Origin of the sequence: Mesorhizobium sp. M1143 (assembly GCF_040318435.1) — a bacterium.
Lineage (GTDB): Bacteria > Pseudomonadota > Alphaproteobacteria > Rhizobiales > Rhizobiaceae > Mesorhizobium.
Map to the genome: position 1 here is coordinate 1 of NZ_JAMYMJ010000044.1, position 50,445 is coordinate 50,445.

At 63.2% G+C, this 50,445-nt stretch carries 48 protein-coding genes, 1 tRNA gene, 3 pseudogenes and 2 riboswitches; of the genes and pseudogenes, 35 read left to right on the plus strand and 17 right to left on the minus strand.

All coding sequences use genetic code 11. From position 1 onward, the window contains the following. Nucleotides 1-192 precede the first annotated feature (192 nt). From NKH35_RS23880 to NKH35_RS23900, 5 genes and pseudogenes are all read right to left on the minus strand, one after another. A pseudogene (locus tag NKH35_RS23880) lies at nt 193-1,785 on the minus strand (cobaltochelatase subunit CobN); the annotation flags it as partial. A gap of 18 nt (nt 1,786-1,803) precedes the next feature. Continuing rightward, nucleotides 1,804-2,856, minus strand: coding sequence for a cobalamin biosynthesis protein CobW (gene cobW, locus NKH35_RS23885; RefSeq protein WP_352916631.1), 1,053 nt, complete (start codon nt 2,854-2,856; stop codon nt 1,804-1,806). Between the two features lie 2 nt (nt 2,857-2,858). Continuing rightward, nucleotides 2,859-3,284 (minus strand): DUF1636 family protein, encoded by a 426-nt coding sequence (locus NKH35_RS23890; RefSeq protein ID WP_023700378.1) that lies wholly within the window; start codon nt 3,282-3,284, stop codon nt 2,859-2,861. Nucleotides 3,285-3,322: 38 nt separating this feature from the next. After that, a riboswitch (cobalamin riboswitch) is annotated at nt 3,323-3,527 on the minus strand. Between the two features lie 58 nt (nt 3,528-3,585). Beyond that, nucleotides 3,586-4,278 (minus strand): DUF6348 family protein, encoded by a 693-nt coding sequence (locus NKH35_RS23895; RefSeq protein WP_023690307.1) that lies wholly within the window; start codon nt 4,276-4,278, stop codon nt 3,586-3,588. 29 nt (nt 4,279-4,307) lie between these two features. Further along, nucleotides 4,308-5,531, minus strand: a complete 1,224-nt coding sequence (locus NKH35_RS23900) for a winged helix-turn-helix domain-containing protein (protein WP_352916634.1) — start codon at nt 5,529-5,531, stop codon at nt 4,308-4,310. Nucleotides 5,532-5,858: 327 nt separating this feature from the next. On the opposite strand from NKH35_RS23900, the gene NKH35_RS23905 reads away from it, so the two are divergent. From NKH35_RS23905 to NKH35_RS24035, 27 genes and pseudogenes are all read left to right on the plus strand, one after another. Then, complete coding sequence (locus NKH35_RS23905) at nt 5,859-6,224, plus strand: NADH-quinone oxidoreductase subunit A (RefSeq protein ID WP_023670825.1); 366 nt, start codon at nt 5,859-5,861, stop codon at nt 6,222-6,224. Further along, nucleotides 6,215-6,796 carry a NuoB/complex I 20 kDa subunit family protein gene (locus NKH35_RS23910; protein WP_023670824.1) on the plus strand — a complete coding sequence of 194 codons (582 nt, stop codon included), beginning with the start codon at nt 6,215-6,217 and terminating at the stop codon, nt 6,794-6,796. Before NKH35_RS23905 ends, NKH35_RS23910 begins: the two co-directional genes overlap by 10 nt. Before the next feature lie 4 nt (nt 6,797-6,800). After that, the gene (locus NKH35_RS23915; protein ID WP_352916635.1) at nt 6,801-7,340 is read left to right on the plus strand and encodes a hypothetical protein; all 540 of its coding nucleotides are present in this window, start codon (nt 6,801-6,803) and stop codon (nt 7,338-7,340) included. Beyond that, on the plus strand, nt 7,337-7,939 hold the full coding sequence (locus tag NKH35_RS23920; RefSeq protein WP_352916637.1) for an NADH-quinone oxidoreductase subunit C: 603 nt from the start codon (nt 7,337-7,339) through the stop codon (nt 7,937-7,939). Before NKH35_RS23915 ends, NKH35_RS23920 begins: the two co-directional genes overlap by 4 nt. A 10-nt stretch (nt 7,940-7,949) precedes the next feature. Next, nucleotides 7,950-8,303 carry a hypothetical protein gene (locus NKH35_RS23925; protein WP_352916639.1) on the plus strand — a complete coding sequence of 118 codons (354 nt, stop codon included), beginning with the start codon at nt 7,950-7,952 and terminating at the stop codon, nt 8,301-8,303. A 1-nt stretch (nt 8,304) separates the two neighbouring features. Beyond that, on the plus strand, nt 8,305-9,495 hold the full coding sequence (locus NKH35_RS23930; protein WP_023712705.1) for an NADH-quinone oxidoreductase subunit D: 1,191 nt from the start codon (nt 8,305-8,307) through the stop codon (nt 9,493-9,495). Further along, nucleotides 9,496-10,827, plus strand: coding sequence for an NADH-quinone oxidoreductase subunit E (locus tag NKH35_RS23935; RefSeq protein ID WP_352916641.1), 1,332 nt, complete (start codon nt 9,496-9,498; stop codon nt 10,825-10,827). Continuing rightward, on the plus strand, nt 10,824-11,030 hold the full coding sequence (locus NKH35_RS23940; RefSeq protein ID WP_156941010.1) for a hypothetical protein: 207 nt from the start codon (nt 10,824-10,826) through the stop codon (nt 11,028-11,030). The genes NKH35_RS23935 and NKH35_RS23940 overlap by 4 nt, the downstream gene beginning before the upstream one ends. 3 nt (nt 11,031-11,033) lie before the next feature. Continuing rightward, nucleotides 11,034-12,338 (plus strand): NADH-quinone oxidoreductase subunit NuoF, encoded by a 1,305-nt coding sequence (nuoF, locus tag NKH35_RS23945; RefSeq protein WP_023670819.1) that lies wholly within the window; start codon nt 11,034-11,036, stop codon nt 12,336-12,338. A gap of 74 nt (nt 12,339-12,412) precedes the next feature. Then, a complete protein-coding gene (locus NKH35_RS23950) occupies nt 12,413-13,105 on the plus strand; it encodes a helix-hairpin-helix domain-containing protein (RefSeq protein WP_352916643.1) in 693 nt (230 codons plus the stop codon). Between the two features lie 11 nt (nt 13,106-13,116). Continuing rightward, the gene (locus tag NKH35_RS23955) at nt 13,117-13,398 is read left to right on the plus strand and encodes a pentapeptide repeat-containing protein (protein ID WP_352514988.1); all 282 of its coding nucleotides are present in this window, start codon (nt 13,117-13,119) and stop codon (nt 13,396-13,398) included. After that, a complete protein-coding gene (nuoG, locus tag NKH35_RS23960; protein ID WP_352916645.1) occupies nt 13,398-15,479 on the plus strand; it encodes an NADH-quinone oxidoreductase subunit NuoG in 2,082 nt (693 codons plus the stop codon). Before NKH35_RS23955 ends, nuoG begins: the two co-directional genes overlap by 1 nt. A 2-nt stretch (nt 15,480-15,481) precedes the next feature. Next, on the plus strand, nt 15,482-16,525 hold the full coding sequence (nuoH, locus tag NKH35_RS23965) for an NADH-quinone oxidoreductase subunit NuoH (protein ID WP_023685202.1): 1,044 nt from the start codon (nt 15,482-15,484) through the stop codon (nt 16,523-16,525). Beyond that, nucleotides 16,525-17,016 (plus strand): NADH-quinone oxidoreductase subunit NuoI, encoded by a 492-nt coding sequence (gene nuoI / locus NKH35_RS23970; protein ID WP_023731231.1) that lies wholly within the window; start codon nt 16,525-16,527, stop codon nt 17,014-17,016. Before nuoH ends, nuoI begins: the two co-directional genes overlap by 1 nt. Nucleotides 17,017-17,139: 123 nt before the next feature. Beyond that, on the plus strand, nt 17,140-17,760 hold the full coding sequence (locus tag NKH35_RS23975; RefSeq protein WP_023690957.1) for an NADH-quinone oxidoreductase subunit J: 621 nt from the start codon (nt 17,140-17,142) through the stop codon (nt 17,758-17,760). 1 nt (nt 17,761) lies between these two features. Next, nucleotides 17,762-18,070: an NADH-quinone oxidoreductase subunit NuoK gene (gene nuoK / locus NKH35_RS23980; protein ID WP_023670810.1), complete on the plus strand. Its 309-nt coding sequence runs from the start codon at nt 17,762-17,764 to the stop codon at nt 18,068-18,070. 10 nt (nt 18,071-18,080) lie between these two features. Beyond that, entirely contained in the window at nt 18,081-20,054 is a 1,974-nt protein-coding gene (gene nuoL, locus NKH35_RS23985; RefSeq protein ID WP_352916647.1) for an NADH-quinone oxidoreductase subunit L, read from the plus strand. Then, nucleotides 20,054-21,559: an NADH-quinone oxidoreductase subunit M gene (locus tag NKH35_RS23990; protein WP_023670808.1), complete on the plus strand. Its 1,506-nt coding sequence runs from the start codon at nt 20,054-20,056 to the stop codon at nt 21,557-21,559. Before nuoL ends, NKH35_RS23990 begins: the two co-directional genes overlap by 1 nt. A gap of 18 nt (nt 21,560-21,577) precedes the next feature. Next, nucleotides 21,578-23,014 carry an NADH-quinone oxidoreductase subunit NuoN gene (gene nuoN / locus NKH35_RS23995; RefSeq protein WP_352916649.1) on the plus strand — a complete coding sequence of 479 codons (1,437 nt, stop codon included), beginning with the start codon at nt 21,578-21,580 and terminating at the stop codon, nt 23,012-23,014. A 4-nt stretch (nt 23,015-23,018) separates the two neighbouring features. Continuing rightward, on the plus strand, nt 23,019-23,840 hold the full coding sequence (locus NKH35_RS24000; protein WP_023670806.1) for a biotin--[acetyl-CoA-carboxylase] ligase: 822 nt from the start codon (nt 23,019-23,021) through the stop codon (nt 23,838-23,840). A gap of 32 nt (nt 23,841-23,872) precedes the next feature. Continuing rightward, nucleotides 23,873-25,610 (plus strand): annotated as a pseudogene (locus NKH35_RS24005) (ribonuclease J). 103 nt (nt 25,611-25,713) lie between these two features. Beyond that, entirely contained in the window at nt 25,714-26,118 is a 405-nt protein-coding gene (mce, locus tag NKH35_RS24010; RefSeq protein WP_023805491.1) for a methylmalonyl-CoA epimerase, read from the plus strand. Then, nucleotides 26,115-26,399, plus strand: a complete 285-nt coding sequence (locus NKH35_RS24015) for a DUF1467 family protein (protein WP_023823104.1) — start codon at nt 26,115-26,117, stop codon at nt 26,397-26,399. Before mce ends, NKH35_RS24015 begins: the two co-directional genes overlap by 4 nt. A gap of 730 nt (nt 26,400-27,129) precedes the next feature. After that, on the plus strand, nt 27,130-28,458 hold the full coding sequence (gene proS / locus NKH35_RS24020) for a proline--tRNA ligase (protein WP_023670802.1): 1,329 nt from the start codon (nt 27,130-27,132) through the stop codon (nt 28,456-28,458). Continuing rightward, a complete protein-coding gene (locus tag NKH35_RS24025) occupies nt 28,455-29,786 on the plus strand; it encodes a lipoprotein-releasing ABC transporter permease subunit (protein ID WP_023731225.1) in 1,332 nt (443 codons plus the stop codon). The genes proS and NKH35_RS24025 overlap by 4 nt, the downstream gene beginning before the upstream one ends. Next, the gene (locus NKH35_RS24030; RefSeq protein ID WP_023685211.1) at nt 29,783-30,466 is read left to right on the plus strand and encodes an ABC transporter ATP-binding protein; all 684 of its coding nucleotides are present in this window, start codon (nt 29,783-29,785) and stop codon (nt 30,464-30,466) included. Before NKH35_RS24025 ends, NKH35_RS24030 begins: the two co-directional genes overlap by 4 nt. Before the next feature lie 390 nt (nt 30,467-30,856). Beyond that, nucleotides 30,857-32,107: a site-2 protease family protein gene (locus NKH35_RS24035; RefSeq protein WP_352723551.1), complete on the plus strand. Its 1,251-nt coding sequence runs from the start codon at nt 30,857-30,859 to the stop codon at nt 32,105-32,107. Nucleotides 32,108-32,126: 19 nt separating this feature from the next. Here the strand turns inward: NKH35_RS24035 and lipB are convergent, their stop codons facing one another. Next, entirely contained in the window at nt 32,127-32,870 is a 744-nt protein-coding gene (lipB, locus tag NKH35_RS24040) for a lipoyl(octanoyl) transferase LipB (protein ID WP_023670798.1), read from the minus strand. Nucleotides 32,871-33,208: 338 nt separating this feature from the next. Here lipB and NKH35_RS24045 point away from each other — a divergent pair. Next, nucleotides 33,209-33,293, plus strand: a tRNA-Leu gene (locus NKH35_RS24045). A gap of 199 nt (nt 33,294-33,492) precedes the next feature. Here NKH35_RS24045 and NKH35_RS24050 read toward each other — a convergent pair. Continuing rightward, entirely contained in the window at nt 33,493-33,825 is a 333-nt protein-coding gene (locus NKH35_RS24050) for a GcrA family cell cycle regulator (RefSeq protein WP_081731649.1), read from the minus strand. Nucleotides 33,826-33,959: 134 nt separating this feature from the next. Continuing rightward, nucleotides 33,960-35,039, minus strand: a complete 1,080-nt coding sequence (locus tag NKH35_RS24055) for a sensor histidine kinase (protein ID WP_352521996.1) — start codon at nt 35,037-35,039, stop codon at nt 33,960-33,962. A 399-nt stretch (nt 35,040-35,438) separates the two neighbouring features. Between NKH35_RS24055 and NKH35_RS24060 the strand changes: the two genes are divergently transcribed. Beyond that, a complete protein-coding gene (locus tag NKH35_RS24060; RefSeq protein ID WP_352521995.1) occupies nt 35,439-36,371 on the plus strand; it encodes a TauD/TfdA dioxygenase family protein in 933 nt (310 codons plus the stop codon). 27 nt (nt 36,372-36,398) lie between these two features. On the opposite strand, the gene sucD is transcribed toward NKH35_RS24060, so the two are convergent. The 5 genes from sucD to NKH35_RS24085 all read right to left on the minus strand — a co-directional run bounded on the left by sucD (nt 36,399) and on the right by NKH35_RS24085 (nt 41,457). Continuing rightward, nucleotides 36,399-37,298 carry a succinate--CoA ligase subunit alpha gene (gene sucD / locus NKH35_RS24065; RefSeq protein ID WP_023670795.1) on the minus strand — a complete coding sequence of 300 codons (900 nt, stop codon included), beginning with the start codon at nt 37,296-37,298 and terminating at the stop codon, nt 36,399-36,401. 14 nt (nt 37,299-37,312) lie between these two features. Beyond that, nucleotides 37,313-38,497 (minus strand): malate--CoA ligase subunit beta, encoded by a 1,185-nt coding sequence (locus tag NKH35_RS24070; RefSeq protein ID WP_352723552.1) that lies wholly within the window; start codon nt 38,495-38,497, stop codon nt 37,313-37,315. A 51-nt stretch (nt 38,498-38,548) separates the two neighbouring features. Next, entirely contained in the window at nt 38,549-39,490 is a 942-nt protein-coding gene (locus tag NKH35_RS24075) for an HpcH/HpaI aldolase/citrate lyase family protein (RefSeq protein ID WP_352853919.1), read from the minus strand. A gap of 10 nt (nt 39,491-39,500) precedes the next feature. Beyond that, nucleotides 39,501-40,691: an aminotransferase class V-fold PLP-dependent enzyme gene (locus NKH35_RS24080; protein ID WP_023685219.1), complete on the minus strand. Its 1,191-nt coding sequence runs from the start codon at nt 40,689-40,691 to the stop codon at nt 39,501-39,503. Between the two features lie 145 nt (nt 40,692-40,836). After that, nucleotides 40,837-41,457, minus strand: coding sequence for a LuxR C-terminal-related transcriptional regulator (locus tag NKH35_RS24085; protein WP_352723560.1), 621 nt, complete (start codon nt 41,455-41,457; stop codon nt 40,837-40,839). Between the two features lie 313 nt (nt 41,458-41,770). On the opposite strand from NKH35_RS24085, the gene mgtE reads away from it, so the two are divergent. Further along, nucleotides 41,771-43,189: a magnesium transporter gene (gene mgtE, locus NKH35_RS24090; protein ID WP_352723554.1), complete on the plus strand. Its 1,419-nt coding sequence runs from the start codon at nt 41,771-41,773 to the stop codon at nt 43,187-43,189. Nucleotides 43,190-43,347: 158 nt separating this feature from the next. Then, nucleotides 43,348-43,734: a MerR family transcriptional regulator gene (locus tag NKH35_RS24095; RefSeq protein ID WP_006203215.1), complete on the plus strand. Its 387-nt coding sequence runs from the start codon at nt 43,348-43,350 to the stop codon at nt 43,732-43,734. 301 nt (nt 43,735-44,035) lie between these two features. On the opposite strand, the gene NKH35_RS24100 is transcribed toward NKH35_RS24095, so the two are convergent. Next, entirely contained in the window at nt 44,036-44,542 is a 507-nt protein-coding gene (locus NKH35_RS24100; RefSeq protein ID WP_352723555.1) for a methyltransferase family protein, read from the minus strand. Beyond that, nucleotides 44,539-45,549, minus strand: coding sequence for a heparan-alpha-glucosaminide N-acetyltransferase (locus NKH35_RS24105; protein ID WP_023710816.1), 1,011 nt, complete (start codon nt 45,547-45,549; stop codon nt 44,539-44,541). Before NKH35_RS24105 ends, NKH35_RS24100 begins: the two co-directional genes overlap by 4 nt. Before the next feature lie 233 nt (nt 45,550-45,782). Between NKH35_RS24105 and NKH35_RS24110 the strand changes: the two genes are divergently transcribed. Beyond that, nucleotides 45,783-46,982 (plus strand): MFS transporter, encoded by a 1,200-nt coding sequence (locus NKH35_RS24110; RefSeq protein WP_023710815.1) that lies wholly within the window; start codon nt 45,783-45,785, stop codon nt 46,980-46,982. Nucleotides 46,983-46,989: 7 nt separating this feature from the next. On the opposite strand, the gene NKH35_RS24115 is transcribed toward NKH35_RS24110, so the two are convergent. Both NKH35_RS24115 and NKH35_RS24120 read right to left on the minus strand, forming a co-directional pair. After that, the gene (locus tag NKH35_RS24115; protein ID WP_352916654.1) at nt 46,990-47,802 is read right to left on the minus strand and encodes an RHO alpha subunit C-terminal catalytic domain-containing protein; all 813 of its coding nucleotides are present in this window, start codon (nt 47,800-47,802) and stop codon (nt 46,990-46,992) included. 94 nt (nt 47,803-47,896) lie between these two features. Further along, a pseudogene (locus tag NKH35_RS24120) lies at nt 47,897-48,166 on the minus strand (Rieske 2Fe-2S domain-containing protein); the annotation flags it as partial. A 133-nt stretch (nt 48,167-48,299) separates the two neighbouring features. Between NKH35_RS24120 and NKH35_RS24125 the strand changes: the two are divergent. The 3 genes from NKH35_RS24125 to NKH35_RS24135 all read left to right on the plus strand — a co-directional run bounded on the left by NKH35_RS24125 (nt 48,300) and on the right by NKH35_RS24135 (nt 50,290). Then, nucleotides 48,300-48,992: a gamma-glutamylcyclotransferase gene (locus NKH35_RS24125; protein ID WP_352853925.1), complete on the plus strand. Its 693-nt coding sequence runs from the start codon at nt 48,300-48,302 to the stop codon at nt 48,990-48,992. Between the two features lie 67 nt (nt 48,993-49,059). Continuing rightward, a riboswitch (cobalamin riboswitch) is annotated at nt 49,060-49,255 on the plus strand. A gap of 36 nt (nt 49,256-49,291) precedes the next feature. Further along, nucleotides 49,292-49,471: a CbtB domain-containing protein gene (locus NKH35_RS24130; RefSeq protein WP_023670784.1), complete on the plus strand. Its 180-nt coding sequence runs from the start codon at nt 49,292-49,294 to the stop codon at nt 49,469-49,471. 15 nt (nt 49,472-49,486) lie between these two features. Continuing rightward, a complete protein-coding gene (locus NKH35_RS24135; RefSeq protein ID WP_352853928.1) occupies nt 49,487-50,290 on the plus strand; it encodes a CbtA family protein in 804 nt (267 codons plus the stop codon). The last annotated feature ends 155 nt before the right edge of the window (nt 50,291-50,445 follow it).

The window sequence follows — 50,445 nt, forward strand, 5'->3', positions numbered from 1 at the left end:
GCTCACCGGCCCCGGCCCCCCCCCGGGTCAACCCCCGCCCCGGCGCCCCCCGCCGCACCCGCGCCGTTGGGGGGGCGGGTGGCCCGCCGGGCGGGGTGGGGGTGGTGCACCGCTACCCCCACCCCGTTTCGCGCCATCCGCTTCGCGAATGTCGCGAACCGACCCTCCCCACAAGGGGGAGGGTGAAGGAGCGCCCCATGCCGCCTCGACTGCAGCCAGTGCCTCAGCCGGCAAATCCTTTGAGAAGTCCAGATACTCATCCAGCCCCAGCCCACCATCGCTCCGCTCCAACGCGTCCAGCAGCGCACGCGGCGTTTCTGGAATCCCGTCAACGCGATAGCCCTGCTCCTTCAGGTCATGCAGCATGGCCAACACGCTGGACGGCACATCCAGGCCCACGGCATAGCCAGTGCGGCCGGGCGCACTCGGATAATCCGGAATGAGGATCGCCAACTTACGCGTCGCGCGGGGCGTCTGCTGCAACCGTGTGAACGCCGCTAGCCTGTCCGCCACTTGCGCCACGCGATCCGGTTCCGGCCGGTTGGCGAAGGCGCGGTGGCCGAGCGCCGGGTCGGTCTCGCTCTCGCCCTTGAAGGAAATTGCGCCGGCGAGGATGCGGCCGTCGAGTTCGGGCAGCACGACATGCATGGCGAGGTCGGCGGGCGCCAGGCCGCGCTGGTTGTTGTCCCAGACGTCGCGGCGGGTGGTGGCGACGATGACCTGGAAGACAGGCACGCCGGCGCGGTCGAAGAGCGTTTCGACGCCGGGTTCGGCGCCGGAAGCGAAGGCGGTTGCGGTGATGATGGCGGTGGGCTTGAGCGTGGCCAGCGCGGTTCCGACGAAGGCCAGGGAGGTCGGGTCTTTGAGGCTGGAGACGAAGATCGGGATCGGTCTCATGCCGCGCTGGCGGAGTGCATCAAAGAGGGCATCGATTGGCGCGACATCGGCGGCCAGCAGCATCGAGCGGTAGAAGAGGATGGGGACGATGGGGTTATCAGCGTGGAGTTCTGTCACACCCCCCTCTGTCCTGCCGGACATCTCCCCCTCAAGGGGGGAGATTGAGCTGTCGTCAACGGTTTCGCCAATCTTAGATGACCCAGACAGCTTCCTGTTCAACGGGGCCGAAGAGGAGCCGGCTTTGGTGACGGCTGATCTCCCCCCTTGAGGGGGAGATGTCCGGCAGGACAGAGGGGGGTGTGACGGAACGCCGACATCGGCAAATTCGACCACGCCGCAGCAAGGCTCATAAAACCCGGCTTTCGGCACGCTGACCGGCTCAGCCGCCGCCGCATCCTGCCCAGCCAACCCCGCCAGCCGCTGCATCAGCGCTACCATATTCTCCGGCCCGCCCTCGCGGAAATAGCCCAGCAGGCCGTCCAACTCCGCGCGGGGCAGCGTCGAGGCTTCGATCAGCCTGAGGTCCTCGTCATGGCTTTCACCAGGCAGCAGCGCCAGCTTGATGCCACGTTCGCGAGCAGTCACCGCGAGTTGGTCGCAGCCATAGCGCCACCAGTCGTAGCCGCCGAGGATGCGCACCAAAATCACCTTGGCGTGGCGGGCGACGCTGTCGATCCAGAGGTCCACGGACATGGGATGGCGCAGGTCGCGCAGCGCCGCCAGCCGCATCGACGGCAGGCGGACGGCATCGGCCTTCCAGGCCGCCGCGAGGCCGGCGAGGTCGCTGTCGGTGAAGGACAGCGCCACGATATCCGCCGGCGTCTGCCGGAGATCAACTGGCTCGGCGAGATCGTCGAGCGAGGCGGAGGTCGTGGCGAGTATATGCATCGCGGCTCGTGCCTGAGATCAACCGGCGAGTATACGCTCGATCGCCGGACGGTTCAGCCCCTTCAGGCCAATGACGACGAGACGCGAGCGGCGATCGTCCTCGGCCGTCCAGGCGCGGTCATAGTAATGGTTGACGCGTGGGCCGACGGCCTGCAGCAAAAGCCGCATCGGCTTGCCGCCGACATCGACGAAGCCTTTTACACGCAACACGTTTTCCTGTTCGGCGGCGGTGGCGACGCGCTTGGCCAGGTCGTCGGGATTGGCGATCGAGGGGATGTCGACGATGAAGGTGTCGAAATCGTCATGCTCATGATCGAAAGCGCCGTCGTGATGCGACTTGCGGTTCTCGATGTCGTCTTCGACGGCGAGACCGAGGCCAAGCAGCACCGACGGGTCGACCTTGCCATGCGCAGTCGGCACGATTTTTACCGCGCGAGCGGAATGCTCATTGATGATGGCGTTGGCGCGGGCCGAACCGGCTGAATCCATCAAATCGCTTTTCGACAGGATGATCAGGTCGGCGCAGGCGATCTGGTCCTCGAAGACTTCTTCGACCGGATCGTCGTGGTCGAGCGTTTCGTCCTGAGCGCGCTGTGCCTGCAACGCGTCCATGTCGTTGGCGACGCGGCCTCCGGCCAGCGCCGGGCCGTCGACCACGGCGATGACGCCATCGACGGTCACCCGGCTCTTCACGCTTGGCCACTGGAACGCCTGGACCAGCGGCTTGGGCAGAGCGAGGCCCGAGGTCTCGATCAGGATGTGGTCGACCCTCGGTGTCAGCGCGAGGATCTTGTCGAGGGCGGGCACGAAATCGTCGGCGACTGTACAGCAGATGCAGCCATTGGCCAGTTCGACGATGTTTTCCTCGGGGCAGGTGTCGATGCCGCAGCCTTTCAGGATTTCCCCGTCGATGCCGATGTCGCCGAACTCGTTGACGATGATGGCGATGCGCTTGCCGCCGGCATTTTCCAGGAGATGGCGGACCAGCGTCGTCTTGCCGGCGCCGAGGAAGCCTGTAACGACAGTGCAGGGAACACGGGAGAGGTTGGCGGCCGGGTTTGAAGCGTTCATCGTCAGTCCTTCAGCATGTCGAGGGGTGGGATGCGGGCAACGAGGCCGCGCTTGAGGCTATCGGGCCGGCCGCGCCACGGGATGAGGCCGTCGGCCGAAGTCGCGAAGAGCTTTGCGCCGGTAACGAGGTCGGCGCCGCTGGTTGCGGTCAGATCGCCGAAGACATAGCTCCAGCAGCCATCGCGCAGGATCGCGGCGCTGAGGCGGCGCTTGCAATTGCCGAGACATTCGGCGGTGCGGACCCGGATATCGCCGGCAGCGGCGCGGCGTGTGTCCTCAGCCAGCAATTCGCCGGCGCGCGGATGGGCGTCGGAACCGGTCTCATCGCGGCAGGAGGCGCAGACGATGACGGTCACGCCGGTCAGGGCGTCGTTGTCCCCGGACGCAATGTCCGCTGTGCCAGCCGAAAAACTGCTGTTCTGGTCCAAAAACCGTGCTCCTTGCCCGGAAACCCGCCAGGCGATCGGATACTTTGTCTCAGACGGCAGGTCTCCTGGCTCGCGGGTCGTCGCCTTGGTTAGCCGCCTTCCCGGTGTTACCCAGTGGCTTTCGGCCTTGGCTCGTCGCTTACAGTTGCGGGGACAGCCGCGGATTTGGGACCGAAATCCCGCACCGCATTCCCTCTTGGCCCTTGCCGTTGCGGGCAGGGGACCGTCTGCAGCGGATTTAGGCTTTTGCGGGCGGCGGTGTCAACGCACGGCTACGACATGGCGATGTCGGCAGGGGCTGTCATGTCCCGGCTTCCGGCAGTGCCAGGATGACCTGTCGGATAGCTTGATAGCCATCGCTATAGTCCCAGTCATGACCGACAGCCAGATTCTGTCCCTCATGCCAAACCGCGTTGTCCAGAAGGACTTCGGCACTAATCAGCGTGCCCTTCAAGCCTGCCAGAAAGGTCCGGACAAAATGGCTTCCGGGGGGTACCGAAGCTGTGAACAGCTTTTCCAGCTTGGCATAGAATGCTGGATAGCCTGGTGTCAGCGAGCATAGCTCGGTTGTGGCCTGAGAAATGACCGGGCCGCTATAGATTTTCCAGCGGGCATCTTTTCGCCAGATCTTCCAACTGGCGCTGCTTCGCTGCCAAAGCTCTATTTCGGCCTGCATGTTCTCGCAGACGTGATCGGCCAGTCCCTCAATGGCCACATGGAAAACACCACGGAGAAACTTTTCAAACGCCTGGTTCAGTTCCTGTTCGCGCGTGTCGCCGAAGCCAGCAAAGGATTCAATGACCGGCTGAACATCAAGCAGCGGAGAAAAAATGTAGATTTCCAGGACCAGCCGGTCAGAACTCGTCTCGAACACCTCAGCCTCAAACCGAAGCTGCTTCGATTGGAGCATGACGTCCCTATCTCTGCGGACTGCATCTATTCCATGCGCAATGAGGGCGCCATGGATCATGTCGAGCACTTTGTCCGATGCCATTGCACAACCTACGAGGCTTATTGAGGCGTTTATGACAGACGCTGCAAGGGTTGGCCATCTCTCTCGCTAGCCAATGCCGGCCCCAGATTGCCGGCCGGCGTCACTTCGATGCGCTCAAGGCCAAGCCAGCCCTGCATCTCCTTTAGTTCCTCGAAAAGCTGTGCGGTGGTCTCAGGCGGTGCGCCTGCTTCGGCATAGGCGGCGTGGACGCGTAAGACACTCGCAGGCCGGTCGGCCTTGAGGTCGACGCGGGCGACGATCTTGTCGCCGAGCAAGAAAGGCAGCACGTAATAGCCATATTGCCGCTTGTCGGCCGGGGTGTAGATCTCGATGCGGTAGCGGAAATCGAAGAGACGCTCGGTGCGCGCGCGCTCGAAGACCACCGGATCGAAGGGGGCCAGCAAGGCGCGGGCCTTGATCTTTCGCGGCAGGCGGGCGTCCCTATAGAGGTAAGCCGGCTTGTCCCAGCCTTCGACGTTTACCGGCAGCAACTCGCCCATCTCGACCAGTTCCTCCAACCGGCCCTTCATGTCGGCCGGCGACAAGCGGAAATAATCGCGCAGGTCACCCGACGTCGCGATGCCGTGGGCGCGGGCGGAAATGCGCAGCAATTCGCGGTGCGCGTCCTCGGCCGCCGGCACCGGCAGGTCGAGGATCGCCTGCGGCAGCACGCGCTCGGGCAGGTCGTAGAAGCGCTCGAAGCCGCGGCGGTGGGCCGTGGTGATGCGGCCCGCCCAGAACAGCCATTCGAAGGCATGCTTGGCATGGCTCCAACCCCACCAGCCGCCCGAACCCTTCTGGCCTTCGAGCGCAGAGGCGGCGATCGGGCCGCGCTCGGCGACTGCGCGGTAGATCTCTTCGATATAGGCGGCGTGTTCGCGGCCCCATTTGGCCAGCCCCAGATACATTTCGTCGCCCTGCTCGGCCCGCTGCATGCGCCAGCGCATCAACGGGTAGATCTCGACCGGCAGGAACGAGGCCTCATGCGCCCAGTACTCGAACACGGTGCGCTTGCGGGTGATTGCGGCATTGTCGAGCAGGGTGAGCGGGTAGGGGCCAAGGCGCGAATAGAGCGGCATATAGTGGGCGCGCACCACGGCGCTGACGGAATCGATCTGCAGCAGGCCGGTGCGCGACAGCACGCGGGCGAGGTGGCGGCGATCGGGCGTGCCGACCGGGCGGGGATCGAGAAATCCTTGCGCGGCGAGCGCGATGCGCCTGGCCGTCGGGAGTGAGATTTTGTCCTTCGTCAAAGTGTCTTGCCTCGAACCATTTTCCCGACTTTAGCCGGCGATTCCGGTCATGCTAGCAGGCAAATGGCGGGAGATGTGTCAGGAGACAAAAGTGGAGTGAAAGATGAAGGAAATCAAACAGGAGGAGATCGGACCAGTTTTTCCCGGCCTGCCGTCCAGCACTGTCTTTTGAACAAGGTTTGACTTGCTTCGCTGAAAGCCGTGCGCTAACCCTCGCCGCGTTGCAGCAAAGGCACCTAAAACGGTTCAGCGGTTAAACTGTCGCGCTTCCGCATTAGGGTTGGTTGCTGTAATCAAAGTGGATTGGCCGCCAACGGAAAGCCGAGCATGAACGTACTCCTCAGTTCATACCTGCCCATCGTCCTCTTCATCGCCGTGGCCGCGGTTGTAGGCCTGGCGCTTATCATCGCGCCGTTCCTGGTGGCTTATCGCAATCCCGATCCGGAGAAGCTTTCCGCCTACGAGTGCGGGTTCAACTCGTTCGACGATGCCCGGATGAAATTCGACATCCGCTTCTACCTGGTGTCGATCCTGTTCATCATCTTCGATCTGGAAGTGGCCTTCCTGTTTCCGTGGGCGGTGTCGTTCTCGAAGATCGGCATGCTCGGTTTCTGGTCGATGATGGTGTTTTTGGCGGTGCTGACCATCGGCTTTGCCTATGAGTGGAAAAAAGGAGCGCTGGAATGGGATTGAACGACAGTTCCGGAACGCTCGTCGCGCCGAAGCCCAAAGGCCTGATCGACCCCAATACCGGACGTCCGGTCGGTTCCGACGATCCGTTCTTCCTCGAGATCAACAATGAACTGGCCGACAAGGGTTTTCTGGTCACCTCGACCGAGGCGCTGATCACCTGGGCACGCAGCGGCTCGCTGATGTTCATGACCTTCGGTCTCGCCTGCTGCGCCGTCGAGATGATCCACACCTCGATGCCGCGCTATGATTCTGAAAGGTTTGGCGTGGCTCCTCGCGCGTCGCCGCGCCAGTCCGACATCATGATCGTGGCGGGAACGCTGACCAACAAGATGGCCCCGGCTTTGCGCAAGGTCTACGACCAGATGCCGGAGCCGCGCTACGTCATCTCGATGGGCTCCTGCGCCAATGGCGGCGGCTACTATCACTATTCCTATTCGGTGGTGCGCGGCTGCGACCGCATCGTGCCGGTCGACATCTATGTCCCCGGCTGCCCGCCGAGCGCCGAAGCGCTGCTCTATGGCATTCTTCTCCTGCAGAAGAAAATCCGCCGCACCGGCACGATCGAACGGTAGTCATATGGATGAGGCTCAAATTATCTACGGCAACTCTGAGCCTTGGCTGGGTTTGACGTTCAAGACGTTGGAGCCGCGATTCGAGGAAACCGCCTCTGGTTCGAGGTTTTTTTCTTCCACGCTTTCGACAGAGACAAAATTTGGCAATGCCGGCGTTGGTATCGACATCATGTTGAATGATTGGGAGTCCGAGCCGACAAGCGATCCACGAATAGTCTTCTATCATGGCGACGTGAGACTGCGTTCGCTTGGTGACCGAACCAAGAACCTGATTGCAGAAATGTCGGCTAGGGTTTCCTCCGCCTCGTCAGGCCAGATGGCAGCCACAGAAAAGTTGTTCCTGGAGTGCGTTGCCCTAAATGGTGACCCCGCAAATCTGGAAACCCGCCAGTTTGTCGGAAAGGTGTTTTTTGACGAGCCGGGCGGCGACAATGAATGTCAAGTTTTTTTGACCGTTGACGTCGCCAGGCAGAGCGCTTGGTTTGGCGAGAAAGACGCGGAAGACTCGCCCAAGGTCTTGGGCTGGTTGGCGAGGTTGTCATGAGCGCATCCCTGAGTGAACTGTCGACCTATCTCGGCGAAAAGCTGTCCGGCCGCGTCAAGGACGCGGTACTGGCCTATGGCGAACTCGGCATTTCCGTCGAGCCGGGCGACCTGATCGACGTGGTGACCTTCCTGCGCGACGATCAGCGCTGCCAATTCATCTCGATCATCGATGTCTGTGGCGCCGACTATCCGTCGCGCGTCAAGCGCTTCGATGTCGTCTACCACTTGCTGTCGCCGAAGCAGAATTTGCGCATCCGCATCAAGGTGCAGGCCGACGAAGAGACGCTGGTGCCGTCGCTCACCGCTGTCTACCCCGGCGCCGACTGGTATGAGCGCGAAGCCTACGATCTCTATGGCGTGCTGTTCTCCGGCCATCCGGACCTGCGCCGCATCCTCACGGATTACGGCTTCGAGGGCCATCCCCTGCGCAAGGACTTCCCGCTGACAGGTTTCGTCGAGGTGCGCTACGACGACGAAGCCAAGCGCGTGATCTACGAGCCGGTGGAATTGAAGCAGGAATTCAGGAACTTCGATTTTCTCTCGCCATGGGAAGGGACGGACTACGTCCTGCCGGGCGATGAGAAGGCGAAACAGTAGGGGCGGCGGCGTGGCGATGATCCGCGTAGCGCTACTAAGCCTGTTTTGCTGTGCCGGCTTGCAGAATGCTTTTGCGAAAGACTGCAAAGTAGCTGGAGTGGATTGCTATTCGGCGGCGCGAGCTGCCGTGGCGAACGACACGGTGAAGAACTGCCCGACGATATTTCGTATCAAGCCTGCGATGCAGATTGAATTGGACCAGATTTTGAACGCCTTGCGCGATGCTGGAGAGCTGGCCGATCTCCAGCCTTCCAACGAGACCATTGAGCAATGCGAGCAGAGAGCAAAAGAATATGTGGCCGGGCCGCAGACGGTCCGCTTCATGGAACTGACGCCGTCAGCCAAGGAAAGGCTTGGAATCTAGCATGACCGAGCACTCCGTCCGCAACTTCAACATCAACTTCGGCCCGCAGCATCCTGCGGCACATGGCGTTTTGCGCCTTGTGCTAGAGCTCGACGGCGAAGTGGTCGACCGCGTCGATCCGCATATCGGCCTGCTCCATCGCGGCACCGAAAAGCTGATCGAGCACAAGACTTATCTCCAGGCGGTGCCCTATCTCGACCGGCTAGACTATTGCGCGCCGATGAACCAGGAGCATGCCTTCGCGCTCGCCACCGAGCGGTTGCTCGGCATCGAAGTGCCGAAGCGCGGCCAGTTGATCCGCGTGCTCTATTCCGAGCTCAGCCGCATCATGTCGCACATCCTCAATGTGACGACGCAGGCGCTGGATATCGGCGCTCTGACGCCGCCGCTGTGGGGTTTCGTCGAACGCGAAAAGCTGATGGTGTTTTATGAGCGCGCTTCCGGTTCGCGCATGCATGCCGCCTATTTCCGTCCGGGCGGTGTGCACCAGGATCTGCCGGCGAAGCTGGTCGAGGACATCGGCAAGTGGATCGACCCGTTCCTGAAGTCGCTTGACGACCTCGACAAGCTGCTTACCGGCAACCGCATCTTCAAGCAACGCAATGTCGATATCGGTATCGTGTCGCTTGCCGACGCCTGGGCCTGGGGTTTTTCCGGCGTCATGGTGCGCGGCTCGGGTGCTGCCTGGGATTTGCGCAAGTCGCAGCCCTATGAATGCTATTCCGAGATGGATTTCGACATCCCGATCGGCAAGAACGGCGACTGCTACGACCGTTATCTCGTGCGCATGGAAGAAATGCGCCAGTCGGCCAAGATCATGCGTCAGTGCGTCGACCTTCTGCTCGGCAAGGAGAGCACCGGGCCGGTGTCGAACCTCGACGGCAAGGTGGTGCCGCCCAAGCGCCAGGCGATGAAGCGCTCGATGGAAGCGCTGATCCATCATTTCAAGCTCTATACTGAGGGTTACCGCGTGCCGGCCGGCGAGGTCTATGCCGCGGTCGAGGCGCCGAAGGGCGAGTTCGGCGTCTATCTCGTCTCCGACGGCACCAACAAGCCCTACCGCTGCAAGCTGCGCGCGCCCGGCTTCGCGCATCTGCAAGCCATGGATTTCCTCTGCCGTGGCCACATGCTGGCCGACGTCACTGCCGTCCTGGGTTCCCTCGACATCGTGTTTGGTGAGGTCGATCGCTAAATGTCAGTCCGCCGTCTCGCAGAAGCAAGCGTCCAGCCAGCCACCTTCGCCTTCAACCGGGCGAATGCGGCGGTTGCGAAGCAATGGATCAAGAAATATCCGAAGGGCCGCGAGCAGTCGGCGATCATTCCCTTGCTGATGATTGCGCAGGAGCAGGAAGGCTGGGTCACCAAGGCGGCGATCGAGACGATTTCGGACATGCTCGGCATGCCGCGCATTCGCGGGCTCGAAGTCGCGACCTTCTACACGCAGTACCAGCTCAATCCGGTCGGCACGCGCGCGCATATCCAGGTCTGCGGCACCACGCCCTGCATGCTGCGCGGCTCGGAAGCGCTGATGGATGTGTGCCGCTCGAAAATCCATCACGACCAGTTCCACACCAACGACAAGGGCACGCTGTCGTGGGAGGAGGTCGAATGCCTCGGCGCCTGCGTCAACGCGCCGATGGTGATGGTCTTCAAGGACACGTTCGAGGATCTGACGCCCGAGCGGCTGGCCGAAATCATCGATCTTTATGATGCAGGCAAGGGCGCCTCGGTTCCCACGGGACCGCAAAATGGCAGAACCGGCTCGGAGCCGGCGCCTGGCCTGACGACGCTGAAGAGCGAAAAGGCGATCCTCAAAGCGACGCGCGACAAGGAAGCCAGGGCGGCGAGCAAGGCTGCCCACACGGCGCCCGACGCGATCATTGCAGCGCCTGTTCCGGCTCCTGCCGCTCCTGCAGCGGCCGCCCCGGTCGCGCCATCCAACGCCGGCAAACCGAAAACCGATGCGCCGGAAACCAGCTCGGCGTTGAAGTCGCCCTCCAGGGCCAAGGTTGCACCGGCGGCGGAAAAAGCGGCGAGCGTCCCGGCGCCCCTGCATTCGGCCGCCAACGCCAACACCGCGGCGCCTGAAGTCGAGAAGGTCGCCAAGCAGCGTAATGGCCCGAAGACCACCTCCACGCCGGCAGCTGCCTTCATCGCTCCGGAATTCAAGGCGCCAGCGGCCAACGCCTCGGTGGCCCCGACCGTCAAGGCGCCGACAGCCAGACCCGCAAAGCCGTCGCTCGAGGACAAGAACCGTCCGGCCGGAATCGACAGGCCGGCTGCGGTCGACGATCTCAAGCTGATCTCGGGCATTGGCCCGAAGATCGAGGGCATCCTTCATTCGCTTGGCATCTTCACCTTCACACAGGTCGCATCCTGGAATAAGGCCGAGCGCGACTGGGTGGATGGATATCTCGCTTTCCAGGGCCGCATCGAGCGCGACGACTGGGGCAAGCAGGCCAAGGCGCTCGCCAAGGGCGGCGTCGCCGAATACATCCGCGTCTTCGGCAAGGAGCCACGTTGATGGCTGAAGCGCAAAGCACCGGATCTTTGCTGTCGCTGCGCAGCATTGTCATCGGCGTTGTCTGCATCGCTGCTGCCAACATCCTTCTGGAGGGGCTTCGGCGCCTCGTCGAATTGCCGTTTTCGGATACCCTGGAATCGATGGCCGCGACCGGCATAGGCGTGCTGGTGTGGGTCTCGATCGTCTTGCGGGGAAAGAGGTAAGTCATGCTGGCTGACAAAGACCGCATCTTCAACAACATCTACGGGCTCTTCGACAAGTCACTGGCCGGCGCGATGGCGCGCGGCGCCTGGGACAACACGCCCGGCATCATCGCCAAGGGGCGAGAGTGGATCGTCAATGAGATGAAGGCGTCCGGCCTGCGCGGCCGTGGCGGCGCCGGCTTCCCGACCGGGCTGAAATGGTCGTTCATGCCCAAGCAGAGCGATGGAAGGCCGAGTTATCTCGTTGTCAACGCCGACGAGTCCGAGCCCGGCACGTGCAAGGACCGCGATATCCTGCGCAACGATCCGCACACCCTGGTCGAGGGCTCGTTCATCGCCGGCTTCGCCATGGGCGCGGTCGCCGCCTACATCTATGTGCGCGGCGAGTTCATCCGTGAGCGCGAGGCGCTGCAGCGCGCCATCGACGAGGCCTACGAGGCCAGGCTGATCGGCAAGAACAACACGTCCGGATACGATTTCGACATCTACATGCATCACGGCGCCGGCGCCTATATATGTGGCGAGGAAACAGCACTTCTGGAAAGCCTCGAAGGCAAGAAGGGCCAGCCCCGGCTGAAGCCGCCATTCCCGGCCAATGTCGGCTTGTACGGTTGTCCGACAACCGTGAACAATGTCGAGTCGATTGCGGTGGCGCCGACCATTTTGCGCCGTGGCGCCGCCTGGTTCTCGTCCTTTGGCCGGCCCAACAATGTCGGCACCAAGCTGTTTTGCATCTCGGGTCACGTCAACAATCCGTGCACCGTCGAAGAGGCGATGTCGATCCCGTTCCGCGAGCTGATCGAAACCCATTGCGGCGGCATTCGCGGCGGCTGGGACAATCTCCTGGCGGTCATTCCGGGCGGCGCTTCGGTGCCGCTGGTGCCGGCCGAGCAGATCATCGATGCGCCGATGGATTTCGATGCTTTGCGCGACCTGAAATCCGGCCTCGGCACGGCGGCTGTCATCGTCATGGACAAGTCGACCGATATCGTGAAGGCGATCGCCAGGCTGTCCTATTTTTACAAGCATGAGAGCTGCGGCCAGTGCACACCGTGCCGCGAAGGCACCGGCTGGATGTGGCGGGTGATGGAGCGGCTGGTGCGCGGCGAGGCGCAGAAGCGCGAGATCGACATGCTGCTCGACGTCACCAAGCAGGTGGAGGGCCATACGATCTGTGCGCTGGGCGACGCCGCGGCATGGCCGATCCAGGGCCTGATGCGGCATTTCCGCGGCGAGGTGGAGCGGCGCATCGACGAGTTTTCGCGCAACGCGCACCGGGCCGAACCGGTGATGGTGGCGGCTGAGTAGATTTGAAATACGGGCGCAAGCCCGGGACTGACACAGCGGGGCGGGGCAAGCGAAGAAACGACCAGGAGATGTCTATGGCGCCGTATTCGAACCCTTTGATGCCCAATTTGGACCAGCTTGAAAAGATGAACCAGGATTTGACCAGGATGATGCCGAAGGAGATGGCCAGCGCCGTCAACCTTCTCGCGCATCCTGTCGCGGGTGCCGCCGCGATGTCGGCGCTGGGCTTCGGCCTTGCCAACCATGCATTTGGCGTGTGGCTCGGCGCCTTGTCGGGTGCTGCCGAGGCATCGCAGCGGATTTTCCAGCCGATCATCGACGATTTCGAGCAGCGCACCCAAGAGTTCTCCGAGACCGCGCCGGCCACCAAGGCGCGCGCGGCGACCAGAACCCTGATCGCCGAGGCGCAGACTTTTGCCCAGGATGTGACCGATATTGCCGCTCGCACCGTCGATGCCGAGCCGGAGAAGACCGAGGCCGTCGCCGAAGGCGCGACGATCGGATTGATGCCGGAGGATTTCAGACAGCCCAAGGCCGTGGCTCGTCCGGCCAAGCCGTCGGATCTCAAGGCGATCACCGGCGTTGGGCCGAAGCTGGAAAAGGTGCTGAACGGCCTCGGCATCTGGACCTTTGCCCAGATCGCCGCCTGGGCGCCAGAAGAGATCGCCTGGGTCGAGGACTACCTGTCGCTCACCGGCCGTATCGGCCGCGACGAGTGGACCCGCCAGGCCGCGGCGCTGACGCTGGCCGCCAAGGCGAAGAAGTAGGGGTGGCAGGCATGGAGATCCACGACAGGAGCGATGTTCTCGATGTGCGCAATGCCATCGTCAGCAACTCCAGATTTGACGATGTGAACTTGTCGAACACGCAGTTTCACAACGTCGACCTGTCGGCGGCCGTTGTGGAGGACGCGAACCTCTCGGACGCGTTTTTCAGCAATGTGAATATGAGCAATTTGAAGATAGAAAACGCTGAAGTCGCCGGCATGATGATCAATGGCATTAGGCTGAGCGATCTGTTTCAGGCATATGAGACGGCGCAGACCGCCAGGGGCAATTGATGGCAAAGCTCAAGGTCGACGGGAAAGAGATCACTGTACCCGACCACTACACGTTGCTGCAGGCGGCCGAGGACGCCGGCGCGGAAGTGCCGCGCTTCTGCTTCCATGAGCGGCTGTCGATTGCCGGCAATTGCCGCATGTGCCTGATCGAGGTGAAGGGCGGGCCGCCCAAGCCGCAGGCCTCCTGCGCCATGAATGTGCGCGACCTCCGTCCGGGACCCAATGGCGAGGCGCCTGAAATCTTCACCAACACGCCGATGGTCAAGAAGGCCCGCGAAGGCGTGATGGAATTCCTGCTGATCAACCATCCGCTGGATTGCCCGATCTGCGACCAGGGCGGCGAATGCGACCTGCAGGACCAGGCGATGGCCTTCGGCGTCGATTCCTCGCGCTATCACGAGAACAAGCGCGCGGTCGAAGACAAGTATATCGGCCCACTGGTCAAGACGGTGATGAACCGTTGCATCCACTGCACGCGCTGCGTTCGCTTCACCACGGAAGTTGCGGGCATTTCCGAGCTTGGCCTGATCGGCCGCGGCGAGGATGCCGAGATCACCACCTATCTCGAAAGCGCCATGACCTCCGAGCTGCAGGGCAATGTCATCGACCTCTGCCCGGTCGGCGCGCTGACCTCCAAGCCTTTCGCCTTTCAGGCACGGCCGTGGGAGCTGACCAAGACAGAATCCATCGACGTCATGGACGCCGTCGGCTCGGCAATCCGCGTCGACAGCCGTGGCCGCGAGGTGATGCGCATCCTGCCGCGCGTCAATGAAGCGGTGAACGAGGAGTGGATTTCCGACAAGACCCGCTTCATATGGGACGGATTGCGCACGCAGCGCCTCGACCGCCCCTATGTCCGCAAGGACGGAAAGTTGGCGCCGGCCAGCTGGGCCGAAGCGTTCGTTGCGATCAGGGATGCGGTGTCGAATGCTGCGCCCGAGAAAATCGGCGCGATTGCGGGCGATCTTGCCGCCGTCGAGGAAATCTACGCGCTGAAGCAGCTTATGGCTGCGTTGGGCTCGAAGAACACCGATTGCCGCCAGGACGGCGCCGCACTCGATCCCGCGCTCGGCCGCGCCAGCTACATCTTCAACCCCACCATCGAGGGCATCGAGCAGGCCGACGCGGTGCTGATCATCGGCGCCAATCCGCGCTTCGAGGCCTCGGTGCTCAATGCCCGCATCCGCAAGCGCTGGCGGATCGGCAATCTGCCGGTCGGCGTCATCGGCGAGGTCGGCGACACGCGTTACGACTACGAACAGCTCGGCGCCGGCCCGGAGTCGCTGAAAGACCTGGCCGACGGCAACGGGAAGTTCTTCCAGGTGCTGAAGAAGGCGACGCATCCGCTGATCATCGTCGGCCAGGGCGCGCTGTCGCGTGCCGACGGCGCGGCGGTGCTCGGCCAGGCGGCGAAACTCGCCACCGCCGTCAACGCTGCCCGCGCCGACTGGAACGGCTTTGCCGTGCTGCACACTGCGGCCGCGCGCGTCGGCGGTCTCGATGTCGGCTTCGTGCCTGGCAAGGGCGGCAAGAACGTTGCCGGCATGTTGGGGGAGAGCGAGGTTCTGTTCCTGCTCGGCGCCGACGAGGTCGACATGTCCAAGACCGGCGGCGCCTTCGTCGTCTATGTCGGCACGCATGGCGACGCCGGTGCGCACCGCGCCAATGTCATCCTGCCGGGAGCCGCTTACACCGAAAAGTCCGGCACCTATGTCAACACCGAGGGACGCGTGCAGCAGACCAACCGCGCGGGCTTCGCGCCGGGCGACGCGCGCGAAGACTGGGCGATCCTGAGGGCATTGTCCGATGTGCTGGGCAAGAAACTACCCTTCGATTCGCTGCAGCAGTTGCGCGCCAAACTCTATGGCGAATACCCGCATCTCGCCCGCATCGATCATGTCGAAGCCGGCAATGCCGATGACGTCGCTAGGGTGGCGAAGCTCGGCGGGCGGCTGAACAAGGGCACTTTCACCTCGCCGGTCACGGATTTCTATCTGACCAACCCGATTGCGCGGGCCTCCGCCGTCATGGCGGAATGCTCGGCGCTGGCGAAAAACGGCTTCAGGCAGGCGGCAGAGTAGACATGGACACCTTCTTCTCCTTCTACGTGCTGCCGACGCTGATCATCCTTTTAAAGTCGGTCGTGCTGATCGTCGTTTTGCTGATCGGGGTCGCCTATCTGCTTTACGCCGACCGCAAGATCTGGGCGGCGGTGCAATTGCGCCGCGGCCCGAACGTCGTCGGCCCGTGGGGCACGCTGCAGGCTTTCGCCGATCTGCTGAAATTCGTCTTCAAGGAACCGGTCATTCCGTCCGGCGCCAACAAGGGCGTGTTCCTGCTGGCGCCGCTGGTGTCGGCCGTGCTGGCAATCTCAGCCTGGGCGGTCATTCCCGTCAATGCGGGCTGGGGGATCGCCAATGTCAATGTCGGCATCCTCTACGTCTTCGCCATCTCATCGCTCGAGGTCTATGGCGTGATCATGGGCGGCTGGGCGTCCAACTCGAAATACCCGTTCCTCGGCGCGCTGCGCTCGGCGGCGCAGATGGTGTCCTACGAAGTCTCGATCGGCTTCGTCATCGTCACCGTGCTGCTCTGCGTCGGCTCGCTCAACCTGTCGGACATCGTGCTGTCGCAGCAGGACGGTCTGGGCACCAAGCTTGGCCTGCCCAACAGCTTCCTCGACTGGCACTGGCTGGCGCTGTTCCCGATGTTCGTCATTTTCTTCATCTCGGCGCTGGCCGAGACCAACCGCCCGCCCTTCGACCTGGTGGAAGCCGAGTCGGAACTCGTCGCCGGCCATATGGTCGAATACTCCTCGACGCCGTTCCTGTTGTTCTTCCTCGGCGAATATGTCGCCGTGGTGATGATGTGCGCGCTGGCCACCATCCTGTTCCTCGGCGGCTGGCTGCCGCCCTTCGACTTCGCCCCCTTCACCTGGGTGCCCGGCGTGATCTGGTTCGTGCTCAAGATCTGCCTGATGTTCTTCATGTTCTCCATGGTGAAGGCCTTCGTGCCGCGCTACCGATACGACCAGCTGATGCGGCTCGGCTGGAAAGTATTTTTGCCGATCTCGCTGTTCATGGTCGTTGCCACCGCGGCCTTCCTCAAGATCACGGGGTTTGCATGATGTCCGCTTTTGGTCAGGCCGCCAAATCGCTGCTGCTGCAGGATTTCGTCAGCGCCTTTTTCCTGTCGATGCGCCAGTTCTTCGCGCCGAAGGAGACGATCAACTATCCGCACGAAAAGGGGCCGATCAGCCCGCGCTTCCGGGGCGAGCATGCTTTGCGCCGTTACCCCAATGGCGAAGAGCGCTGCATCGCCTGCAAATTGTGCGAAGCGATCTGTCCGGCGCAGGCGATCACCATCGAGGCCGGCCCGCGCCGCAATGACGGCACGCGCCGCACCGTGCGCTACGACATCGACATGGTGAAGTGCATCTATTGCGGCTTCTGCCAGGAAGCCTGCCCGGTCGACGCTATCGTCGAGGGGCCGAATTTCGAGTTCGCGACGGAGACGCGCGAAGAGCTTTACTACGACAAGGACAGGCTGCTGGCGAATGGCGACCGCTGGGAGCGCGAACTGGCGCGCAACATCTCGCTGGACTCGCCCTACCGCTGACATTTGACGCATGGACGGGGCGAGGGGCCTCGTCTAAGGACAACGCAACTTGCCGGCCGGAGGCGGTCGCAGAAATCAAACAGGACGGATGTCCTGTTTGGACAGGAACCCGGGGGATCCCCAATGCTGAGTGGACTAGAGGCGGCCTTTTTCTACCTCTTCGCCTTTGTCGCGGTGGCGTCGGCCTTCATGGTCATTTCGTCGCGCAACCCCGTGCATTCCGTGCTGTTCCTGATCCTGACCTTCTTTAACGCCGCCGGCCTGTTCATGCTGACCGGCGCCGAGTTCCTGGCGATGATCCTGCTCGTCGTCTATGTCGGCGCGGTCATGGTGCTGTTCCTGTTCGTCGTCATGATGCTCGATGTCGACTTCGCCGAGATGAAGGAAGGCGCCCTGCAATATGCGCCGATCGGCGCGCTGGTCGGGCTGATCCTGGCGGCCGAGCTGATCGTGGTGCTCGGCGGCTACACCTTCGCGCCGCAACTGGCCTCGACGGTCTCCAAACCCATCCCGGATCTTGCCGCGCGGACAAACACCGCAGCACTCGGCGACATCCTCTATACGGACTACCTCTACTACTTCCAGATTTCGGGCCTCATCCTGCTGGTCGCCATGATCGGCGCCATCGTCCTGACGCTGCGCCACAAGGAAGGGGTCAAGCGGCAGTCGATCGCCGCCCAGGTCGGCCGCACGCCGGCGACAGGCATGGAAATCCGCAAGGTCAAGTCGGGCGAGGGGCTCTGAGATGGTCGTCGGCATCGCACATTACCTGACCGTATCGGCGATCCTGTTCACGCTCGGCGTGTTCGGCATCTTCCTGAACCGCAGGAACATCATCGTCATCCTGATGTCGATCGAGCTGATCCTTTTGGCGGTCAACATCAATTTCGTCGCCTTCTCGGCGGCATTGGGCGATCTCGTCGGCCAGGTGTTTGCCCTGTTCGTGCTGACGGTCGCGGCCGCCGAAGCGGCCATCGGTCTTGCCATTCTCGTCGTCTTCTTCCGCAACCGCGGCTCGATCGCGGTCGAAGACGTGAACCAGATGAAGGGTTGACGGGGCTAACATGTATCAAGCGATCGTCTTCCTTCCGCTGCTCGGCTTCCTGATCGTCGGCCTGTTCGGCAATGCGCTCGGCGCCAAGGCATCGGAATATATCACCTCAGGCTTCCTGGTGATCTCGGCCGTGCTGTCCTGGGTCGCCTTCTTCTCCGTCGGCTTCGGCGAAGGCGAGGTGTTCACCGTGCCGGTACTGCGCTGGATCCAATCCGGCGGCTTGGACGCGTCCTGGGCGCTCAGGATCGATACGCTGACGGTGGTCATGCTGGTGGTGGTCAACACGGTGTCGGCGCTGGTCCACATCTATTCGATCGGCTACATGCACCACGATCCGAACCGGCCGCGCTTCTTCGCCTATCTGTCGTTGTTCACCTTCGCCATGCTGATGCTGGTGACGGCGGACAACCTCGTGCAGATGTTCTTCGGCTGGGAAGGGGTGGGTCTCGCCTCCTATTTGCTGATCGGCTTCTGGTACAAGAAGCCGTCGGCCAATGCTGCTGCCATCAAGGCCTTCGTCGTCAACCGCGTCGGCGATTTTGGCTTCGCGCTCGGCATTTTCGGCGTCTTCGTTTTGTTCGGCTCGGTCAATCTCGGCACCATCTTCGCCAATGCCGCGACGTTCATTCCGGCTGAAGGCGCCCCACAAGGCGCGGCCGTGCTGACTTTCCTCGGCTACGCGCTGGACAAGCAGGCAGCCATGACCATCGTCTGCCTGCTGCTGTTCATGGGCGCCATGGGCAAGTCGGCGCAGGTGCCGCTGCACACCTGGCTGCCGGACGCGATGGAGGGCCCGACCCCGGTTTCCGCGCTGATCCATGCCGCCACCATGGTCACGGCCGGCGTGTTCATGCTGGCGCGGCTGTCGCCGCTGTTCGAACTGTCGCATTCGGCGCTGACCGTGGTGACCTTCATCGGCGCCTTCACCGCCTTCTTCGCGGCGACCGTCGGCCTGGTCCAGAACGACATCAAGCGCGTCATCGCCTATTCGACCTGTTCGCAGCTCGGCTACATGTTCGTCGCGCTCGGCGTCGGCGCCTATGGCGCGGCGATCTTCCATCTGTTCACGCACGCCTTCTTCAAGGCGCTGCTGTTCCTGGGCTCCGGCTCGGTCATCCATGCCGTCTCCGACGAGCAGGACATGCGCAAGATGGGCGGCCTGCGGAAGCTCATTCCGAAGACCTACTGGATGATGGTGATCGGCACGCTGGCGCTGACCGGCGTCGGCATTCCGGTGACCGTCATCGGCACCGCCGGCTTCTTCTCCAAGGATGCCATCATCGAGGCTGCCTTTGCCGGCCACAATTCGGTCGCCGGCCTCGCTTTCGTGCTGCTGGTCATAGCCGCCTGCTTCACGTCCTTCTACTCCTGGCGGCTGATCTTCATGACCTTCCACGGCGAGCCGCGGGCGAGCCACGACGTCATGCACCATGTCCATGAATCGCCGCCGGTGATGCTGGCGCCGCTGTTCATCCTGGCTGCGGGCGCGCTGTTTGCCGGCGTTATCTTTCATGGCGCCTTCATCGGCGAAGGCTATGCCGAATTCTGGAAGGCGTCGCTGTTCACGCTGCCGGACAACCACATCCTGCACGAGATTCATGAATTGCCGCTGTGGGTCGAGCTGGCACCGTTCGTCGCCATGGTCATCGGCTTTGCAGTCGCCTGGAAGTTCTACATCCGCTCGCCGGAACTGCCCCGGAGTGTCGCCGCCAACCATCGGCTGCTCTATGCCTTCCTGCTCAACAAATGGTACTTTGACGAGCTCTACGATGTCCTGTTCGTGCGGCCGGCAAAGGCGCTGGGCAGGTTCCTGTGGAAGACGGGCGACGGCACCATCATCGACGGGCTCGGTCCTGACGGCATTTCGGCGCGCGTCGTCGATGTCACCGACCGCGTCGTCAAGCTGCAGACCGGCTACCTCTATCACTATGCCTTCGCCATGCTGATCGGCGTGGCCGCACTCGTCACCTGGATGATGCTCTGATGACCGCCTGGCCAATCCTCTCGCTGGTCACCTTCCTGCCGCTCGTAGGTGTACTGCTGATCCTGTTCATCAGGGATGACAGCCCGAATGCGCGTCGCAACATCCGCGCCATCGCGTTCACGACGACAGCGGCCACCTTCATCATCTCGCTGTTCATCTGGACCGGCTTCGACAATTCGCAAGCCGGCTTCCAGTTCGTCGAGAAGTTTGCCTGGTTGGATTCCGGCATCTCCTACCATATGGGCGTCGACGGCATTTCGATGCTGTTCGTCATCCTGACGACGTTCCTGATGCCGCTCTGCATCCTGGCGTCGTGGGAAGCGATCGACAAGCGGGTCAAGGCCTACATGATCGCCTTCCTGCTCTTGGAAACGCTGATGATCGGCGTGTTCTGCGCGCTCGACATCGTGCTGTTCTACGTCTTCTTCGAGGCCGGCCTGATCCCGATGTTCATCATCATCGGCGTCTGGGGCGGCAAGCGCCGCGTCTACGCCTCGTTCAAGTTCTTCCTCTATACGCTCGCCGGCTCGGTGCTGATGCTGCTCGCCATCATGGCGATGTTCTTCCAGGCGGGCACCACCGACATCCCGACGCTGCTGACCCACAACTTCCCGGCCCACATGCAGACATGGCTATTTCTAGCCTTCTTCGCCTCCTTCGCGGTGAAGATGCCGATGTGGCCGGTGCACACCTGGCTGCCCGATGCGCACGTCGAAGCGCCGACGGCGGGCTCGGTGATCCTGGCGGGCATACTGTTGAAAATGGGCGGGTACGGCTTCCTGCGCTTCTCCCTGCCGATGTTCCCGCTGGCGTCGGAAATGTTCGCACCGCTGGTGTTCACGCTGTCGGTCGTCGCCATCATCTACACCTCGCTGGTGGCGCTGATGCAGGAGGACATGAAGAAGCTGATCGCCTATTCCTCCGTCGCCCATATGGGCTTCGTCACCATGGGCATCTTCGCCATGAACCAGGAAGGCGTGCAGGGCGCGATCTTCCAGATGCTGAGCCACGGCCTCGTCTCGGGCGCACTGTTCCTGTGCGTCGGCGTCATTTACGACCGCATGCACACACGAGAGATCGACGCCTATGGCGGCTTGGTCAACAACATGCCGAAATACGCAACCGTGTTCCTGATCTTCACCATGGCCAATGTCGGCTTGCCCGGCACGTCAGGCTTCGTCGGCGAGTTCCTGACCATGCTCGGCGTGTTCCGGGTCAACACCTGGGTGGCTTTCTTCGCCGCCACCGGCGTCATCCTGTCGGCGGCCTACGCGCTCTGGCTCTACCGCCGGGTCATCTTCGGCGCGCTGACCAAGGAAAGCCTGAAGGGCCTGCTCGATCTGTCGACGCGCGAGAAGGCAATCATCTACCCGCTGGTCGTGCTGGTCATCTTCTTCGGCGTTTATCCCGCTCCCGTCTTCGATGCCACGGCCCAGTCGGTCAAGGCGCTCGTCACCAATGTCACCGCATCCATCGGCGCCGCGCAGACCGCGGCGGCGAACTGACCAGAGGTTTTGCGAACCATGACGCCGGACCTTTATTCCAGCCTTTCGCTCTCGACGCCGGAGCTGATCCTCGCCATCGGCGCGCTGGCGCTGTTGATGGTCGGCGCCTATTCGCGCGCCAACACTGCCATTCTGGTGACTGTCCTTGCCGTCGCCGTGCTGGTGATCGCAGGCCTATGGCTGATCTTTCCCACGGGGCAGGGCGCAGCCTATGGCAACGCCTTCATCCAGGATCCGTTCTCCCGCTTCATGAAGGTGCTGTCGCTGATCGGTTCGGCGGTGACGCTGGTGATGTCGATGCGCTTCGCCAGGCAGGAGCATTTCGACAAGTTCGAATACCCGGTGCTGATCCTGTTGTGCACGCTCGGCATGATGCTGATGATCTCGGCCAACGGCATGATCGGGCTCTATCTCGGCCTCGAACTGCAGTCGCTGGCGATTTACGTGCTGGCGGCGATCAATCGCGACAATCTGCGTTCGACCGAGGCCGGTTTGAAGTATTTTGTGCTCGGCGCGCTGTCGTCGGGCATGCTGCTTTACGGAATCAGCCTCATTTACGGCTACACTGGCAATGTCGGCTTCCAGGAAATCGCCTCGGCGCTTGGCAGCGGTGAGCGCCAGCTCGGCCTCGTCGTCGGCCTGGTTTTCGTTTTGGCCGGTCTTGCCTTCAAGATTTCCGCGGTGCCGTTCCACATGTGGACGCCCGATGTCTACGAGGGCGCGCCGACGCCGGTCACCGCCTTCCTGGCGGCTGCCCCCAAAATGGCGGCAATGGCGCTGATCGTGCGCGTCACCATGGGCGCCTTCAAGCCGATCGATTCCGACTGGCAGCAGATCATCGTCTTCATCTCGATCGCCTCGATGGCGCTCGGCTCCTTCGCCGCGATCGGCCAAACCAACATCAAGCGGCTGATGGCGTACTCCTCGATCGGCCATATGGGCTACGCGCTGGTCGGCCTAGCCGCCAACAGCCAGGCCGGCGTGCGCGGCGTCGCCATCTACATGCTGATCTATCTCGTCATGACGCTCGGCACCTTCGCCTTCATCCTCGCCATGCGGCGCAAGGAAGGCAATGTCGAGCAGATCAGCGATCTCGCCGGTCTGTCGTCGACCAACCCGATCATGGCGACGATCCTGACCATCCTGATGTTCTCGCTGGCCGGCATCCCGCCGCTCGCCGGGTTCTGGGGGAAATGGTACGTGTTCCTCGCCGCCATCAACGCCAACCTCTATGCGCTGGCGATCATCGGCGTGCTGGCCTCCGTCGTGGGCGCTTTCTACTATCTGCGTATCATCAAGATCATGTGGTTCGACGAACCGGCCGGTGGCTTCGTGCCGATGGCGGTTGAGCTGCGCCTCGTGCTTGGTGTCTCCGGCGCTTTCGTGCTGTTCTATGTGTTGATCGGCGGTCCGATCGCGACCTACGCCGAAGCCGCCGCCAAGACATTTTTCTGACCGGATGGCATTTCGGCTGGCTCCGACCTCTGAGACGGAAGGGTTCCGGCTCGAGGCCCATGACAGCGTGGGTTCCACCAACACGCTTGCGCTGGACCATGCAAGGGCAGGCGACCCCGGCAAATTGTGGGTCGTTTCCAAGAAGCAGGAAAGCGGCCGTGGCCGCCGCGGCAGGGCCTGGGTATCGCCCGAGGGCAATCTGGCGGCGACATTGCTGGTCATCACCGGCGGTGAGTTGCGTCTGGCGGCGACGCTGGGCTTCGTCGCCGGCCTGTCGCTGGCCGATGCGCTTGACGCCGTGGTGCCGAAGGGCAGGATCGCCATCGGCCTCGACGGCGCCAGCCAGGGGCAGAACCGCTTCGAGCTGAAATGGCCGAACGATGTGCTGGCCTCCGGCGCCAAGCTGGCCGGCATCCTGCTGGAATCGGCCATTCTCGATGGCGGCCGTTTCGCGGTGGCGGTGGGCATCGGCGTCAATGTGGTGGCGCATCCGCCGGATTTGCCGTATCCGGCGACATCGCTTCAGGCACTGGGCGCGACATGCGACGCCGAAACGCTGTTCTTGGCGCTGTCCGATGCCTGGACCGACAATGCCCGGCTGTGGGACGACGGACGCGGGCTCGACGCCATCCGGCGTCGCTGGCTGGCGCGCGCGGCGGGGCTTGGCGGCGAGGTTGCTGTCAGGATTGACGGGAATGTGGTTCGCGGTACCTTCGAGACCATTGACGCGGACTGCCGTTTCGTGATCCGCGATGATGAGGGGTCGGTCGTGACGGTAGCCGCCGGCGACGTGCATTTCGGCGCCGTCGCGTCGGCAAAGATTTAGGGCTGGTCGCAAGGGCCGGGAAGGGAAATTTGATGGCGAAAGCGCAAAACGCCGAACTCGTCTTCGTGCCGCTCGGCGGCGTCGGCGAGATCGGCATGAACTTCGCCCTTTACGGCTATGGGCCGCCTAGCGCGCGCGAGTGGATCGTCGTCGATGTCGGCGTGACCTTTCCCGACGCAGCGCACCCGGGCGTCGACCTGATCCTGCCCGATACGCGCTTCATCGAGGAGAACCTCGCCGGCCTGCGCGGCATCATCATCACCCATGCGCATGAAGACCATTACGGGGCGCTGCTCGACATCTGGCCAAAGCTGAAGGCGCCGGTGTGGATGACACCGTTCAGCGCCGGCCTGCTGGACGCCAAGCGCCAGGGCGAGCAGGGCGCGCCGAAGAAAATTCCGGTGACGATCTACCGGGCAGGCGAGACATTCACCGTCGGCCCGTTCTCGATCGAGGCCATTCCGGTGGCGCACTCCATCCCCGAGCCGATGTCGCTGGCGATCACCTCGCCGGCTGGTACCGTCATCCATACCGGCGACTGGAAGATCGATCCGGAACCGACGATCGGTCCGAAAACCGACGAGGCGCGGTTTCGCGCCTATGGCGACAAGGGCGTGCTGGCGCTGGTCTGCGATTCCACCAATGCGCTGCGCGAAGGCGAATCGCCGTCGGAAGTGGCGGTGGGCGAAGGCCTCAGGGGCGTCATCCAGAGCGCTGTCGGCCGTGTCGCCGTCACCACCTTCTCTTCCAATGTCGGGCGCATCGTCTCGATCGCCAAGGCGGCGCGCGATGCCGGCCGCCAGTGCCTGGTGCTCGGCCGCTCGCTGAAGCGGGTCATCGATGTCGCCGGCGAGCTCGGCTACATGGACGGGCTGCCGGAGTTCATCGCCGAGGAGGATTTCGGCTTCATCCCGCGCGAGAACCTGGTCATCATCTGCACCGGCAGCCAGGGCGAGTCGCTGGCGGCGCTGGCAAAACTTTCGCGCGACGAGATGAAGTCGGTGTCGCTTACGGCCGGCGACACGGTGGTGTTTTCCTCGCGCACCATTCCCGGCAACGAGAAGGCGATCCTCGAGATCAAGAACCGGCTCATCGACCTCGGCATCAAGATCATCGAGGATGGCGACGCGCTTGTGCATGTCTCCGGCCATCCCCGCCGCAGCGAATTGCGCAGGATGTATGAGTGGGTGCGGCCGCAGATCGGCGTTCCCGTGCATGGCGAAGCCGCGCATCTGGTGGCGCAGGGGTCGCTGATGTCGACCTCCGGCATCGGCCAGGTGGCGCAGGTGCGCGACGGCGACATGCTGCGGCTGGCGCCGGGTCCGGCCACGATCATCGACCAGGTGCCGTTCGGCCGCATCTACAAGGACGGCAGGCTGATCGGCACCGACCAGGCGATGGGCATACGCGACCGGCGCAAGCTATCCTTCGCCGGCCATGTCGCGGTCAATGTCGTGCTCGACGACAAATATGAGCTCGCCGGCGATCCCGATCTGGTCGCCATCGGCGTCGCCGAGGCCGATGCCCGTGGCGAAAACATGGAAGATCTGATGCTCGACGCGGCCGTGGGCGCGGGCGCCACCCTCCCCCGCCCCACCCGCCAGGCCCCCCCTCAGGTGGCGGGAGCGGGGGGGCCCCCCCCCGCGCGCCCCCCCCCCCCCCGCTCCGGGTGGGGGGGGGGCGCTGCGGGGGGGGCGCGGGCGGGGGGGCCCCCCCGCCAACGAGGCCTGGGGCAAGAAGCCGCTGGTGACGGTGTTTGTGACGAGGTAGTGGATGGTGAATAGTGAATAGTGAATAGTGAATAGTGAAGGGTCGACGTGCTGCGCTGATCGAGATTGGTATTCACCATTCACCCACTAGCCACGGAGCATCGATGCTCGGACGCCTGAACCATGTAGCGCTTGCCGTGCCGGACCTGGCCGCGGCGATTGCGGCCTATCGCGATACGCTTGGCGCGAAGGTCACCGCGCCGCAAGCGCTGCCCGAGCATGGCGTTACCGTGGTGTTCGTCGATGTCGGCAACACCAAGATCGAACTCCTGGAGCCGCTGGGCGAACGGTCGCCGATCGCGGCCTTTCTGGACAAGAACCCCTCGGGTGGCATGCATCATGTCTGCTACGAGGTCGACGACATCCTTGTCGCGCGCGATCACCTCAAAGCGAGCGGCGCCCGCGTGCTGGGCGACGGCAATCCCAAAACCGGCGCCCACGGCAAGCCGGTGCTGTTCCTGCATCCCAAGGATTTCTTCGGCACGCTGGTCGAACTGGAGCAGGCATGAGCTGGATTTCGTTTGCCGCCCTGTTCTTCATCACCTGGTGGCTGATGCTGTTCATCGTGCTGCCGTTCAGCGTCAAGACGCAGGATGACGACCATGACGTGACGCTGGGCACGGTTGCGAGCGCGCCGCGCGGACCGCATATGCTGCGCGCCGTGATCCGCACCACCATCGTCACGGCTGTCGTCATGGGGGTTTTCTACAGCCTGACGCACGGGCTGGGCTACAGCCTCGACGAAGTCCCGCACATCATCCCCGAAGCCAGCCAGGCACCTGCAAACTAACCACTTTCCCGCCGGCAGATCGGGTGGGGTGTTCGTGCCTGTTTTCGGAGCGCCAAACTCAGGTTTTGTCTCGCCAGCCTGCGATGCACAATCGGCGGCCAGGCATGGCCGACCCGCATTAGAATCACGACTGGGCATCAGGCTGACGCAAGCTCACGTGATTTGGGAACAGGTTGATCTAACCAGATGATCGGGCAAAAAAAATGCAAGGCACAAGGCCTTGCAATTTAAACGCGTTCCGATCTGTTTTCCGGTTTCCGGCGGCAGCGGGTAACCGCGCCTAGATCGCATCCTCCCAAGACTTTGACCGCGTAGGAGAGCAGATTTTTCTCCACCCTCTCGGTTATCGGGGCACACTAGCCTAACCCTGATGAAATTGTCACGCAGAATTTTGCCCGCAATCGGGCAATCTGTGCTGCAGTGCACAATAGTGCGGCAGGCTTTGCTTGCGAAACGAACAACACCGGGGCTGCCGCCTTAATCTGGTCAGGTGTGCCGCGTCGCCCGGACGCGCAAAGCGTGTGTGAGCACTTCGGAGTCAGGTCATCATTTTGTATCAAAAGCATTATCGTTTTCGGTGCGAAGGTCTTTGGAAGAAGAATCGATTTTTGCGATTTCCGGCCGATGCGGCCGGTCGGGTTTCCATTCCGTCACGAAATAGCTATGAAGCCGGGGCAAGCAAGCCAGCCGCGCCGATTCCGGCGCAGCCTCCTCTCTCACGGACCTGTCCATGCGTTTGTCGCAGTTTTTCCTGCCCATCCTGAAAGAAAATCCGCGCGAGGCCGAGATCGTCTCGCACCGGCTGATGCTGCGTGCCGGCATGATCCGCCAGCAGGGGCAGGGCAGCTTTTCCTGGCTGCCGCTGGGCAAGCTGGTGCTGGACAAGGTCTGCCGCATCATCCGCGAGGAGCAGAACCGCGCCGGCGCTTTGGAAATCCTGATGCCGACCATCCAGTCGGCCGATCTGTGGCGCGAAAGCGGCCGCTATGACGATTACGGCAAGGAGATGCTGCGCATCAAGGACCGGCAGGACCGCGACATGCTTTACGGTCCGACCAATGAGGAAGTGGTCACCGAGATCGTGCGCGCCTACGTCAAGTCCTACAAGGACTTGCCGCTAAACCTCTACCACATCCAGTGGAAGTTCCGCGACGAGGTGCGGCCGCGCTTCGGCGTCATGCGCTCGCGCGAATTCCTGATGAAGGATGCCTATTCCTTCGACCTCGATTTCGAGGGCGCGAAGGCCGCCTATAACCGCATGTTCGTATCCTATCTCAGGACGTTCACGCGCATGGGGCTGCAGGCCATTCCGATGCGGGCCGACACCGGGCCGATCGGCGGCGATCTCAGCCATGAATTCATCATCCTGGCCGACACCGGCGAGAGCCAGGTCTATTGCGACCGCGAATATCTGTCGCTCCAGGTGCCCGGCGAGAAAACCGACTTCGGCAATGACGGCGAGATCGCCGACATCGTCAAAACGTGGACGACGCCTTACGCCGCCACCGACGAGATGCATGACGAGGCGGCCTGGGACAAGCTTGGCGAAGCCGACCGGGTCTCGGCACGCGGCATCGAGGTCGGCCACATCTTTCATTTCGGCGACAAATATTCCAAGCCCATGGGCGCCAAGGTGACCGGGCCCGACGGCAAGGATCATTTCGTTTCCGGCGGCTCCTACGGTATCGGTCCGTCGCGGCTGGTGGCAGCGATCATCGAGGCCAGCCATGACGATAACGGCATCATCTGGCCGGAAGCGGTGACGCCGTTCGACATCGGCCTGATCAACATGAAGGCCGGCGACGCCGAGTGCGACCGCGTCTGCGGCGAGCTCTACGCCGCCTTCACCAGCGCCGGCAAGGATGTGCTTTACGACGACACCGACCAGCGGCCGGGCGGCAAGTTCGCCACCGCAGACCTGATCGGCCTGCCCTGGCAGGTGATCGTCGGGCCGCGCGGCGTGGCCGCCGGCGAGATCGAGATCAAGAACCGCCGGACCGGCGAGCGCGAGACGCTGCCGGTCGCGGAGGCCAGGAAACGCTTCGGTGCAACCGCATGAGCGAAGCCGCGGCAGCGAAGTCTTCGGTAGCCCAGTCTCCGGTTGGCAAGTCTCCGGTCGCCAAATCTCCGGTCGCCGGCCCGTTCTCCATGTTCGAACGCATGGTCGCCTGGCGTTATTTGCGGTCGCGCCGCAAGGAGACGGTGATCTCGGTCATCGCCTCGATCTCCTTCCTCGGCATCATGCTAGGCGTCGCCACGCTGATCGTCGTCATGGCTGTCATGAACGGGTTTCGAGCCGAACTTCTGACCCGCATCCTCGGCGTCAACGGCCATCTGATCGTGCAGCCGCTGGATTCGCCGCTTGAGGACTATGCGCAGGTCGCAGCCCGCATCAACGGCGTGGCCGGCGTCAAATACGCGATCCCGCTGATCGACGGCCAGGTGCTGGCGCAAGGCAATGTCGGCGGCGGCATGGGCGCGCTGGTGCGCGGCATACGCGCCGAGGATCTCGGCAAGATCGCCATCGTCGCCAAAAACGTCAAACAAGGCACGCTTGACGGTTTCGACTCCGGCGAGGGCGTCGCCATCGGCAAGCGTATGGCGGAAAATCTCGGCCTTGTGCTTGGCGACACCATCACGCTGATATCGCCGGATGGCGACGTCACGCCGATGGGCACGACGCCGCGGCTGAAGGGCTACAAGGTGGCGGCGATCTTCGAGGTCGGCATGTCGGAATATGACAGCTCCATCGTCTACATGCCGTTTTCCGAAGCGCAGCTCTATTTCAACATGGACGGCAGGGCGCAGACGATCGAGATCTATGTCGACAATCCCGATAATGTCGACGCGCTGAAACCGCTGGTCGATGCGGCGGCGCAACGGCCGATCGACATGGTCGACTGGCGCCAGCGCAACGAGACGTTCTTTTCAGCACTGCAGGTCGAGCGCAACGTCATGTTCATGATCCTGACGCTGATCGTGCTGGTGGCGGCGCTCAACATCATCTCCGGCCTGATCATGCTGGTGAAGGACAAGGGCCACGATATCGCCATCCTGCGCACAATGGGCGCCTCGCGCGGCGCCATCCTGCGCATCTTCCTGATGACGGGCGCTGCGATCGGCGTAACCGGCACGCTCGCCGGCGTGCTGCTCGGGGTGCTCATCTGCACCAACATCGAATCGATCCGCCAGTTCTTCTCCTGGATGACCGGCAAGGTGCTGTTCAATCCGGAACTCTATTTCCTCAGCCAACTGCCGGCAAAGATGGACCCACGCGAGACCACCTACGTCATCCTGATGGCGCTCGGCCTGTCCTTCCTTGCAACCGTGTTTCCGGCATGGCGCGCCGCACGGCTCGATCCGGTCGAGGCCTTGAGATACGAATGAAGTCCGAGATCATTATCGAGCTGAAGAGCGTCGAGCGGCACTATGTCCAGGGGCCGCGCAAGCTCACCATTTTGAACGGCGCCGACTTTTCGCTGAAGCGCGGCGAGATGGTGGCGCTGGTGGCGCCGTCGGGCACCGGCAAGTCGACGCTGCTGCACACGGCGGGCCTGCTCGAGCGCCCCGACGCCGGTGACGTCATTCTGGCCGGCCGCGCCTGCGGACGGCTCTCCGACGACGAACGCACGGCAATCCGCCGCAACGATGTCGGCTTCGTCTATCAGTTCCATCATCTGCTGCCGGAGTTTTCGGCACTGGAAAACATCATGATGCCGCAGCTGATCAAAGGGCTTTCGCGCAAGGAGGCGTCGGAGCGCGCAGCACAGCTGCTCGACTATATGCAGATTGGCAAGCGCGCGTCGCACCGGCCGTCGGAGCTGTCCGGCGGCGAACAGCAGCGCGTCGCCATTGCTCGCGCGGTCGCAAATGCGCCCTTGCTGCTTTTGGCCGACGAGCCGACCGGCAATCTCGACCCGGTCACCGCGTCCTATGTCTTCGAGGCGCTTGGCGCGCTGGTCAAGCAGTCCGGACTTGCCGCGCTGATCGCCACCCACAATCACGAGCTCGCCTCGCGCATGGACCGCCGGGTGACGCTGGCGGACGGCAAGGTCGTTCCGTTGTAGGCCCCAACTGGTGCGTGTCGGCCGATCGCAAAGGCATGCGATGCGCCCTCCGTCAGCACTGCCGTCACCCCGTCAACCTTTCCTTAACCCTGCCCAAACCGGCTGTCAGGATTTGTCGGCATGCCGCTTTCCGCTCATTGACTTTCGAACAAAGTTAGAACAAAATACGAACATAGCAACAACAGGAGAGAGTTATGAGCGATCTTGTTCAGGACGTCGTTTCGTTGGTGTGCATGAGTGCGTTTCTGGTTTCCATGGCCGTCTGGATCGGCGCCATGTGATGCAACTGCTGTTCGCCGTTTAGGCGGGCAGGAGGGCGTTGTGCCGTTAAGCCTTTCTTGCCGCCGTGCCGCTAGGGTGCCCTGCCAAATACAGGGAGCAAAACCTCAGGTGTCGCCGATCGTGACGTCCCTTCTCGTGGCCGGTAATCTCGGATTGATTTTCCTTTTGATGACCGCGCCGCTCGGTTTGCGCACGGTGAGGCTCAGCCGCGTGGTCGCAATGGACCGGCAGCGCCTCTGGCAGGCGCTGTGGCCGCTCGGCAGCGATGCCGGCTGGTCCGGCGAGATACTCTCGGCCCAGCCGCTGGACGGGCAGGGCACGACCCGCATCCTGCTGTCCTGGGAAGGCCGCGACGGCCAGCCGATCGAGCGCGGGTCGCGCTTCGAGGACGTCGTCGAAGGCAGTCGTTTTTCGATGCGGGTCATCGAGGATACCGCGCTCGACGCGTCGTTCTGGAAGGATTTTTACGAGACCACTGAACTCACCTCGGAAGGTGCCGGCACGCGGGTGACGCTCAGCCAGACCGATCGCTATCGCGGCGTCACCTTCCTGGTGTTCCGCTACTTCGCCATGCGCCGCGAGCTCGGCAAGCTGGAGATCTGGGCGAGGACCGGACAGTATCGCAAGGGCGGCTGGTTCGAGCATCCGCTGAGCCAGGTCGGTTTCGCCGTTCTGTCGGCTTTCATCCTTTGGCCGTTCTTCGGGCTCAATCTCGGCGGCCTGGCGCTGGCCGCGATCCTGACCTCGGTGGTTGCCCTGCATGAGCTCGGCCACATGGCGGCCTTTCGGCTAACCGGTCATCGCAAGGCGCGGATGATCTTTATCCCGCTGCTCGGCGGCATCGCCATTGGCGGCCGGCCTTATGACAGCCGCTTCGAGGTCGCCTTCGTGGCGCTGATGGGCGCTGGTTTTTCCGCGTTCCTGGTACCGCTGCTGATCGTCGCCAGCGGGCTCGCATCCGGCGAGGGACATCGGCTCGCCGCGGCCCTTCTGGCGACGCTTGCCGGCTTTGCCGCGCTGTTCAACATCGCCAATCTGGTGCCGGTGTGGAAATTCGACGGCGGTCAGGTGCTGCGCCAGATCTGCCCGGGGCCGGTCGCCCTGGCGCTCGCCTCGTTTTCCCTGCTCTCGGCCTTGCTATGGCTTGGCTGGCTGGCCGGCTTTTCCCAAAGCTTTCTGCTGGTGGCGGGCGCCGTCTTTGCCATCCTCAGCCTGATGACAGTGGGTAGCGGGGTAAAACCGCGCCACGAATTGAAGCCGATCCGCATCTTCGACCGTTTCGCCATGGCCGGCGCGCTGCTGGCCGTCTTCGCCATTCACGGTTTCGGGCTGTTGTGGGCCTCGGCGCGGTTGCTTTGAGCGTTGGTCGAGGCGAGACTCAGCCGGCCTTGCGAGCCGGTTCTGCAGAAGTTGACTCCGCTGCCCCGAAAACATCCTCGAAGGCGGATTTCAGCGCCAGGTCGAAATCGCCCATGGTCACGGGCAGGCCGAGGTCGACGAGGCTGGTGACGCCGTGATCCGGCACGCCGCATGGCACGATGCCGCTGAAATGGCTGAGATCCGGCTCGACATTGACGGCAATGCCATGAAAGCTCACCCAGCGCCGCAGCCGGATGCCGATGGCCGCGATCTTGTCTTCAGCCGGCGAGCCGTCGGGCAGGGACGGGCGCTCGGGCCGCACCACCCAGACTCCGACGCGGTCCTCGCGGCGTTCGCCGCGCACATTGAAGGCGGCAAGCGTGCCGATGATCCACTGCTCGAGCGCGGCGACGAAGGCGCGCACATCCTCGCGCCGGCGCTTCAGGTCAAGCATGACATAGGCAACCCGCTGCCCCGGCCCGTGATAGGTGTATTCGCCGCCTCGCCCCGCGGCAAAGACCGGGAAACGGTCGGGGTCGATCAAGTCCTCGATGCGGGCGCTGGTGCCGGCGGTGTAAAGCGGCGGATGCTCGACCAGCCAGACCATCTCGGCGGCCGCACCCGTGCGGATCGCCTCGGCGCGCGCTTCCATCAGGGCCAGCGCATCGGTGTAGCCGGTCAGGCCGGGCTCGATGCGCCATTCGACCGGCGCCGAACCCGGCAAGGGCAGGAACGACGTGGCGATCTGGCTGCGTTCGGTCATGGCTTTTTCGTTTTTCGCGTGACGCACGCCGGCTTGGCGAAACCGGCTTGCGCTCTGGGGCCAAATGCATTTGCCCTTCATATGGCGGTATCCGGCTGAAACGTCCAGTTCGCCACGCATTTCGGCCTTCGCGCACGACCCCGAAGATAGGAACGATCTTCGGAAAGGATCATGCGCCAAATCAAAGTGCTGCAGCGTCCTTTGCGCGTCCCACAGGACGCGCGGCGCTGTAGAGGCCGATATGCCAATTTGCGGCGATTATTGCGCGCCGCGCCCTTGTTTCGCCGGAAACGATTTGCTACACGCCGCGAGCCGGTTCGTTCCGGCTCCTACCACGGGCGGTCGTGGCGGAATTGGTAGACGCGCAGCGTTGAGGTCGCTGTGGGGCAACCCGTGGAAGTTCGAGTCTTCTCGACCGCACCATAATTTTTCGGCCATTGAAATCATTGCGGCTTCTCAGGCCGTCGACGCCAAATCATCGCCTTTGGCGCTTGAACCGGCCGCAGCAGAGTTGCAACAAGAGGTCGCAGAGCCGCACGCGAACGCCATTTGGCTCGCACCGGCCAGCCTCCTGCACCGAGTCCCCGGCTTTGACGGTGGCGGGGCAGGGGATGTGGGTGACCTAAGCGGCGCGTCGTTGCGGGAAATGGAGACCCGGACGGGCTCGACGAGGGTCAACGGCCGTCACGACGGTGTGGTGGTGATCGCAGTAGACGCGATCCGGCGACGTCGGCCCGGCACAAAACCGGTAACCTCCGGGTACCGAGCGGTCTTCGCTCACCGGGAAGCGGCACTGGTTGAGGCCTAGCTGAATGAGGGGGACGTCTCTCGACGCTGGTCGGATATTTTCACGCATGATGGTTTTCAGTTCCTGGTTCATAGCCCTTGCCGGCTGACGACCGCGATGCGACCCGTCGGAGCGAGCTTCTCTCGTTTTGGAGGCTGTGGACCACATATGGTGCTGATCGCACCGTCAAAGAAGCCCGGCGCCCCGCTTCTGAAGCCAAATCGTTTGCGACTTAAGGCCACACCCGCGAGCGCCCGAAGCACCTGTCCGGCCGGGATTTGCCGGCGCGTCGTTGCATAGCCTCAGTCCGTCGCCGCCGATCGCTTGAAGACGATGGTGACCCTGGTTCCCTCGCCGGCACTCGACTTGACGTCGAATTGCGCCTTGGCATTTTCGGTCAGCGACCGCGCGATCAGGGAGCCGAGCTTGCCGGGCTTGGGCCAGGTCTCACCCGTCGGCAGACCGATCCCATCATCGGCGACAGTCACCCGGCAACCATCGCCGCTGACGACGCTGTGCAGCGTGATCGTGCCGCCCTCGCGCCCGACGAATGCATGTTTGAGAGCGTTGGTCAGCAACTCATTGACGACCAGGCCTGTCGGCATGGCAACGTTGATGGATACCGGATAGGTATCCACCTTAAGGTCGAGGCGGATACCTTCGACTGCGTGCGACGCCATGACGGCGGACGCGATCTGGCTAAGATACACACCAAGATCCACCTCATCCTTCTGCTGGTCAGCCGACAAGGTCTGGTAAAGGATTGCCAATGCGTCTACCCGGCCGGCAAGCCTTTCGAAACGCTTCTGGTCCGGTTCGGTGGCGTTGCGGGTTTCCATCCGGATCAAAGCGGTGATCATCTGCAGATTGTTTTTCACCCGGTGCTGCAGTTCGCGCAACAGGGTGTCCTTCTCCCGGATTAGCTCTTCCGCGGGTCGCGCGTCCTCGGTCTCACCGTGTGCCGTGACATCGACAAGCGCCACCAGCCGGAAGCAGAGCTTGCCGTTGTCGTCCTCGATCACGTTGGAATAAACGTCGACGATTGCCGGCTTGTCCTCGCCGCGCTCAAGACGAAATGTGCCGACGAAATCGGTGTCTTCAACAACAGCCTCGGCGAGCGGCCTGTCCTTCTGCCGATGAAGCCCCCTGCCGGAAAGGGCCGCCCAGTTTTCCCGCGCAAGCTTCGGCGCCTTGAGGTCCGAGAGCTTCTCGAATTCGGGATTGGCGTAGACGACACGCTCCTTCGCGATCAATTCCGAGACGGCGATCGCGATCGGCATCTGGTCGAGAAATTTCTTGAACTGGTCGCTTTCCAGCGCGGTGGCGAGGTCAGGCGTATCGAGCAATTGCTCGACAGCGTCAGCCTTATCGGAGTCTGTCATCTCGGCGCCTGCGTGATGCGTGGAAGCCATCAATATCAGGCATGCAATTCACCCGCCATCTCCAATATCGAAGGGATACGACAGCGTCACTACTGGTGCGGGCCGCGTCGCGCAGGGCTCCACCGCCTGCTGCTCACGAGCGAATTGGACAGAAGGCATTTTTCTCAGGGCCGCCGAACTTTGAAAAGAAATGTCTATGGAATTTGTAGAATTACGCTTTGAATGGGATCTCGGTACTGCTCGCCGGCCTTGGCGGCCTTCGCCTCCTGAGTTGAGATCAGTGCTCTCGTTACCAAGCAAGTCGGCTCCCGATGAGGGAGTTGCTCCGCCGATCGCTGTGCGGCCGGCAGACGGCGGAGCATTGCCAGCAGCCCCGCGGCTTTAGAGGAAGAGGTTCCCATGACCAGACTTACCCCCGTAGAGCAGATCATCCCGGATGCCGATATTGTCCCGCTTACCGGACGCGTCGGCGCAGAGATCAGGAACATTCGGCTCTCCGGCGACCTGCCGCAGCACACGGTCGCGGCGATCAACCAGATCCTGTTGCGGCACAAGGTGGTGTTCTTCCGCGACCAGGCGCATCTCGACGATGCCGGGCAGGAGCGCTTTGCCCAGCGTCTCGGCGACCTCGTCCCGCATCCGACGCAAGGTCCCGTCAAGGGAACGGCGTCCATTCTCGAACTCGATTCCAGCCGTGGCGGCGGTCGCGCCGACCAATGGCATACCGATGTCACCTTCGTCGACGCCTATCCGAAATTCTCCGTTCTTCGCGGCGTCGTCATACCGCCGGCCGGCGGCGACACCATCTGGTCGAACACCGCGGCCGCCTATCAGGACCTGCCCGAGCCGTTGAAGCTGCTGGCCGACAATCTCTGGGCGGTGCACAGCAACGCCTACGATTACGCCGCGGTGCGGCCGCGTGCGAGTGCTGCGGAAAAGAAGCACTTCGAGGAAATCTTCACCTCGACGATCTACGAGACCGAGCATCCCGTTGTCCGCGTCCATCCCGAAACAGGCGAGCGCTCGCTGCTGCTCGGCAATTTCGTGCAACGGCTGATCGGTCTTTCCAAAAGCGATTCGGCGAAGCTCTACGAGGTGTTCCAGTCCTATGTCACGGCGCCGGAGAACACCGTGCGCTGGCGCTGGAAGGCCGGCGATGTGGCGATCTGGGATAACCGCGCGACGCAGCACTACGCCGTCAACGATTACGGCGACCAGCACCGGGTGGTCCGTCGCGCCACGGTCGACGGCGACATTCCGGTCAGCGTCGACGGCCGCCGCAGCGCCACCCGCACCAAGGTCGCGAAGCCGGCAGCCGACAAGGCGGCATGAGGCGCGGTCGAACGCGAAGGCCGCTGTTCAGGCGGCCTTCTTCATACGTGACAGCGTATCGGCGACCACCTCACCAAACGAGGACGGCGTCGGCACGATGATCACACCGGCCTCCTTCAGGATTTCGACCTTTTCCTGCGCCGACTCGCCGAAGGCCGAGATGATGGCGCCGGCGTGGCCCATGCGGCGGCCTTTGGGGGCGGAGAGGCCGGCGATGTAGGCGATCAGCGGCTTCCTCATGTTGTCGCGCGCCCAGATGGCCGCTTCGGCTTCCTGCGGTCCGCCGATCTCGCCGATCATCACCACCGCGTCGGTGTCGTCATCCTGTTCGAACAGTTTCAGCATGTCCTTGAAGGACGAGCCGTTGATCGGGTCGCCGCCAATGCCGACGCTGGTCGAGACGCCGATGCCGAGCGACTTCATCTGCGACGCCGCCTCGTAGCCCAGGGTTCCCGAGCGGCCGACAATGCCGACGCGGCCAGGCAGATAGATGCTGCCGGGCATGATGCCCATCAGCGCCTGTCCGGGCGTGATGACGCCGGCGCAGTTCGGCCCGATCAGCCGCATGCGGTCCTCGTAGCGGTAGCGCAGCATGTAGCGCTTGACCTGCATCATGTCCTGCGACGGGATGCCGTCGGTGATGCAGACGCAGAGTTTTATGCCGGCGTCGGCCGCTTCCATGATCGAATCGGCGGCAAAAGGCGGCGGCACGAAGACGATGCTGGCCTCCGCGCGGGTCTCGCGCACCGCGCCCTTGACCGTGTTGAAGACGGGCAGGCCAAGATGCTTCTGGCCGCCTTTGCCGGGCGTAACGCCGCCGACCAGCTTGGTGCCGTAGCGCTTCATGTCCTCGGCATGGAAGCTGCCGATCTTGCCGGTGAACCCCTGGACGATGACGCGGGTGCTGCGGTTGAGCAGGATTGCCATTTTCTCGACCTCCCTCAGGCTGCTTTTTTCTTGGTGGCCGCGCGCCAGGCGGCGACGGCTTTTTCGGCGGCTTCGGCCAGCGTGTCGGCAACGATTACCGCCTCGCCGGAATCGGCCAGGATGCGGCGGCCTTCCTCGGCCTTGGTGCCGGAGAGACGGACCACCAGCGGCACGTTGACGCCGACCTCGCGTATCGCCTTGATGATGCCTTCGGCGACCCAGTCGCAGCGGTTGATGCCGGCGAAGATGTTGACCAGGATGGTCTCGACATTCTTGTCGCCGAGCACGGCGCGGAAGGATTTCGCCACCCGCTCGGGCGAGGCGCCGCCACCGATATCGAGGAAGTTGGCCGGTTCGCCGCCGGCGATCTTGATCATGTCCATGGTCGCCATGGCGAGGCCGGCGCCATTGATGATGCAGCCGATATTGCCGTCGAGGCCGACATAGGAGAGGCCACGGTCGCTGGCGAAGGTTTCGCGCGGATCTTCCTGGCTCTTGTCGCGCAGCTCGGAGATTTCCGGCCGTCGGAACAGCGCGTTCTCGTCGAACGACATTTTGGCGTCGAGCGCGATCAGATTGCCGTCGCGGGTCACCACCAGCGGATTGATCTCCAGCATCGAGGCGTCGTAGTCGCGGAACACCCGGTAGCAGCTGAAGATGGTCTCGGTCGCCTTGCCGATCAGATTGTGGTCGAGGCCGAGCCCGAAGGCGATCTCGCGCGCCTGGAAACGCTGCATGCCGACGCCGGGATCGACCGATGTGCGCAGGATGGAGTTCGGCGCCTTTTCGACGATGTCCTCGATCTCCATGCCGCCGGCAGCCGAAGCCACGATCATGACGCGCTCTTCCTTGCGGTCGAGGACGAAGCCGACATAGAGCTCCTGCGCTATGTCGACGGCTTCCTCGAGATAGAGGCGCGAAATCAGCTTGCCGCGCGGGCCGGTCTGCTGTGTCACCAGCTTGCGGCCGAGCATGGCTTCGGCGGCGTCGGAGATTTCCTCGTCATTGGCGCATAGCTTGATGCCGCCGGCCTTGCCGCGGGCGCCGGAATGCACCTGCGCCTTCAGCACCCATTTGCTGCCGCCGATCTCGCGCGCCCTGTAGGTTGCCTGCTCGGGGCTGTAGGCCAGCCCGCCGCGCGGCACATGCACGCCGTGGCGTGCCAGCAGTTCCTTGGCCTGATATTCGTGGATGTCCATTTTGTCCTCCCTGAACGGTCAATGCGTGGCGACGCGCGGCTCGCTAGTGAATTAACCGGCGCGTTCGATTGCCTCGTTGACCACCAAAACATTGCGCGCCATGCGCTCCGACGCGGCGTCGATCATCTTGCCGTCGAGTGCGGCTGCTCCCTTGCCCTGCGCCTCCGCCTCCTTCAGCACTTCGAGGATGCGCCTGGCGCGCGTCACCTCTTTTTCCGGTGGCGAGAAGACGTCGTTGGCGAGCGCGATCTGCGAGGGATGGATTGCCCATTTGCCTTCGATGCCAAGAGCGGCGGCGCGCCTGGCGCCGGCGATGTAGCCCTCCGGATCGGAGAAGTCGCCGAACGGTCCGTCAATGGCGCGCAAGCCATAGGCGCGGCAGGCGACGGTCATCCGCGACAGGGCGAAATGCCACTGATCGCCGGGATAGTCGGGGTTGAGGCCGCCAATGTTGACCGTGCGCGCCTTGCAGCTTGCCGCATAGTCGGCGACGCCGAAATGCATTGCTTCCAGCCGGCCGGGTGTCGCGGCAATCGCCTCGACATTGGCCATGCCGAGCGCGGTCTCGATCAGCGCTTCGAGGCCGACGCGGGTCCTGAAACCCTTTGCCATCTCGATCTGGTTGACCATGGCCTCGACCATGTAGAGGTCGGCCGGCACGCCGACCTTCGGCACCAAAATGGTGTCCAGCCGGTCACCGGCCTGCTCCATGACGTCAACCACGTCGCGGTACATGTAGTGCGTGTCGAGGCCGTTGATGCGCACCGAGACGGTCTTGCCCTTGGCGCGCCAGTCGATGTCGTTGAGCGCCTGGATGATGTTCTTGCGGGCGCGTTCCTTGTCGGGTGGGGCAACGGCGTCCTCGATGTCGAGGAAGATGAAGTCGGCGGCGCTGTTCGCCGCCTTGTCGATCATTTCCGGGCTGGAGCCGGGAACCGCCAGCTCGCTGCGCTGCAGGCGGAGTTTCTTCAGGTGGTTGATGGTGTGGCTCATTGTCGGCTCCTCAGGCGGCTTCGGCGACCGGCACGGCGGCCGAGGCGCGGAAATGCTGGATGGCGGCGCCGACGCCCGAGCCCGGCGCCAGCCGTACGCCGCAGTCGAGCAGCGCCATTTCGGCGGCCGAGAGCGAGGCCAGCACCATCACCTCGTTCAGCCAGCCGAGATGGCCGATGCGGAAGACCTTGCCGATCACCTTGTTGAGGCCGCCGCCGAGCGAGGTCTGGTATTTCTGGTAGGCGCGCTTGACCACATCGCCGCTGTCGACGCCGTCCGGCACCAGGATGGCGCTGACGGTGTCGGAGTGCCATTTAGGCGTCTTGGCGCAGAGCTTCAGGCCCCAGGCGTCGACCGCCTTGCGTACGCCTTCGGCGAGGCGATGGTGGCGGGCGAAGATGTTTTCCAGCCCTTCCTCGGCGATCAGGTCGAGCGAGGCGCGCAGGCCGCGCAGCAGCTGCGTAGCCGGCGTATAGGGGAAGTAGCCGGCATCGTTGGCGCGGATCATATCTTCGAAGGAGAAGAAACAGCGGCGGTGGGTGGCGCTCCGCGAGGCGACCAGCGCCTTCTTGCTGACGGAGAGGAAACCGAGGCCGGCGGGCAGCATGAAACCCTTCTGCGAGCCGCTGACCGCGCAATCGACGCCCCATTCCTCCTGGCGAAAGTCGATCGAGCCGATCGATGAGACGCCGTCGACGAAGAGCAAAGCAGGGTGGTTGGCGTCATCGAGCGCGGCGCGGCAGCCGGCGACGTCGCTGGTCACGCCGGTCGCGGTCTCGTTTTGGGTGCAGAAGACTGCCTTGATGCGGTGCGCCTTGTCGGCCCTGAGCCGCTCGGCATAGAGCTCGAGCGGCACGCCGGTTCCCCATTCGCAGTCGATGACATCGACCTCGAAGCCGAGCCGTTCGGCCATGTCGACCCACAGATGCGAGAACTGGCCGAAGCGCGACATCAGCACGCGGTCACCGGGGCTGAGCACATTGGTCATCGCCGCTTCCCAGGCGCCGGTGCCGGAGGAGGGATAGATGAAGACGCGGCCGGTCTCGTTCTTGAACACCGTCTTGATGTCTTCGAACAGCGGTAGCGTGAGATCGGGGAAGGATGCTGCACGCATGTCCTCCATCGGCAGGTTCATCGCCTGCCGGACCTGTTCGGGGATGTTGGTCGGTCCGGGAATGAAAAGATGGGTGAAACCGGCCATGTCGCGAACTCCTCCTGATCCAGCAAAGCGGTGAGGGGAGTTTCGTCTCGACGGCTAATGGCAACAACACCTCAAGGGGTAACATCTTGCCGCGCGCGGGTGGGGGTTGCCCACCCGGGTGACCTACCCGCGGCTCATCGCTTTCCTACCCGAACGGCAGGTTCTGGGTACGCCGCTCGCGCGCATAGAGCGCGACGGCCATCGCCCGGTTGCGGACGTCGAGCTTGTCGTAGAGATTCTTGAGGTGGTATTTCACCGTGTTCTCCGAAATCCCGGTGCGCGTCGCGATCTGCAGATTGGTCCAGCCGTCGGACAGCACCGCCAGCAGCTCGCGCTCGCGCACGGTGAGCAGCGACAAGGGTGTGTCGTTGACCTTGTTGATGTCGATGTAGGGGATGCAGATGCGGCCATGCGCGACGGCCAGGATGGTCTCGAAGATGATCGCCGGATCGTCGAACTGGAAGCAGTAGCCCTGGGCGCCGAGCCGCACGCACTGCTTCAGGATGCCGATGTCGTGGTCGTTGGAAAACACCGCGATGCGCACGCCCAGCTTGCGGCTGTGAACCTCGGCCAGCACATCGGCGCCGTCCATGTCGGAGAGCTTCCAGCCGATAACGGCGACGTCGAATTCCGCTTCGGCTGCCAATTCCAGAAAATGCCTGCCGCTTTGCACGCAGGCCCTGAGATCGAAGCGCCCGTCGCAGTCCAGCATGTCGCGCAGCGCCGATATGACGAGCGGATTGCGTTCGGCGACGACCACGCGCACGCGCCGTTCCTCGATTGCCTTCTGCGTCTGTGACCTGATCTTCAAGGGCTTCCGGCTGTTCTGGTTCCTGGCCTGGGCGGGTCCGGCAGATGGCAGGACCTGCATCATGACAATTCTGCCCCAACCGTGCTCGGGTGCTCTTTCCCCAGCGACATGTGCTGTCGCGCCGCCTGAATCCTGGGCGGCGTCATATCCTGATGAAATCGCTCTCTCCCCATATGCAGGGCGGGGCGCATTTCGTTTGATATTCCCGTGCGTTGCGCGCTAGACCTGACAGGCACCTTTTCCGAAATTCCCATGGCGGGAGCCGCTGGTGGAACGCCAGGACGACCAGAAGACCGGCGCCAAAGCCGCTGACGATGCCAACGCCGACATCTATGGCGAGGACGGCGCCGTCCTGTCATCATTCCTCGCCCAGATCGGGGCGGCGATCGCCGATCGCGATACGCTGACGCTGAAGCGCGAAGTCGACGACCTGCACCAGTCGGAACTTGGCGATCTGCTCGAGGCACTGCACCCCGAACAGCGTCGCGCCCTTGTCGAACTGCTCGGCGCCGACTTCGACTTCTCGTCGCTGACCGAGGTCGACGAGGCGATCCGCCGCGATATCGTCGACAATATGCCCAATGAGCAAATTGCCCAGGGCATGCAGGACCTCGATTCCGACGACGCGGTCTACATTCTCGAAGACCTTGAAAAGGAAGACCAGGACGAGATCCTGTCGCAGCTGCCGTTCACCGAGCGGATCAGGCTGCGCCGCTCGCTCGACTACCCGGAAGAGACCGCCGGTCGCCGCATGCAGACCGAGTTTGTCGCCGTGCCGCCGTTCTGGACCATAGGCCAGACCATCGACTACATGCGCGAAGACAAGAACCTGCCCGAGCGCTTCAGCCAGATCTTCGTCATCGATCCAAGCTTCAAGTTGCTCGGCGCCATCGACCTCGACCAGATCCTGCGCACCAAGCGCACGACCAAGGTCGGAGACGTGATGCACGAGACGAGGCACGCCATTCCGGCCACCATGGACCAGGAAGAGGCGGCGCGGGACTTCGAGCAATACGATCTTCTGTCCGCCGCCGTCGTCGACGAGAACGAGCGGCTGGTCGGCGTGCTGACCATCGACGACGTCGTCGACGTCATCCAGCAGGAGGCCGAGGAAGATCTGCTGCGCATGGGCGGCGTCGGCGACGAAGAGTTGTCCGACAGCATTCTTTCGACCTCGCGCTCGCGCGTGCCCTGGCTGCTGGTCAACCTGTTGACGGCGTTCCTGGCGGCATCGGTGATCGGCCTGTTCGACCGCACCATCGAGCACATTGTGGCACTGGCCGTGCTGATGCCGATCGTGGCCGGCATGGGCGGCAATGCCGGTTCGCAGACCATGACCGTCACGGTACGCGCGCTGGCGACCAGGGATCTCGACATCTACAATGCCGGCCGCATCATCCGCCGCGAAATGGGCGTGGGTTCCATCAACGGCATCATCTTCGCCGTGCTGATCGGCATCGTCGCGGCCGTCTGGTTCCGCGATCCCAATCTGGGCGGCATCATAGCGGCGGCGATGATCATCAATATGTTCGTGGCAGCCCTTGCCGGTATCCTGATCCCGCTATTGCTCGACCGGTTCAAGATCGACCCGGCGGTGGCGTCGGCGGTTTTCGTCACTACGGTCACCGACGTCGTTGGCTTCTTTGCCTTCCTGGGGCTGGCCACCTGGTGGTTCGCTATCCCTTGAGAAAGAGGCGTTGCGGGTTCAATTGACTTTTACGTAAATGTGGTGCGAGGCTTGCGCGGGGTTTCATGCCGAGTCCGGCTTGGAACGGGGTTGATCGGAATGCGTTGGAAATCCCGGGCGACTGGGCGTTTTCCGATGTTCCGACATTTGGAGCAAAGATGCGGGAATATTATTCGATCACCGAACTGACCCGCGAATTCGACGTGTCGACGCGGACGCTGCGCTTCTATGAGGACGAGGGGCTGGTGCAACCGGTCCGGCGGGGCCGCACAAGGCTGTTTCGTCCGTCGGACCGGCATCTGATCCGTCAGATCATGCGCGGGAAACGGCTCGGCTTCTCGATCAACGAGATCCGCGAAATCATCCAGATGTACAAGGAACCGCCCGGCGAGGTCGGTCAACTCAAGCTGATGATCAAGCGCATCGAGGAAAAGCGCGAGGATTTGCGCCAGAAGCGGCGCGATCTCGAGGAGACGCTGGCGGAGCTCGACCAGGCTGAGGAGTCATGTGTTGAGCGGCTGGTGGAGCTGGGGGTTAATACCTGAGCGGACCCTCGAGCGTTTGCGCGCCCGTCGCAAACGTTCGCGATTAGCCGGAGCCCTTCCGCACTTCGTCATTCTAGGGCGAAGCAGGAGCGAAGCTCCATCGCGGAGACCCTAGAATCCATTCCGTGACATCGGTCGTGGAGTGCAGCGGTTGCGAATTCTGGACCATAGCAACGCTCTGGAGTCGCGGCATGGATCCTCGGGTCTGTGCTGCGTCGCTACGCTCCTTGCTCCGCCCGTGGATGACGAAGAGACGGATGCGCCAGCTAATCGCCAAGGTATACACCCCTGTCACGTCGCCTCAGATCCAGCGCCTGACCCGCTTCGCATAGTCGCGGTACTTCTTGCCGAATTTGGCGAACAGCACCTTCTCCTCGCTCTCGATGGCGACCTTCTGCGTTGCAAATGCCGCGATCAAAGCCAGCGGCAGGAACCATACGATCCCCGAGACGAAGGCAACGCCGATCAAAAGCAGCGTGTTGGCCAGATACATCGGGTTGCGCGTCACGCCGAACGGGCCGGACGTCACCAGATGATCCGGCACGCCATTGGGGTTCATCGTCGTTTTGGCCCGAATCATGGTGCGGATAGCGGTGAACCAGAGGGCTGCGACGGCAAACAGCACCACAAAGCCGGCTGCAAACAAAAGGTCGCCCAAGAGGTCGCCGATCCAGGGCAGGGGATAGAACAGGCCGAGCGCGATGCTGATGGCAATGGCGGCGATGTAGATCAGCGGCGGCCATGGGATCAGCCGTGGTCTCGGTAGATCGGGTTTTGCCAGCCCGGGTTTTGTGAGCTTGTCGGTCATTGTTGCCCTCCCTGCGTCATCGGGCTCTCCTCCGTCCTGGCGGTGCAGATGCCGGCGAGTTCACCGAGATGCGCTTTGAACTCCGGGGTCTGGTCGCCATTGTAGAGCCGGTCGAATGCCGCTTCGCTTTGCAGCGTGTCCAGCATGCACACACAATAGCTGGTGCAGAACTCCGTGTCGCGCTGCTGTTCGCAAGATACCTGGCATTCCTTGAGGAAGATCACTTCCCTTGTTTCGACGGGCGCCGGCGCAATCTGCGAGAACAGCCAGACGCAGCCGAACAGCAGCGGCTGGTGGATCAGGTAGAAAGCCAGGCTGTGGCGGCCGATGAAGGTGAGCGGCCTGGTCCAGCTTCCCGATGCCAGCGTGGCCAGCCGCGCCAGCAGGCCGGTGGTGGACGCAAACCTTGCCGCGGCGATGCCGAGAAGCACGGCGCCGAACCAGGGAAACAGCGGCACGTAATCGTTGGAGCGCGGGTTGATCGCCGACAGGCCGACCCACCAAAGCGCCGGATGATCGAAGGCTTCGGATCGGAGATAGAGGGGGACTGCGATCACCACCGCCGCCACGACCAGCGTCAGCCAGGAAGGCAGCCGCAGAAACAAAAGGCCGAGCAGGCTGGCCAGCGCGATCTGATGCAGGATGCCGAAGAAGATGAAGCTGTCCGGCGTGATGAAGTACGTGACCGCCGATATAGCGGCGGCCGCGACGGCGACCATGGCAAAGCGTTTCCAGAAGCCGGTCCAGCGGATCTGCCTGCCATGCGCGAGAAACAGGCTGACGCCGACCAGGAACAGGAAGGTCGAGGCGATGCAGCGCGCATAGATCTTCCACCAGCCGACGGCGGTGAGGCCGGGATCGGTGTAGTGGAAATTTTCGAGATCCCAGGTGAAGTGGTAGCTCGCCATGGCGATCAGCGCGATGCCGCGTACGACATCGATGGCGACGATGCGCTTCGGTTGATCTCGCTTCAGTTGATCTCCAGGGGGTGCGGTATGGATGCTCATGGTCTCGCGATCTGATTCAGCCCCAAAGACGACTATCACGGTTGCACCGGACAAAAGAAGGCCGCCCTCTACGCTCCGGGTCGCGCCGTGCGGCTGCATCGGGCGGCGCTTTAGGCCAGAGCCGGAAAGCCTTTGGCCGAATTCGCTTTTTGCCGGGAAGGGGTCGGTTTCCTGTTACCGGCGGAGGAAGCGCCAGCGCAGATTTGACGCCGCGAGTCTGATTTGGGGATCAAATGTCCACCCATGTGCGCCATCCGATCTGGCTTCCGGCCCTGCGTCCGGCGGATGCGCGCACCTTTGCCTCGCTCTATGCGGTCGAATCCTTCGCCCGTGCCACGGTGTCGAGCGTCATCCCGATCCAGGCCTATGAGATTCTGCACAACGAGCAGATCGTCTCGATCCTCTACACTATCGTGGCGCTGCTCGGCCTGTCGGTGACCTTGTTCATGCCGATCTTGATCCGCAGGTTTGCCCGGCGCTGGGTCTATACCGCCGGCGCCTGCCTGCTGGCGATAGGCTCGCTGTTCTTCGTCACCCACACGCTTGCCGGGCAACTGGCAGGCATGCTGTGCCGCGTCATGGGGGCGAGCGCCCTGTCGATCACGCTCAACCTCTACATCATGGACCACATCCGCAAGACCGATTTCATGCAGGCCGAATCGCTGCGCATGGCGTGGTCGATGCTGGCCTGGACCGGCGGGCCGACACTCGGCATCTTCCTCTACACACGCTACGGCATCTATGCCGCGCATGGCGCGGTCGCGGTGTTTGCGTTGGCCTTGCTGGCGCTGTTCTGGACCTACAGGCTGGGCGACAACCGGTCGATCCGGCCGGGCAAGACACGGCCGGCCAATCCGCTGGCCAATATCGGCCGCTTCGTAGCACAACCGAGACTCAGGCTGGCCTGGCTGATCGCCTTCGGCCGCTCCTGCTTCTGGACGACGTTCTTCGTCTACGGGCCGCTGTTCATGGTGATTACCGGCGAGGGCAAGCTTGCCGGCGGCCTGCTGGTTTCGGCCGGCAATGCGCTTTTGTTCATGGCGATCTTCTGGGGCAAAGCGGGAAAACGCTTCGGCGGCCGGCGCACCATGACCTTCGCCTATTTCGCGATGTCGGCGACGCTGCTTGCGGCGGGCGCGGTCGGCACTACCGCGCCGCTGCTTACGGGCTTTTTCCTGCTCTGCGGCGCCTTCTTCACCATCGCGCTCGATGCACTGGGCTCGACCGCCTTCATGCGCTCGGTGCGGTCCTATGAGCGGGCGCAGATGGCCGCGGTCTACCGCACCTATCTCGACTTTTCCGAGCTGACGCCGCCGCTGGTCTATTCGGTGGTGCTGGCGTTTTTCGGCCTCGGCTCGGTGTTCGTGACGCTGGGCATTCTGGCCGCGGTTTGCGGCTTTATCACCTGGCGCTATCTGCCGAAGTCGCTTTAGTCGCCGATCAGGCGGTTGCCTCAAGCGCTGCATGCCGCTCGCGCACCCAGTTGTGGAAGCGGTGCAGATCGTACTCCTCCGGCATTAGCACGCCGGCCTGGTGGCGCATCGAGCGCAGGCCTTTCTGATTGATCTCGCAGATCGCGGCATCCTCCTCCAGCACCTGGGTGCCGAAGGCGACGACATTGTCGATGTCCGTCTCAGCCAGCGCCTCGGGCGCGAACAGCCATTCGGCGGTGAGTTCGGTCTGTTCGGGACCGAGCGGCATCAGTCGCACCGTCCTGACATAATCGACATGGCCGACGATGAACATCGAGGGCAGGCTGGTGGCATAGGTCTGTCCGGCCGCACGCTCGGCTGGCGTCAGGCCCGGTAAGACCGGGCCATGGGCATGTCCGTCGCGCGACCAGGTCTCGGCGCCGGCGCGCAGGCCACCCGAAAACTCCGGCGCGTCATTGTCGGCATGGCGGACCCAGTCGGGGTCGTCGTGCCGGCTCATCAGGCCGCGGCCGTATATCGGCACCAGCCGAGACAGGTCCTTGTGGACGCCTGGGCAATGCAGGCACTCGTTGAAGTTCTCCCAGAAGATCTTCCAGTTGCAGTTCATCACCTTGCGCAGGACATGGCCTGATACCAGCGTTTCCAGCGGCCAGTTGGCGAGGTCGCCGGATGCGGGATCGAAGGAGGTCTCGGCGGAGCCGGCCGTCGCCTGCTGAGGGTTCACAAAGACAAAGCCGCGCCACACCGACAGCGCCACCCGGTAGAGCGGATGATCTGCCTTGTCGAAACCATCTGGCAGCGATTTCGAGGGAACGCGCACGAGATCGCCGCGCAGCGAGTAGGACCAGGCATGGGTAGGGGCAAGTGATGAGCCGCGCTTTCAGCCGGCCCTCGCTTTCCTGGCAAAGCTGCGAGCCGCGATGCCGGCAGGTGTTGTGGAAGGCGCGCAACTCGCCGGTGTCGTCGCGCAGCACGACGATTTCCTGCGTGCCGACGCGGAATGTCCTGAATGCCAAAGGCTGGGCAAGATCGGCCTCGCGGCAGACGAGCAGCCAGCTTTTGTACCAGATGGCCTCGAGATCGCGCTGGTAAGCCTCGCTATCCCAATAGGCCAACGACGGTAGCGTCGGTTCGGCCCGGCTCAGGCCGTTATAGGGGTCGCGCTCGCTCGGGTTGGGATGCATGGCTGGTTTCCTATGAAGCGTCAGCCGACACCCCGGCAAATCGTTTGTCAATCAGAGTGCCGCATTGCCGGTTGCAGGCGCGGCGCATAATCATGTCGTGGACATGGGACATTCGGAAATTGGGGATTCGGACGTGGCCGCACGACAGATGTCGCTTACGCCGGAGCTGGTCGCGCGCTGCTGGCGCGAGATCAGGGACCCCGGGCCTGATCCGGACGCGATGCATCTCGATGAAGCCGACTATAACGCGCTTCTGGATGAATTGCAGGTCGAACTCCCGGATAGCGAACCGCTATGGCTGTTCGGCTATGGATCGCTGATCTGGAAACCGGAAATAGATTATGTCGAGGACCGCGTTGCGCTGGCGCGCGGCTGGCATCGGTCCTTTTGCATGAACATGACGCGCTGGCGCGGCACCAAGGACAGCCCCGGCCTGATGATGGCGCTGGACCGTGGCGGACAATGCAAGGGCGTCGCCTTTCGGCTGACCGACAATAACCGGCGCGAGCAGTTGGGCCGGCTTTTCCGGCGCGAAGTCACGCTGAAGCCGACAAGCTACCGGCCGCGCATGCTCAAGCTTGCAAGCGAGGCCGGACCGCTCAGGGCATTGGCCTTCGTCATCAACCGCAACGGCCTGACCTATTCAGGACCGCTCGACGAGGGCAAGGTCGTCGAAAGGCTGGCAACGTCCTGCGGGCACTGGGGGTCGGGCGCCGACTATCTCTACAACACGGTGAAAAACCTTGAAGAGCGCGGCATTCACGATCGCCATCTGTGGCGGCTGCAGCGGCTGGTTGCCGAGCGGATCACCGCGTTGAACCCGTAACGCCGCATGGCGCATTCGCGCTGTTGGCCGGCGGAATTTGGTTTGCCGGATGCGACCGTTTCAGCCTATAGTCATGCATGTCGTCGGTTCCGTTAGGGACCAAGAGGGAATGCGGTGAGGGCTGACTTGTTGCCCAATGCCGTGGCTGCCCCCGCAACTGTGTGCGGTAGTCCTCTCCAAGCCACTGGGGATTTTTTCTTCGGGAAGGTGGGGAAGGGCGCTGATCCGCGAGCCAGGAGACCTGCCGGCGACAGGGAACTGACTTCGATGCCCTCGGGTGGAGGGCGAAAGGACAAGATATGAATACCGCTTCCGTCTCCCTCGGCGCTTCCGTCTCCTCGCAGTCGCGCTTCATGCAGCTCGTGCTTAGCGCGTTTCTGGGCATTTTCGTCGTCGGCGTTGTCGGTTTCTCGCACATCGATGCGGTCCACAATGCGGCGCACGACTATCGCCATTCGATGGCGTTTCCCTGCCACTGACGAGGATCTGACATCATGAACCTGTTTCGCAACGTCGTGTTCATCGCGGCGATCGCAGGGCTCGTGGCCGGTGTCGCTCTCGCCTGCATGCAGGCCTACGCCACCGTGCCGCTGATCCTCAAGGCGGAGGTCTACGAAAATGCTGGTGGCGGCCATGAGCATCAGCATGCCGCGGCGCCCGCCGCCAACGCTGCGGACACCGATGCCATGAGCACCGCCGCGCCGGCGGAAAATGCGGTGAGCAGCGCAGCACCGGCTGAAGCAGCCGCGCCGGCGGAGGACGAAGGCTGGGCGCCGGCCGACGGCTTCGAGCGTTTCGCCTTCAGTGTCGTCGCCAATATCGTCACCGGCATCGGCTTCGCGCTGGTCCTGGTGGCGGTTTCCGAGTTCGCCGGCGGCATCGGCAGCTGGCGCCAGGGCGTGTTCTGGGGTCTGGCGGGCTTTGCCGTGTTCACGCTGGCGCCGGGACTCGGCCTGCCGCCGGAACTGCCGGCAATGCCGGCAGCCGATCTCATGCAGCGCCAGATCTGGTGGTGGGCAACGGTGATGGCAACCGCGATCGGCCTTGCCCTTATTACCTTCCGCACGTCGGCGCCCCTGACCGTGCTCGCCGTCCTCCTGATCGTCGCCCCGCATATTGTCGGCGCGCCGCAGCCTGACAGTTTCGTAACGCCGATCCCGGAGGGCCTGCATCATCAGTTCGTGGTGGCGGTGACGCTGACCAATCTGGTGTTCTGGCTGGTGCTCGGCGCAGTTGTCGGCATAGTGCACTCGCGCTTCACCGGCACCGCGACCAGCCTGCGCGACAGCTTTGCCTGATCGCAGTTTGACCTTCATCATCGGCGGTGGGGGGGGGGGGGCCCGCGCCGCGCCCGCCCCCGGGGGGGCCCCGGGGCCGCCCCCCCCGGGCCGCGCAGCCCCCCCCCCCCCCCCCGCGCGGGCAGAGGACGCCCCCCCCCCGCCCCCCCCCCCCC

Coding starts and splice junctions, on each gene's coding strand:
- cobW (WP_352916631.1), bottom strand. CDS start 2,856: ATGAACGCTTCAAACCCGGCCGCCAACCTCTCCCGTGTTCCCTGCACT.
- NKH35_RS23895 (WP_023690307.1), bottom strand. CDS start 4,278: ATGGCATCGGACAAAGTGCTCGACATGATCCATGGCGCCCTCATTGCG.
- NKH35_RS23905 (WP_023670825.1), top strand. CDS start 5,859: ATGAACGTACTCCTCAGTTCATACCTGCCCATCGTCCTCTTCATCGCC.
- NKH35_RS23910 (WP_023670824.1), top strand. CDS start 6,215: ATGGGATTGAACGACAGTTCCGGAACGCTCGTCGCGCCGAAGCCCAAA.
- NKH35_RS23915 (WP_352916635.1), top strand. CDS start 6,801: ATGGATGAGGCTCAAATTATCTACGGCAACTCTGAGCCTTGGCTGGGT.
- NKH35_RS23920 (WP_352916637.1), top strand. CDS start 7,337: ATGAGCGCATCCCTGAGTGAACTGTCGACCTATCTCGGCGAAAAGCTG.
- NKH35_RS23930 (WP_023712705.1), top strand. CDS start 8,305: ATGACCGAGCACTCCGTCCGCAACTTCAACATCAACTTCGGCCCGCAG.
- NKH35_RS23935 (WP_352916641.1), top strand. CDS start 9,496: ATGTCAGTCCGCCGTCTCGCAGAAGCAAGCGTCCAGCCAGCCACCTTC.
- nuoF (WP_023670819.1), top strand. CDS start 11,034: ATGCTGGCTGACAAAGACCGCATCTTCAACAACATCTACGGGCTCTTC.
- NKH35_RS23950 (WP_352916643.1), top strand. CDS start 12,413: ATGGCGCCGTATTCGAACCCTTTGATGCCCAATTTGGACCAGCTTGAA.
- NKH35_RS23955 (WP_352514988.1), top strand. CDS start 13,117: ATGGAGATCCACGACAGGAGCGATGTTCTCGATGTGCGCAATGCCATC.
- nuoG (WP_352916645.1), top strand. CDS start 13,398: ATGGCAAAGCTCAAGGTCGACGGGAAAGAGATCACTGTACCCGACCAC.
- nuoH (WP_023685202.1), top strand. CDS start 15,482: ATGGACACCTTCTTCTCCTTCTACGTGCTGCCGACGCTGATCATCCTT.
- nuoI (WP_023731231.1), top strand. CDS start 16,525: ATGTCCGCTTTTGGTCAGGCCGCCAAATCGCTGCTGCTGCAGGATTTC.
- NKH35_RS23975 (WP_023690957.1), top strand. CDS start 17,140: ATGCTGAGTGGACTAGAGGCGGCCTTTTTCTACCTCTTCGCCTTTGTC.
- nuoK (WP_023670810.1), top strand. CDS start 17,762: ATGGTCGTCGGCATCGCACATTACCTGACCGTATCGGCGATCCTGTTC.
- nuoL (WP_352916647.1), top strand. CDS start 18,081: ATGTATCAAGCGATCGTCTTCCTTCCGCTGCTCGGCTTCCTGATCGTC.
- NKH35_RS23990 (WP_023670808.1), top strand. CDS start 20,054: ATGACCGCCTGGCCAATCCTCTCGCTGGTCACCTTCCTGCCGCTCGTA.
- nuoN (WP_352916649.1), top strand. CDS start 21,578: ATGACGCCGGACCTTTATTCCAGCCTTTCGCTCTCGACGCCGGAGCTG.
- NKH35_RS24000 (WP_023670806.1), top strand. CDS start 23,019: ATGGCATTTCGGCTGGCTCCGACCTCTGAGACGGAAGGGTTCCGGCTC.
- mce (WP_023805491.1), top strand. CDS start 25,714: ATGCTCGGACGCCTGAACCATGTAGCGCTTGCCGTGCCGGACCTGGCC.
- NKH35_RS24015 (WP_023823104.1), top strand. CDS start 26,115: ATGAGCTGGATTTCGTTTGCCGCCCTGTTCTTCATCACCTGGTGGCTG.
- proS (WP_023670802.1), top strand. CDS start 27,130: ATGCGTTTGTCGCAGTTTTTCCTGCCCATCCTGAAAGAAAATCCGCGC.
- NKH35_RS24025 (WP_023731225.1), top strand. CDS start 28,455: ATGAGCGAAGCCGCGGCAGCGAAGTCTTCGGTAGCCCAGTCTCCGGTT.
- NKH35_RS24030 (WP_023685211.1), top strand. CDS start 29,783: ATGAAGTCCGAGATCATTATCGAGCTGAAGAGCGTCGAGCGGCACTAT.
- lipB (WP_023670798.1), bottom strand. CDS start 32,870: ATGACCGAACGCAGCCAGATCGCCACGTCGTTCCTGCCCTTGCCGGGT.
- NKH35_RS24050 (WP_081731649.1), bottom strand. CDS start 33,825: ATGTGGTCCACAGCCTCCAAAACGAGAGAAGCTCGCTCCGACGGGTCG.
- NKH35_RS24055 (WP_352521996.1), bottom strand. CDS start 35,039: ATGACAGACTCCGATAAGGCTGACGCTGTCGAGCAATTGCTCGATACG.
- NKH35_RS24060 (WP_352521995.1), top strand. CDS start 35,439: ATGACCAGACTTACCCCCGTAGAGCAGATCATCCCGGATGCCGATATT.
- sucD (WP_023670795.1), bottom strand. CDS start 37,298: ATGGCAATCCTGCTCAACCGCAGCACCCGCGTCATCGTCCAGGGGTTC.
- NKH35_RS24070 (WP_352723552.1), bottom strand. CDS start 38,497: ATGGACATCCACGAATATCAGGCCAAGGAACTGCTGGCACGCCACGGC.
- NKH35_RS24075 (WP_352853919.1), bottom strand. CDS start 39,490: ATGAGCCACACCATCAACCACCTGAAGAAACTCCGCCTGCAGCGCAGC.
- NKH35_RS24080 (WP_023685219.1), bottom strand. CDS start 40,691: ATGGCCGGTTTCACCCATCTTTTCATTCCCGGACCGACCAACATCCCC.
- NKH35_RS24095 (WP_006203215.1), top strand. CDS start 43,348: ATGCGGGAATATTATTCGATCACCGAACTGACCCGCGAATTCGACGTG.
- NKH35_RS24100 (WP_352723555.1), bottom strand. CDS start 44,542: ATGACCGACAAGCTCACAAAACCCGGGCTGGCAAAACCCGATCTACCG.
- NKH35_RS24105 (WP_023710816.1), bottom strand. CDS start 45,549: ATGAGCATCCATACCGCACCCCCTGGAGATCAACTGAAGCGAGATCAA.
- NKH35_RS24110 (WP_023710815.1), top strand. CDS start 45,783: ATGTCCACCCATGTGCGCCATCCGATCTGGCTTCCGGCCCTGCGTCCG.
- NKH35_RS24130 (WP_023670784.1), top strand. CDS start 49,292: ATGAATACCGCTTCCGTCTCCCTCGGCGCTTCCGTCTCCTCGCAGTCG.
- NKH35_RS24135 (WP_352853928.1), top strand. CDS start 49,487: ATGAACCTGTTTCGCAACGTCGTGTTCATCGCGGCGATCGCAGGGCTC.